Below are 56810 nucleotides of genomic sequence, written 5' to 3' on the forward strand. Positions count from 1 at the left end.
GGCGGTCCGGCGACGACGAGGTGGAGCAGCTTCCTGCGGAGCGCGGCGACATCCGTGACCGCGCGGCTCTGCACGGCGAGGTACCCCTCCCGGGAGAGCGTCTCCAGCTCGTCCACGTACGCGAAGAGGGCGTCGGCGAAGGCCAGGATCAGCGTGGGGGAGAGGTTGTAGGTGCGCCCGATGCTCTTGGCCCGGCGCAGGGCGATGCGGGCGCCGAGGCGGTAGGCGCCTTGTAACGTGTCGAGGTCCCGCCCCTCGTACGCCTCCACCCGCCCGAACTGGCGCAGCAGTTCGTCGCGGAGGGCGGGCTTCGCGCCGGGGCGGTCGACGCGGTCCACGAAGGCCGCCAGGGCCTGTTCCACGCCCTGGCGGATCGCGTCCGAGTGGGGCCCGTTGAAGAGCCGGGCGTACACGGGGTAGGCACGCTCGATCTCCACGCCGATCTCCTTGGTGAGGCCCGGGATCTCCGGTCTCATCAGGGCGGCGAACTCGCGGGGCAGTGGATCGAGCGGCTCACCGAGCTCCGGTGACTGTGCGGTGGAGGGCATGGTTACCGATCCCTTGCTCTGCTACGTGACCGGTGGGGGGAGCGGCGCCGCGGCGCCCGTCCGGGAGGGGCGGGCGCCGCGGGAGCCGTCAGGTACGTACCGATGTGGACTGCTGAAAGCTAGGACAACTGCTGTGTGCTGTACACAACTTGAGCAAGGTTCATGTCTCCCGCCGGGGCGTACGCGGCCGAGTCGGCCGGTATTCACCCCTGGGTGGCCGTTAGTTGACGGCCGAGTGCCAGTTCCGCGAGAAGACCTTGCCGGCGTCGGGGGCGAGGACGCCGGGGGCGAAGAGGCCGGTCAGGAAGGTCTGGGTGTTGTTGAGCGTGAGCTTGTTCTTGCCGGCGGCGGAGGGCAGGCCGGTCTTGAGGTTGACGGCCGCGTCGATGATGCCGAGGAGGCCGAGGCCGCAGCCGGTGGCGCCGGGGACGGCGAAGCTGTCGTCGTACTGGGTCGAGCCGAGGAGGTCGATGCGGCTCATGTCGCCTTCCTCGTTCGCGGTGCCGTCGCCGTCGAAGCGGGTGACGCCGAACGCGGGCGAGTCGAGGTTCTTCGGGCGGAGCAGGATCGGGTTGGCCTTGGTGCCGATGTAGCAGTTGTCGCCGAGGAACGGGTTCTGCAGCCGGATGCGGACCGGGAGGGTCACGATCGGCTGGTCGGTGAGGACGCCCGCGATCTGGTCGAAGTTCGAGGGGGTGCCGACCGACTCCATGGTGGCGGTGATCTTGTTGAGCTTGCCGTCCGACAGCTGCCGGCAGATGTTGGTGATGAAGGGGATGTCGCTCGGACACATCAGGCCCATCAGCCCGCCGGGGACGGTGGCGGAGTCGGCGATGAGCGCGCCGCCGGCGGGTCCGACGACCGAGTTGGTGCCGTCGGCGTTCTGCACGACGCCCATCTGGAGGTTGGTCTTCCCGGTGGTCACCGTCGTGTTGCCGAGCTTGATGGAGCCGCTGAGCGAGTAGGAGACGATGCACTGGGGGGAGGTGTCGAGCCCGTCGGTGGTGATCATCGGGGTGGCGTCGACGGGGCAGCGGGTGGACGGTCCCCAGCCGCCGTTCAGGACCGGGGCGGCCGCGGTCGCCGTGCCCATGGAGGCGAAGGCGCCGAGCGCGGTCAGTGCGGAGACGGTGGCCAGCTTGGCGCGGGCGGTGATACGGGGCATGGCGGGGTGCCTTTCGTCGGAGGGGGCGGAGCGGGGGTACGGGGGATCGGCCCTCGGGCCGCGCGGGAGCAGCCGTCGGGTGGGGGGATCAGCGCTCGGGTTCGGGCACGACGAGCGGCTGGCGGTCCTTGGTGCACTGGTCCGGGGGCGGGACCTCGACGCCCACGGAACAGGTCTGGCCCTGGACCTGCTTGATGTGGTTTCCGGGGCCGGAGATGGCGGCGGTGAGGAGCCGGTCGAAGTTCTCGCCGCCGGAGCCGCAGCCCGTGAAGGCGGGGATGGTCGCCTCCCCGGTGAGGGGGCCGCCGCCGGTCAGGACGTACCCCTCGGCGGGCAGCCCGAAGGGGATCTTCCCCAGCCCCAGCAGCACCAGGTGGTCCCCGGGGTACTTGACGGGGTCGGGCTCGGGCGAGGAGAGCGGCGCCGCCGTCCGGCACGAGGGGCCCACGTCCAGCGGGACGCCGTCCACCTTCACGTCCAGGACCCGCAGGACGAGCGGGGCCCTGACCGTGTTCTCCAGGAAGTTGTCGCCGGAGGCGAAGACGACGCGGACCAGGGTGTCGATCGTGACGGGTCCCGTCTGCTCCAGGACCATGGTCGCCGTGACGGGCTGGAAGTCGAAGGTCAGGAAGGTGGAGGTGAAGGGCGGCGTCTGCTTGCGTCCCTGGTGGGAGAGGTTCCCGAGGGAGAGGTTGGTGAAGTGGAACTCGCCCTCCGGCGGAGGGGTGGTCGGTATCTGCATGTCGCCCTGCTCGATCAGCATGCAGGTCGCCGGGAGGAGCGAGGCGCCGTTCAGCTTGCGCACGTTGGTGTAGCCGGTGATGTACGCCGACAGGGAGACGGGCGTCGGCTTCTCGGTCACGCACGGGGGCGCGTCCGGGCGGGGTGCCGGAGGTCCGGGCGTCTCCTCGGTGGCGTCGGCCGGTCCGGCGTCCGCCTGGGGGCCGGCGCTCGGCGTTCCGCTCGCCTCGCCGGTGAGTGTGGGCGGCGGAGGGGCGATCGGGTCGACCGGGAGCGACGGCAGGGGGAGTCCGGAGGAGGGGGACGGCGACGTCGGGGAGGAGCCGGAGGGGGACGGGAGGCCCGTCGTCGGGGGAGCGGTGCTCGGCTCCCCGGTGCCGGGGCCGGTGCCGACCGGGACCGTGGCGAGCCGCGTACGGTCCTGGGCGTCCGGGTGGGGGACGCAGGTGACGGCCAGGGAGGCGGGCACGGTCGCCGCGCCGTCGGCGGTGGAGGGGGCGAGATCGACCGCGATCCCCCCGGCGGCGAGGGTCAGGTCGCCGGCGGTGTCCGTCGTCAGGATCGGCACGTCACCGGTCGTCGTCAGGGTGAGCGGGCCTTCGGCGGGCACGTCCACGGGCTGGGCCGTGCCGCTCCATGTCGCTTCCGCGCGCTGCTCGTTCTGGGTCACGCCGACGGTGAGCCGGGTCTCCGCCCGTACGGTGGCGGCCTTCAGCGCCGTGAGGTCGGCCACGGCCGCCGCCGGGAGCTCCACGCTCGTGGTGACGTCGGTGGGCCGGATCTCCTCGCCCACGGCCGCCCGTTCGGGGAAGGCCGCCGTGATCCGTACCGTCGCCGGCTGCTGTCCCGAGGGCAGGGCGCAGACGTAGGGCAGGGCCGTGTCGACCTTCAGGGTCTCCAGGGCGACGGCAGCCGCCGGGAGCAGCGGGGCGAGTGCCACGAACGCGGCGATCGTCGCGCCGCGCACGCGCGCGCGGGAGGGGCGGGGGGTGGGCCGTGGGCGACTCATCGGGTGCTCCGCTCGGGGTCGTTCGCGAACGCGGGGTACGTGCGGGCGCGGGGGCTCACGGATGGCTGCCGACGATCGTGGGCGCGAGCGCGGTGCCCGTCGCCCTGACGAGGTGGTCCGCCCTGACGATCAGGCCGGCGCCGACCGGTGCCGCGGCACCGCAGCCGGTCTGCGACACCACGGTCAGGTCGCCTGTGGCGGAGGCGAGGGTCAGCCTGCCGGTCGCGTTGGTGTAGGAGAGGGGCAGTCGCCCCCGGACGCGGAAGACGCAGGCGCCGACGGTGCCCTGGAGGTCGACGCCGGCGAGGTGTCCCTTCGTCGTGCCGGTGGACGCGTGGTGGTCCTCGGCGACGACGGGCCAGGGCAGGGCGGCCGGGGCGAACGTCACGCGGCCGAGGACGCTGGTGCAGGACGCGCCCGGGGCGCCGAGGGAGAAGGTGTCGACGGCGCCGACGGCCGCCGGGTTGCCGGTGGCGTTCCGCAGACCGCCGGAGAGGGCCGTACGGGAGCAGGTGACCGCGATGCCGTTGCCCTGGACGAGCTCGATCATGAGGACGGCGTTCCCGCTGTTCACCGCGGTGATCCCGCCCGGGGACGGGCTGACGGTCCAGACCGTGGAGGGCGCCGCGGAGGCCGGGGCCGCCGTGAGGGCGAGCGCGGCCGCGGCGGCGACGGCGGCGAGCTGGGTGAGCGGCTTCTTCACGGCGCGGAGGCTCCTGGGGGCGGCTGGTGTGCGGGGGAGCGGACAGCCCCGCGTCCGCCCGGCCGGGGGCCGGCCGGACGGACGCGGGTTCCTGGTCCCTTACGGGTTCGAGCCGACGATCTTCGGGATCGTGGTGCCCACCTTGAAGAGGTAGGTGCCCTTGAAGGTCGGCTTGGCGCCCACCGGCACGGCCGCACCGCAACCGGTCGACGAGACGACGGTGAGCTCGCCCGCCAGGCTGTTGACGGCCAGCGCGCCCGTCGAGTTGGTGTACGTCGAGGACGCCTTGCCGGTGACGCGGAAGACGCAGGCGCCGACCGTCACCTTGGCGTCGACGTTGCCGACGTAGCCCTTGGTGACACCGGTCGCGGCGGTGTAGTCCTGCGCCACGATCGTCCAGGGAACGGTCGGGACCGTGGTCACCGGACCCAGCACGCTGGTGCAGGGAGCACCGGTGGCACCGAAGGCGATGGAGTTGATCTTGCCCACGGTGGCCGGGTTGCCGGTGGTGCTCGCTCCCGTGCCCGCGCCGTTCGACTTCGTACACGTCATGGCGATGCCGTTGACGCTGAGGACGATGTTGCCGCTGTTGACCGCGGTGATGTTCGCCGGGTTCGGGGTGACGGTCCAGACCGTCGAGGGCACCGCGGAGGCGGGGCTGACGGTGAGGGCGAAGGCGGCGGAGGCGCCTCCCGCGACGACGGCCAGGTTTCTGATCGACTTCTTCATGGCTCTGGGACTCTCCTTGGGGATTGACCGGCAGAGGGTGCTTCGGTGGGGGTGCCGTGGCGGATCCGTGAACGGCCGGCCCGGCCGGCCGTCGTTCCGCCGTGAAACCAGACGTTACTTGCGGGAAACTTAGCCGAACAATGGCGTGAACCATGATTCTTTGAAGACGGCTCAATGCCTGTCAAGAGGGTGAGCGGTGGCGAGAATGCGCTTGGTTCCCGCGTGCGTAATGTCGACAATTCTGATCGATCAGGCGAGGTCGGGGCGGGGTTCCGCCGGCCGCTTCACGCGAATTCTCCCCGGCGTGACAAGCGCTCTCACGGAATTGTCTCCCGGCTGATAAGCGGGCCTCCGATGGTGCCTGTTCCGCGAAAACTCCGGATCCGGTATTGCCCCCCGAGGTTACCGAGCCGTAGCGTTCCCGGGAGTCGACGCTCAGCCGCAGGTCGGCGCACCCATCTGTCGCGGCGGAGACAAATGTTCCTCCCGGTTTTGTCTCCGCTGTGACAAACGCGGAAGCGGATCAATGATTTTGCGCCAGAGCTATTGTCCGGGTGATCCAGAACGGCCTACCGTGCGCCCGCGGCGCACGTGTCACGCACGCCTGCTGGAGGTGGGATGGGAATCGAAGTAGTCGTTGAGGGGCTGACCATGTCCTTCGGCAAGCAGAACATCTGGCAGGACGTGTCGCTGACCTTGCCGGCCGGAGAGGTGAGCGTCATGCTCGGCCCTTCCGGTACCGGAAAGACCGTCTTCCTGAAATCGCTCATAGGGCTGCTCAAACCCCAGCGGGGCCGCGTCCTCATCAACGGCGTCGACATGGTCGGCAGCCCCGAGCGGGACATCTACGAGACCCGGAAGCTCTTCGGCCTCATGTTCCAGGACGGCGCCCTCTTCGGCTCGATGACGCTCTTCGACAACATCGCCTTCCCGCTCCGCGAGCACACCCGGAAGCGCGAGTCCGAGATCCGGCGCATCGTCATGGAGCGCATCGAACTCGTCGGCCTGCTCGGCGCCGAGGGGAAGCTGCCCGGCGAGATCAGCGGCGGCATGCGCAAGCGCGCCGGCCTCGCCCGCGCGCTCGTCCTCGACCCGCAGATCGTGCTGTGCGACGAGCCCGACTCCGGCCTCGACCCGGTCCGCACCGCGTACCTCTCACAGCTTCTGATCGACCTCAACGCGCGGATCGACGCGACGATGCTGATCGTCACCCACAACCTCGACATCGCCGCCACCGTCCCCGACAACATGGGGATGTTCTTCCGGCGGAACCTCGTCACCTTCGGCCCCCGCGAGGTGCTCCTCACCAGCGACGAACCGGTCGTCACCCAGTTCCTCGCCGGCCGCCGCGAAGGCCCCATCGGCATGTCGGAGGAGAAGGACGCCGCCACCCTCGCCGCCGAGGCCGACCGGGCCCCCGCCGGTGGGACCGGCACCCGGGTCATCGTCCCGCAGCTGGAGCCCTCGCCCGGGCTGCCTCCGCGCGCGGCCGTCACCCGCCGCCGCAAGCGCGTCCTCGGCATGCTGGACACGCTGCCGCCCGCCGCCCGCGCCGCCATCGAGGCCACCTACGCGGGGCAGGCCACCGCGCGGACCGTCCCGATACCCGCCGCCGGGAGCGGCTCGTGATCGGCGGCGCGCTGCGGCAGACCGGCCGCCTCTTCGCCCTCGCCGCCGAGGTGAGCCGGGCCGTCTTCCGCAGGCCCTTCCAACTCCGCGAGTTCGTCGAGCAGTTCTGGTTCGTCGCGAGCGTCACCATCCTCCCGGCGGCCCTCGTCTCCATCCCCTTCGGCGCCGTGATTGCCCTTCAGGTCGGCTCGCTCACCCAGCAGTTGGGAGCCCAGTCGTTCACCGGTGGCGCCAGCGTGCTCGCCGTCATCCAGCAGGCCAGCCCGCTCATCGTCGCCCTCCTCATCTCCGGCGCCGCCGGCTCCGCGATCTGCGCCGACCTCGGCTCCCGCAAGATCCGCGAGGAGCTCGACGCCATGGAGGTCATGGGCGTCTCGCCGATCCAGCGGCTCGTCGTCCCCCGCGTCCTCGCCACCATGGCCGTCGCCGTCCTCCTCAACGGCATGGTCTCCGTCGTCGGCACCCTCGGCGGCTACTTCTTCAACATCGTCCTCCAGGGCGGCACCCCCGGCGCCTACCTCTCCAGCTTCTCCGCCCTCGCCCAGCTCCCCGACCTGTACATCAGCGAACTCAAGTCGCTGATCTTCGGGTTCATCGCCGGCATCGTCGCCGCCTACCGGGGGCTCAACCCCCGCGGCGGCCCCAAGGGCGTCGGCGACGCCGTCAACCAGGCCGTCGTCATCACCTTCATGCTCCTCTTCTTCGTGAACATGGTGCTGACCGGCCTCTACCTCCAGATCGTCCCGCCGAAGGGAGGCTGAGACGATGGCCTCCCCGCTCGCCTGGCTCGACCGCTCCGGCGACCAGCTCCTCTTCTACGTGAGAGCCCTGCTCTGGGTCCCCAGGACCCTGCGCCGCTACCTCAAGGAGGTGCAGCGGCTCCTCGCCGAGGTCGCCTTCGGCTCCGGCGGCCTCGGCGTCGTCGGCGGCACCGTCGGAGTCATGATCGCGATGACGCTCTTCACCGGGACCGTCGTCGGCCTCCAGGGCCACGCCGCCCTCGATCAGATCGGCACCGCCGCCTTCACCGGCTTCGTCTCCGCCTACTTCAACACCCGCGAGATCGCCCCGCTCGTCGCCGGCCTCGCCCTCTCCGCGACCGTCGGCGCCGGCTTCACCGCCCAGCTCGGCGCCATGCGCATCAACGAGGAGGTCGACGCCCTCGAAGGCATGGGCATCCGCTCCATGCCGTACCTCGTCACCACCCGCATCATCGCGGGCGTCGTCGCCATCGTGCCCCTCTACGCGGTCGGCCTGCTCTCCTCCTACCTGGCCTCCCGCACCGTGACCGTCCTCTTCAACGGCCAGTCCCAGGGCACGTACGACCACTACTTCAACCTGTTCCTGTCACCGACGGACGTCCTGCTGTCGATGCTGAAGGTGCTGATCTTCAGCGTGATGGTGATCGTGGCCCACTGCTACTACGGCTTCCGCGCCTCCGGCGGCCCCGCCGGCGTCGGCATCGCCGTCGGCCGGTCCGTGCGCAACGCCATCGTGCTCATCAGCGTCACCGACTTCTTCCTGTCCCTGGCCCTCTGGGGCGCGACCACGACCGTGAAGGTGGCGGGGTGAGATGAACGCTCCACGAGGCCAGACCCTGCGCCGCCGCTCCGCCGGCGTCGTCTTCCTGCTGGTGCCCGCCCTGCTCGCCTGGCTGGCGGTCGCCGTCTACGACAAGAAGTTCACCGACTCCGACCCGGTCGTCGTCGAGACCGGCAGCGTCGGCAACGAGATGCACCTCGGCGCCGAGGTCAAGCTCCGCGGCGTCGTCGTCGGCGAGGTCCGCGCCATCGACGCCACCGGCACCGGCGCCCGCCTCACCCTCGCCCTGCGCCCCGGCGCCCTGGACCACGTCCCCTCCGACGTCCGCGCCCAGATGCTGCCCACCACGCTCTTCGGCGAGCGGTTCGTCGCCCTCGTCCCGCCCGCGAACCCCTCCGCGCGGCGACTCGGCCCCGGCGCCGTCATCCCCGAGGACCGCTCCGGCAACGCCATCGAACTCCAGCAGGTCCTCGACAACGTCCTGCCCCTGCTCACCGCCGTCCAGCCGCAGAAGCTGTCCGCCACCCTGTCGGCCGTCTCGCAGGCCCTCGAAGGACGCGGCGACAAACTCGGCGACACCCTCGCCCGGCTCGACAGCCACCTCAAGAAGTTCAACCCCCAACTGCCCGGTCTCACCAGGGACCTCAAGGAACTCGTGAAGGTCAGCCACCTCTACGCGGACGTCGCCCCGGACATCGTCACCGCGCTCACCGACTTCACCACCACCAGCGGCACCCTCGCCGCACAGGAGGCGGCCCTCTCCGGCACCCTCGGCGCCACCACCCGCACCGCCCAGGACCTCACCGCCTTCCTCCGCAGGAACAAGGACACGATCATCCGGCTCAGCGCCACGAGCCGCCCCACCCTGGAACTCCTCGCCGAGTACTCCTCCTCCTTCCCCTGCACCCTGCGCACCCTCGCCCAGTTCGTGCCCGCCATGGACAAGGCGCTCGGCAAGGGCACCGACCGGCCGGGACTGCACGTCAACGTCACCACCGTGCCCTCGCGCGGCGCGTACCGACCGGGACACGACACCCCCCGGTACGGCTCCGGCGGCGGCCCCCGCTGCCACCCCGTGCCCTACCTCGGCGTCCCCGCCGCACCCGCCGCCCGCGCCTCCGCCGCGGCCGACCAGGACCTCGGCCCCGCCAACACCCCGCAGGAGAACGACCTCGTCACCGAACTCCTCGCCCCGGGCGCAGCCCCGAGGGCCGAAGCCCTGCCGGACTGGAGCAGCCTGCTCGCCGGCCCCGCCTTCCGGGGAGCGGAGGTGACCCTCCGATGAGAGCGAAGCAGACCCACACCCGGCGCCGCGGACTGACCGGCACCGTCCTCAAGTCCCTCGCCTTCGTCCTGGTCACCGCGCTCGCCACCACCGTGCTCGGCTTCAGCATCGCCAACACCGGCGTCGGCTCCGACACCCGCACCTACAAGGCGCTCTTCACCGACGTCACCGGCCTCGTCGCCGGCGACTCGGTGCGCGTCGCCGGAGTCAAGGTCGGCGAGGTCACCGACGTCCGCGTCGTCGAACGGCGCACCGCCCAGGTCACCTTCACCGTCCGCGAGGACCGCACCCTGCCCCGCTCCGCCACCGCCGGGGTGAAGTACCTCGACATGGTCGGCCGGCGGTACGTCGCGCTGGGCCGGGGCAGCGGCGACGTGACCGGCACCCTCGGCGACGGCGAGACCATCCCGCTCGACCGCACCACCCCCGCCCTCGACCTGACCCTGCTCTTCAACGGCTTCAAACCGCTCTTCGAGGGCCTGTCGCCCGCCGACGTCAACGACCTCGCCGGCTCGCTCGTCCAGGTCCTCCAGGGCGAGAGCGGCACCGTCGACAGCCTGCTCCGCCACATCGGCTCGCTGACCAAGACCGTCGCGGCCAAGGACAAGGTCATCGGCGACGTCGTCACCCACCTCAACACCGTCCTCACCACCCTCAACGACCGCGAGGCCGGCTTCGAGGACCTCGTCGTCACCCTCCAGAAACTCGTCACCGGCTTCGACACCGACCGCAAGCCCCTCGGCGAGGCCGTCCAGGCCATGGGCGCCCTGACCACCACCACCGCCGGGCTCTTCCACGACGCCCGCGCCCCCCTCAAGAAGGACATCCGCGAACTCGGCCGGCTCTCGGGCACCCTCGGCGCCGACATCCCGGCCATCGAGCGGTTCCTCGACCGCACCCCCGACAAGCTGACCGCCCTCGCCCGCCTCTCGTCGTACGGCTCCTGGTTCAACCTCTACCTGTGCGAGGCGCGCGTGACCGGCGTGAAGACGTCCGACGGCTCGAAGCCGCCGACCGGCATCGCCGTGACCGAACCGAGGTGCCGCGGATGACCCCCCTCCTCAAGCCCGTCAAGGAACGCAACCCGATCTCCGTCGCCCTCGTCGGACTGCTCCTCCTCGGCCTCCTGGCCGCCCTCGCGTACAACGTCGAGCGGCTCCCCCTCGTCGGCGGCGACACCACCTACAGCGCCGACTTCTCCGAGGCCGCCGGACTCGAGGCCGGCGACGAGGTCCGCGTCGCCGGCGTCAAGGTCGGCGAGGTCACCCGCGTCGCCCTGGACGGCGCCAAGGTCGCGGTGACCTTCGAGGTCGGCGACGCCTGGGTCGGCGACCGCTCCACCGCCGCCATCGCCGTCAAGACCCTCCTCGGCGAGAAGTACCTGGCCCTCGACCCGCTGGGCACCGCCCGCCAGGACCCCGGGACCCGCATCCCGCTGGCACGCACCACCTCCCCGTACGACGTGACCCAGGCGTTCCAGGACCTCAGCGGCACCATCGACGACCTCGACACCGGCAAGCTCGCCGAGAGCTTCCGCACCATCTCGGACACCTTCGAGAACTCGCCGCCGCACGTCCGCAGCGCCGCCGACGGCCTCTCCGCGCTGTCGAGGTCCGTCTCCAAGCGCGACACCGAACTCGCCCGGCTCCTCAAGAACGGCGAGCGGTTCACCAAGACCCTCAAGGACAAGAAGTCCAGCTTCGAACTGCTCCTGGAGGACGGCGGCTCCCTCCTCGGCGAGCTCAGCAAGCGCCGCGACGCCATCCGCGCCCTCCTCAAGGGCAGCAGGGCCCTCTCCACCGAACTCAGCGGCCTCGTCGGCGACAACCACCGGCAGCTCGGCCCCACCCTGAAGGCCCTCGGCCGGGTCACCGGAGTCCTGGAGAAGAACAGCGGTCAGCTCGACAAGACCCTCGCGCTGATCGGCCCCTACTACCGGCTCGTCGGCAACACGCTCGGCAACGGGCGCTGGTTCGACAGCTACCTCTGCGGCGTCGTGCCGCGCCGCTACCTGCCCGAGGGCTCCCAGCCCAAGACCGGATGCATGCCGCCGAAGCCGAAGCCGGCGGCGAAGGGGAACGGTGCGTCATGACCAGGACCAGGAAACCCCTCGCCGCGGGGATCACGCTCGCCGTGCTCGCCGCCTGCGGGCTCGTCGCCGTCCGCGCCCTCGACGAGGAGGGCATCCGCGTCACCGCCTACTTCGACCGGGCCGTCGGCATCTACGCCGGATCGGACCTGCGCGTCCTCGGCGTCCGCGTCGGCGAGGTCGAGACCGTGGAGCCGCAGGGCACCCGGGTACGCGTCGACCTCCGCCTCGACGAAGGCGTCCTCGTCCCCGCCGACGCCCGCGCCGTCGTCGTCGCCCCGAGCATCGTCGCCGACCGGTACGTGCAGCTCGCCCCCGCCTACACCTCGGGCCGCGCCCTCGACGACGGCGCCGAACTCCCCGCCTCCCGCAACCGCACCCCCGTCGAGATCGACCAGCTCTACGCCTCCATCACGGAGCTCGGCACGGCGCTCGGCCCCGACGGCGCCAACTCCTCCGGCGCCCTCTCCGAGCTCCTCGACACCGGCGCGAAGAACCTCAAGGGCAACGGCGAGGCCATCGGCGGCTCCCTCGAACGCTTCGGCAAGGCCGCCAAGACCCTCGACGGCAACAGCGAGGCGCTCTTCGCCACCCTCGGGCACCTCCAGAGCTTCACCACCATGCTCAAGGAGAAGGACGGCGACGTCCGCACCGCCCAGGAACGCCTGGACGAGGTGGTCGGCTTCTTCGCCGAGAACAAGGACGACCTCGCCGGCGCCCTCAAGGAACTCGGCACGGCGCTCGCCCAGGTGAAGACCTTCATCAAGGACAACCGCGGCGAGCTGAAGAAGAACGTCGACCGGCTCGTTCCCCTCACCCGGACCCTCGTCGACCAGCGCGCCTCCCTCGCCGAAGCCCTCGACGTCGGCCCGCTCGCCGCCGGCAACCTCGTCAACGCCTACGACCCCGACACCCGCACCATCGACGGCCGCGCCAACCTCAACGAGATCAGCCTGGGCGGCCCGCCGCTCCCGCTGCCCGTCTCCGGGGACTCCGCGGCCGGCGGGCCCCCGGCGGGCCCCACCGCCCCCGCGAGCCCCGGAGAGGAGGACCGGTGAGACGCCCCCGCCTCCCCTCGGGACGCGCCGTCGGCGCCGGAGCCGCCGGCGCGGTCGCCCTCGGCCTCGGCCTGGCCGTCGCCCTCGGCGCCGTCCCCGCGATCCCCGTGCGGTTCGACGGCATCGAGGACCTGCCGCTGCCCGGCGGCGCCGACCTCGGCGACCACCCCTACACCGTCACCGCCGAGATCGCCGACGTCCTCAGCCTCGTGCCGCAGGCCGCGGTCAAGGTCAACGACGTCGCCGTCGGCCGCGTCACCGCCATCGAACTCGACCCCGCCACCTGGTCCGCCCGCGTCACCCTGAAGATCAACGGCGAGGTGCGGCTGCCGGCCGACACCGGCGCGCGCGTCGAGCAGTCCAGCCTCCTCGGCGAGAAGTACGTCCAGCTCGTCGCCCCGGCCTCCGGCGACACCGCAGCCCGCCCCGGCGTCCGGCAGGCCGCCGCCCGCCGGGAGACCGGCGACCGGCTCGCCGACGGCGCGGTCATCCCGCTCGCCCGCACCAGCCGCAACACCGAGGTCGAGGAGGTGTTCGGCGCCCTCTCCCTGCTCCTCAACGGCGGCGGCGTCAACCAGCTCAAGACCATCACCCGCGAACTCAACGCGGCGCTCGGCGGACGCGAACCCCAGGTCCGCTCCATGCTCAAGCGGGTCGACACCCTGGTGACGAACCTGGACGCGCACCGCGGCGACATCACCCGCGCCCTCGACGGCCTCAACCGGCTCTCCACCACCCTCGCCGGCCGCAAGAAGGACGTGGGCACCGTCCTCACCGACCTCTCGCCCGGCCTGAAGACCCTGGAGAACCAGCGGGGCTCGCTGATCACCATGCTCCGCGCCCTCGACACCCTCTCCGGCGTCGCCGTCACCACCGTCGAGGCGAGCAAGAAGGACATGGTCGCCGACCTCAAGGCCCTCGCCCCGACCCTCACCGCCCTCGCGGACGCCGGCGCCGATCTGCCCGGATCGCTCCAGGTCCTGCTGACGTACCCGTTCACCGACGAGGTGCTCAAGGGCGTGAAGGGCGACTACCTCAACACCTATCTGCACCTCGCGGCGCAACCCGGGACCGAGGTGATCCCGCCCCTCGTCCCCGAGGCCGCCCCCACCCCCACCGCGGGCCCCACGCCCTCCCCGACGGACCCGGTCGCACCCGCCGGACCGCTCCGCCGCACCGACCCCACCGCCCGGGGCGCCGAGTCGCCCCTTCCCCTGCCCCCGGTCCGGACGGCCCCCCCGACCGGACCGGGCACCACCCCGAAGGACGGAGGCGACCCCCGGTGATCACCCGTACCGTACGGCTGAAGAACCTCGCGTTCCTCGTCATCGCCGTCACCGTCCTCGGCTTCGTCGGCGTCCGCTACGCGGACCTCGGCCGCTACGCCGGGGTCGCCGACCACTACACCGTCCGGGTCCACCTCGCCCGCACGGGAGGGCTGTTCCCCCACTCCGACGTCACCTACCGGGGCGTCTCCGTGGGCCGCGTCGGCGCCATCGACCTCACCGCCGACGGCGTCGTCGCCGAACTGCGCATCAAGAAGTCGGCCCCCAGGATCCCCGCCGACGCGCGAGCCGTCGTCGCCGGACTCTCCGCCGTCGGCGAGCAGTACATCGACCTGCGCCCCGACAGCGACGGCGGCCCCTTCCTCGCCGACGGCGCCCGCATCGACCAGTCCGACACCCAGGTGCCCGCCCCGGTCACCGACGTGCTCACCAGCATGGACAGCCTCACCCGCTCCGTCCCCCTGGACTCCCTCCGCACCGTCGTCGACGAACTCGGCAAGGCCTTCGAGGGACACGGCGACGACCTCCAGGTCCTGCTCGACAGCGGCAGCGCCTTCGTCCAGGCCGCCGACGACGCCCTGCCGGTCACCACCCGCCTCATCCGGGACGGCGAGGTCGTGCTGCGCACCCAGGCCGACGAGAGCCGCGCCATCCGCGACTTCGCCTCCGGCGCCCGCGCACTCGCCACCACCCTCAAGAGCTCCGACGCCGACCTGCGCAAGCTGCTCGCCGTCACGCCCGACGCGGCGGGCCAGGTCAGCGGCCTCCTGAACGACGTCGACCCGAGCCTCGGTGTCGTCCTCGCCAACCTCCTCACCACCTCGGAACTCGCCCTCACCCGGCAGCGCGGCATCGAGGAACTGCTCGTGAAGTACCCCGCCGCCGTCTCGGCCGGAGCCACCGCCGTCGACGGCGGACGCCTCAACATCGGCATGGCCGTCACCTTCTTCAAGCCGCTTCCCTGCACCACCGGTTACGGCGGTACCCGCTACCGCAACGGCCTCGACCTCGGCACCGCGCCCGCCCTCAACACCGGCGCGGCCTGCACCAGCCCGGCCGCGTCCGGCGTCAACGTCCGCGGCTCCGCCCACGCGCCCAAGGGCGACGCCGCGCCCGCCCCCGCCCGCCCCCTCCTCCCGGACGCGACGAACCACGCGGGGAAGCCCTGGCTGCCGGGCGCCCTCGGCCTGCCCGGCGGGACCGACGGCCCCACCGACATGGCCGGACTCCTGGGCCTCGGCACCGGGAGCGGGCGATGAGGCGGGCCCGGGTCCTCTCCGCGGCCGCCCTCGCGGTCGCCCTCGGCTTCTGCTCCACCGGAGCCTGGAGCTACGCCCAGGCCCGCGCCGACCAGGAGCTCGCCTTCGCCCGCGAACGGGACACCGCCCTCGCCGAGGGCCGGCAGCGCCTCACCGTCCTGAACACCCTCGACGCCTCCACCCGCGAGCGTGCCGAGGCGGGCATCGCCGCCTGGCGCGATGCCTCCACCGGCGCGCTCCGCACCGAACTGGCCCGCACCGAGCCCGCGGTGGGCGCCTCCGCCCGGGCCACGGTCACCGAGGCGGCGCTCACCGCCCTCGACGCCCGCGCCGGTACGGCGAAGCTCATCGCGACCGTGAGCGTGGACGTCACCCCCGCGGGAGGCGCGGCCACCTCCGACCGCAAGCGCCTGGAAGCCGTGCTGACCCGCACCGGCGAGCACACCTGGAGGGTGGCGGCGCTCAGCGCGGTCCCCGTCGCCGGAGCCGAGGAGGACGAGTGACACTCCTGAACGACAGCGAGACCGAGCTCGAGACGGACGACGAGAACACGGACGACGAGACCGGCACCGAGGCCGCGACCGGCACCGAGGCCGAGGCCGCGACCGACACCGAGGCCGAGGCCGCGTCCGACCCGGAGAGCGAGCCCACCCGTCCTCTCCGCCGCCCCGCCGCCCGTCTCAGGAAGGCGGTCGTGCCCGTGGCCGTCACGGCCCTCCTCCTCGCCGGAGGAGCGTTCTTCCACGGCGCCCACCAACTCCGCTCCACCCCCTCGGCGCGGAACCAGGCACTCATCGACACCGCCGCCACCCACCGGGTCGGCGGGGACGTCAGCGAGGGCCTGGCCCGGATCTTCTCCTACACGCCCACCAGCTCCGACGCCGCCGAGCGCTCGGCCGAGACCTTCCTGGCGGGCCGCGCGGCCCGCCAGTACAGCGACCTGTTCGCCCAGGTCCGCAAGAGCCTGGTCCAGCAGCGCGTCACCCTCTCCACCCAGGCCGTCCGCACCGGCGTGATCGAGCTCCACGGCGACACCGCCCGCCTCCTCGTCTTCCTGGACCAGGTCTCACGGCGGGACAAGGGGCCCGCCACCTCGGCGGCGGCCCAGCTGACCGTCACCGCCCGGTTCCAGGACGACCGGTGGCAGATCACCGACATCAAGGCCCGCTGACGTTGAGCGGGAGACGGGAGCACCGCATGACTCGCGCGGTCCGCACGGCGGCCGGCACCCGGCCGGTCCTGCTCGTGGCCCTCGTGCTCACCCTGGTCGCGGGCGGCTTCGCGGCCTGGACCGGCCAGGGCTGGTACGCCGCGGCCCACGACGACTCCGCCGGGTACGCCGCGGAGCGCGACCGGGCGCTCGCGGCGGGGGAGCAGGCCGTGCAGAACCTCAACACGCTCGACCACCGGAAGGTGGACGAGGGGCTCGACCTGTGGGAGTCCTCCACGACCGGCGAACTGCACGAGCAACTCGTCGACGGACGCGACGAGTTCGCGGGTCAGGTGAAGGCGGCGAAGACGGTGACGACGGCCCGGGTGCTCTCCGGCGCCGTCACCGAGCTCGACGACCGCTCGGGTCGGGCCCGGCTGCTCGTCGCCCTCCGGGTCACCGTCACGACACCCGACAGCAAAAGCACCGAGAAGGACAGCCGCATGCTGGGCGAACTCACCCGCGCCGACGGCCGGTGGAAGCTCAGCGGACTGGGGCAGGCCCCCGTGGGCGGCACGGCGTCCGGCTGACCGGGCCGCACCGACAGCCCGCGCGAGTCACCCGCACCGAAAGGACACCGCACGATGCCGACGCCCCGCCACCACATCGACCACCAGCGCCGCCGCCGGGCCCGCGCCGACCAGACGGCCCCCGACGCCGGAACCCCGGTGGGCCTCCTGACCGGACCCGAGCCGCGGACGCGACGGCGAACGGCGGCGAAGCCCGTACCGGACAGGGCGGAGGCACCGGAGCGTGAACCGGCCGGGGAACCCGCGGCGAAGAGGCCCCGGCACCGCCTCTCGCTCCTCGTCCTGTGCGTCCTGACGCTGCTGCTCGGCGGCTTCGCGGGGTGGGCGCACAGCAGGGCGGGCGAGCTGCGGGCCGACCCGGCCCGCGCGAACACGGCCCTCACCGACCCGGCCCGCACCAGCGAGATCAAGGGCCGGACGGCCGAGGCCGTCGCCGCCCTCTTCTCCTACGACCACACCGACGCGGCCGCCTTCGACCGGGTCGGGAAGGTCCTCCTCACCGGCAAGGCCGTCGAACAGCACCGGGCCCTGTTCGCCGGGGTGCTCGCCCGGGCCGCCGAACAGAAGCCGGTGATCACCACGACGGTCACCGACAGCGCGGTCGAGCGGATCGACGGCGACCGCGCCCGGGTCCTCGTCTACGCCGACCAGAGCAGCGTCAGCACCGCGGGGACGAAGGACGCCAAGGGAGGCAAGGACGCCAAGGCCCAGGACCAGGGGGTCTACGCGGGAGCGATGTTCGCCGTGGACGTCGTCCACCGCGACGGGACCTGGCTGGTCGAGGGCATCGACACCTTCGGCCGCTGAGCCGCCCGGCCCGGAGGAACCGCCCGGGACCACACGACCGGGCTCGGGGCCGCCCTTCGGGCGACGACGGGAGTTCGACGACAGGCCCTAGACCGGCCGGGTCGCGACGAGCACGGTCGCGTACCGCTCCTCGCAGGAGACGAACCGGGGCGTCAGGCCGTGCGCGGCGACGGTCTCGGCCGCCGCGACGGTCTGCCGCTCGCTCGTCTCGACCAGCAGGTGCCCGCCCGGCGCCAGCCACCGCGGCGCCTCGGCCGCCACCCGGCGCAGCACGTCGAGCCCGTCGGGACCGCCGTCGAGCGCGACGAGGGGTTCGTGGTCGCGGGCCTCGGGCGGCAGCAGCCCGACCTCCTCGGTCGGGACGTACGGCACGTTGGCGACCAGCACCTCGACCCGGCCGCGCAGCTCCGCCGGCAGCGGGGCGAAGAGGTCGCCGCCGAGGACCAGGCCCCCGCGCGGCTCGATGTTGCGGCGCGCGCACGCCACCGCCGCGGGCTCGATGTCCGCCGCGTACACCCGGGCGTCCGGCACCGCCGAGAGGAGCACCGCGCCGGCCGCGCCCGAGCCGCAGCACAGGTCGACGCAGAGCGCGCCGGGCGCGGCCAGCGCCACCGCCCGCTCGACGAGGAACTCGGTGCGCCGCCGGGGCACGAACACGCCCGGCTCGACGATGATCCGCAGGCCGGCGAAGTCCGCCCAGCCGACGACGTGTTCCAGGGGGAGGCCGGTCGCGCGCCGCTCGACGAGGACGTCGAGCTCGGCGGCGTCACGGGCCGCGGAGAAGAGGAGTTCCGCCTCGTCCTCGGCGAACACGCAGCCCACGGCGCGGAGTCGGGAGACGGTGGAGGAACGGAGGGAGACAGAGGGGTCGAGCGTCATGAAAGACCTTCCGGGAAGCCATGAGGAGGCTCCCTCGGCCACTACGACCGAACCACCGCTACGAGCGGACCGCCGGAACGGCTGTCGAGGGGGAGCATCCTGCCTGCGTCGTGCGGATGGAACCCACCTCCTCCGGTCGCCGTGTGCGGAACCCGATGATCGTACCCCAGGGGTGGTGCCGGGCCGTGGCCGGGCACCACCCCCGCGAAGGCCGCGGAGGGCCTCAGACGAGGAGCGCCTCGATCGCCGCGACGACCTCGGCGGCCTCCGGCTCGGTGCGCGGACGGAAGCGGGTGACGGTGCCGTCGGCGGAGATCAGGAACTTCTCGAAGTTCCACTGCACGTCGCCGGCCTCGCCGTCCGCGTCCGCGACCCGGGTCAGCTCGGTGTAGAGCGGGTGCCGGCCGTCGCCGTTGACCTCGGTCTTCTCCAGCAGGGGGAAGGTGACGCCGTACGTCGTCGAGCAGAAGCTCTGGATCTCCTCCGCCGAACCGGGCTCCTGGCCGAGGAACTGGTTGCAGGGCACGCCGACCACGGTGAGCCCGCGCTCCCCGTACGCCTTCTGCAGCCGCTCCAGCCCCTCGTACTGCGGGGTGAGACCGCACTTGGACGCCACGTTCACGACCAGCACGGCCTTGTCCCGGTAGTCGGCCAGGGAGACCGGCTCACCGGCCAGGTTCTTCAGCGGGATGTCGTACAGACTCATGGGGGGAGCTCCTCGTCGAGACTAAGGCGTAGATGACAACATGAGTGAAGAACACCTGGCAATCGCGGTCGATTCCGCCCCCGGCGCGTCGCGGCGCCTCGTCCGCTGCCGCCTCTGCGGCCGTCCGCTGACCGGAGCGGACTCCCGCCGCACGGGACTGGGACCCACCTGCGACGCCAAGCTCCACCCCCCGGCCCCCGACATCCGCACCCGCCGCCACGAGGTGGACCAGGACACCCTCCCCGGCCTGGAGTCCTGAGACCTACCCGGCCGAGGCGACCAGCTCCGCGAAGGCGGCGTCCCGCTCCTCCTCGCCGAGTGCCAACAGCGCGACCTTGCGGGCGAGCAGCGGGTCGGGGTGTCCGGAGAGCCGGTCGACGGCGTGCTCGACGAGCCAGGCCCGGAGCTCGTCGAGGAGGGACTCGTCCGCCGGCCGGCCGATGACGTGGTCCCAGAGCAGGTCGTCGATCCAGCGCTCCACGAAGTCCGCCAGGTGCCGGTCCTCGACGCCGCCCCGGGGCGCGGCGGCCCACACGCCGAGCAGCGGGGCGACCGCCTGGTGGAAGTCCACGGACAGCTCCCACACCGCGTTCACGTCCTGCCGAGGCGCCGGATCGGCGAGCGTCTCCCGCCACCACGTGTCGAGGAAGCCCGCGATCGCGGCCGCCTGCTCGGCCGGCCACTCCCGCCAGTCGACCCGGCCGAGCCCGGTGGGCATGAATCCCATGCCGTCCACCCGCCCGGCCGCGAGACGGGCGAAGACCTCCGGCAGCAGTCGGCGGACCACCGCCGGATGGTCGGGGAAGTGGCTGGGCACCTCGTGGAAGAACGGGCCCAGCAGGTCGTCCCCCAGCGGCGCGCCCGGCACCGCCAGCAGCGCCAGGTGCTCCTCCCCGTAGCAGTAGGTGCACCCCTCGGCGGGGGCCGTCATGCCGCCGAAGACGGCGTCGACGCGACGGAGGGCGGAGGTCAGTGCGGGAGAGGCCACGGCGTGGTCCTGACGGGACTCCGTCCGGGTGGCGCCCGGCGAAGATCGCGACGTTACCAGACGGCAAAAGCCGTGGGCAGGGATTTCACGGTCCGTCAGGATGTTCCGCGATGAGAGCGAAACCCGAGCCAGCCGAACGACCGGAGTCCTGACACCATGTCCACCCTGCGCGTCACCGCCGAAGTCCTCACCGTCCATCCGCACCCGAACGCCGACGCCCTCGAACTGGCGCAGGTCGGGCTCTACCGGGCCGTCGTCGCCAAGGGCGCCTATCGCAGCGGGGACACCGCCGTGTACATCCCGGAGCAGGCCGTGCTGCCGGCGGCGCTCGTCGACGAGCTCGGGCTGACCGGGCGGCTGGCCGGGAAGCGCTCGGACCGGGTGAAGGCGGTGCGCCTGCGCGGGGAGCTGTCGCAGGGGATCGTCTGCCGCCCCGGCGCCCTGGCCGGCGTCGACCTGGACCGGGCCGCGGCCGACGGCACCGACTTCGCCGAGACGCTCGGGATCACCAAGTGGGTGCCGCCGATCCCGCCGACGATGAGCGGGGACGTCGAGGCCGCGCCGGACCTGCTGCCCTGGGTGGACATCGAGAACCTGCACCGCTACCCGGGCATCTTCGAGCCCGGCGAGCAGGTCGTCCTCACGGAGAAGATCCACGGCACGGCCTGCCTGTTCACCTACGTCGCCGACGGCGGCCGGACGCACGTCTCGTCCAAGGGCTTCGGCTCCAAGGGCCTCGCCCTCCAGGAGGACCCGCGCAACCTGTACTGGCGCGCCGTCCACGCCCACGGGCTGCCCGCCGTCGCCGAGCGGCTCGCCGCCCGCCTGGGCGCCACCCGCGTCGGCTTCTTCGGCGAGGTCTACGGCTCCGGCGTCCAGGACCTCGCCTACGGCGCCGACGCCCGCCGCGAGGCCGTCGGCTAAGCCCTCTTCGACGTCTCCGCCGAGATCGACGGACAGGTCCGCTGGCTCGACCCGGTCCAGGTCCTGGAGCCCGGCGAGGTCCCGCTCGTACCGCGCCTGTACGAGGGCCCCTACGACCTCGACACCGTCCTCGCCCACGCGAGCGGCGCCGAGACCGTCTCCGGCGGCTCCGCCCACCTGCGGGAGGGCGTCGTCGTCAGGCCGGCCGTCGAGCGGTACAGCCCCGTCACCGGAGGCCGGGCCGTCGCCAAGGCGGTCAGCCCGGCCTACCTGACCCGCAAGGGCGGCACCGAGTACGAGTGACTGGTCAGCCCAGGGAACGGAACAGGCCCTCCTGGACCACCGAGACGAGCATCCGGCCCTCCCGGTCGTAGATCCGGCCCCGGGCCAGTCCCCGGCCGCCGGTCGCGACCGGGGACTCCTGCTCGTACAGGAACCACTCGTCCGCGCGGAACGGGCGGTGGAACCACATCGCGTGGTCCAGCGAGGCCATGTCGAAGCCGCGCGGGCCCCACAGCGGCTCGACCGGGATCCGCACCGCGTCCAGCAGCGTCATGTCGGAGGCGTACGTCACCGCGCAGGTGTGCACCAGCGGGTCGTCGCCCAGCGGCCCCACCGCGCGCATCCACACCGCGCTGCGCGGGTCCGCGTCCTTCACCTCGTCCTTCGTCCAGCGCAGCCGGTCGACGTAGCGGATGTCGAAGGGCATCCGCCGCGCCATCCGCTCCATCGACTCCGGCAGCCCCCCGAGGTGGTCGCGGACCTCGTCCGCCAGCCTCGGCAGGCTCTCCGGGTCCACCAGGTGCCGGGGCGGCAGCTGGTGCTCGAAGCCCGCCTCCTCCGGCAGGTGGAAGGAGGCCGTCAGATTGAAGATCGTCCGCCCCTCCTGGACCGCCGTGACCCGGCGGGTCGTGAACGACCGCCCGTCCCGCACCCGCTCCACCTGGTAGACGATCGGCACGCCCGGTCGGCCCGGCCGCAGGAAGTAGGCGTGCAGCGAGTGCACCGGCCGGTCCGCGTCCACCGTCCGCCCGGCCGCCACCAGGGCCTGGCCGGCGACCTGTCCGCCGAAGACCCGCTGGAGCGACTCCTGCGGGCTGCGGCCGCGGAAGATGTTCACCTCGATCCGCTCCAGATCGAGCAGGTCGACCAGCCTCTCGGCGGGATTGGTCACGACTGAACTCCTCTACAGCTGTCCGACGGACGTCACGCGGACGACCGCCCGCCCCTCCTCGTCGGAGGCGGCGAGATCCACCTCCGCGCCGATGCCCCAGTCATGGTCGCCGTTCGGGTCGGCGAAGGTCTGCCGGACGCGCCACAGGCCGTGCGCCGCGTCCTCCTCGATCGCGAGCAGCTTCGGACCGCGCGCGTCCGGGCCCGTGCCCAGGTCGTCGTACTCGTCCCAGTACGCGTCCATCGCCTCGCCCCACGCGTCCGCGTCCCAGCCGGACTCGCCGTCCAGCTCGCCCAGCTCGCCGACCTTGTCGAGCGCCGCCAGCTCCACCCGCCGGAACATCGCGTTGCGCACCAGCACCCGGAAGGCGCGGGCGTTCGCCGTGACCGGCTTGACCTGGTCGGCCTTCTCCTGCGCCTCCTCGGCCGTCTGGACCTCCGGGTTCGCCAGCTGCTCCCACTCGTCGAGCAGCGAGGAGTCCACCTGCCGCACCATCTCGCCCAGCCAGGCGATCAGGTCCTCCAGGTCGTCCGTCTTCAGGTCGTCCGGGATGGTGTGGTCGAGCGCCTTGTACGCGCTCGCCAGGTACCGCAGCACGATGCCCTCGGTCCGCGCCAGCTCGTAGTGCGAGGTGAACTCCGTGAAGGTCATGGCCCGTTCGTACATGTCACGGATGACGGACTTCGGCGACACCGGGTGGTCGCCGACCCACGGGTGCGACTTCCGGTAGACGTTGTACGCGTGCCAGAGCAGCTCCTCCAGCGGCTTCGGGTACGAGACCTCCTGGAGCCGCTCCATCCGCTCCTCGTACTCGACGCCGTCCGCCTTCATCTGCCCGACGGCCTCCCCGCGCGCCTTGTTCTGCATGGCGGCGAGGATCTGGCGCGGGTCGTCCAGCGTCGACTCGACCACCGAGACCATGTCGAGCGCGTACGACGGGGACTCCGGGTCGAGCAGGTCGAAGGCGGCCAGCGCGAAGGTCGACAGCGGCTGGTTCAGCGCGAAGTCCTGCTGGAGGTCGACGGTCAGCCGGATCGTGCGGCCCTCCGCGTCCGGCGTCTCCAGCTGCTCCACCACACCGCCGTCGAGCAGCGAGCGGTAGATCGCGATGGCCCGGCGGATGTGCCGGAGCTGGTTGCGGCGCGGCTCGTGGTTGTCCTCCAGGAGCTTGCGCATCGCCTCGAAGGCGTTGCCCGGGCGGGCGATCACCGACAGCAGCATGATGTTGGTGACCTTGAAGCGGGAGGTCAGCGGCTCCGGCTCGGCGGTCTGGAGCTTCTCGAAGGTCGTGTCGCTCCAGGCGACGAAGCCCTCGGGCGCCTTCTTCCGGACCACCTTGCGGCGCTTCTTCGGGTCGTCGCCCGCCTTCGCCAGCGCCTTCTCGTTCTCGATGACGTGCTCGGGCGCCTGCGCCACCACGAAGCCGGCGGTGTCGAAGCCGGCCCGGCCGGCCCGGCCCGCGATCTGGTGGAACTCACGGGCGCGCAGCGTCCGCACCCGGTTGCCGTCGTACTTGGTGAGGGCGGTGAAGAGCACCGTGCGGATCGGCACGTTCACACCGACGCCGAGGGTGTCCGTCCCGCAGATCACCTTCAGCAGACCCGCCTGCGCCAGCTTCTCCACCAGCCGCCGGTACTTCGGCAGCATGCCGGCGTGGTGCACGCCGATGCCGTGCCGGACGTACCGGGAGAGGTTCTGGCCGAACTTGGTGGTGAAGCGGAAGTTGCCGATCAGCTCGGCGATCTTGTCCTTCTCCTCGCGCGTGCACATGTTGATGCTCATCAGCGACTGCGCCCGCTCGACCGCCTGCGCCTGCGTGAAGTGCACGATGTAGACGGGCGCCTGCCTGGTCTCCAGGAGCTCGGTCAGCGTGTCGGTGATGGGCGTGAGCCGGTACTCGTACGAGAGGGGCACCGGCCGGGTCGCCGAACGGACCACCGAGGTCGGCCGGCCCGTGCGCCGGGTCAGGTCCTTCTCGAACATGGACACGTCGCCGAGCGTCGCCGACATCAGCACGAACTGCGCCTGGGGGAGCTCCAGCAGCGGGATCTGCCAGGCCCACCCCCGGTCCGCCTCGGCGTAGAAGTGGAACTCGTCCATGACGACCTGGCCGATGTCGGCGTCCTTGCCGTCGCGCAGCGCGATCGAGGCCAGCACCTCCGCCGTACAGCAGATGACGGGCGCGTCCGCGTTCACGGACGCGTCGCCGGTCAGCATGCCGACGTTCTCGGTGCCGAAGATCTTGCACAGGTCGAAGAACTTCTCCGACACCAGCGCCTTGATCGGCGCCGTGTAGAAGGTGACCTGGTCGTTGGCGAGCGCCGTGAAGTGCGCCCCCGCGGCCACCAGCGACTTCCCGGAGCCCGTGGGCGTCGACAGGATGACGTTCGCCCCCGAGACCACCTCGATCAGCGCCTCCTCCTGTGCCGGGTAGAGCGCGATGCCGCGCTCCTCGGCCCAGGCGGAGAAGGCCTCGAAAAGGGCGTCGGGGTCGGCGGTCGGCGGCAGCTGATCGATAAGGGTCACGTCCCCATCTTGCCTGCATTCCGCCCGGATGAGGGAACCGGCCGTCGAACGTGAAGATCACGCCCGATAGGCTGCTCCGTCGACCGGTCGTCAACTCGGCGCCGGCAGGGGAGAAACGGGGCGACACCGACCATGATGGGACCGGCGCACTCGCTGTCCGGAGCGGCGGCCTGGCTGGGCGTGGGAGCCGCCGCGGCCGCCTTCGACCACCCGATGCCCTGGCCGGTGCTCCTGGTCGGCGCCCTGATCTGCGCCGGCGCGGCCCTCGCCCCCGACCTCGACCACAAGTCGGCCACCATCTCGCGCGCCTTCGGCCCCGTCTCCCGGATCCTGTGCGAGGTCGTCGACAAGCTGTCGTACGCCGTCTACAAGGCGACCCGCAGCCCCCAGGACCCGCGCCGCACCGGCGGCCACCGCACCCTCACCCACACCTGGCTCTGGGCGGTCCTGATCGGCGGCGGCTGTTCGGTCGCGGCCGTCACCGGCGGGCGCTGGGCGGTCCTCGCGATCCTCTTCGTCCACCTCGTCCTCGCCGTCGAGGGGCTGCTGTGGCGGGCCGCCCGGATGTCCAGCGACATCCTGGTCTGGCTGCTCGGCGCGACCAGCGCCTGGATCCTCGCCGGCGTCCTCGACCAGCCGGGCAACGGTTCGGACTGGCTCTTCACCGGCCCCGGCCAGGAGTACCTGTGGCTGGGCCTGCCGGTCGTCCTCGGCGCCCTCGTCCACGACATCGGCGACGCGCTCACCGTCTCCGGCTGCCCGATCCTCTGGCCGATCCCCATCGCCCGCAAGCGCTGGTACCCCATCGGCCCGCCGAAGGGCATGCGCTTCCGGGCGGGCAGCTGGGTGGAGCTGAAGGTCCTCATGCCGGTCTTCATGCTCCTCGGCGGGGTCGGCGGAGCCTCCGCGCTCGGCTTCTTCTGACGCGGGCCGACGCACGGGGATAACACCGTGTTATGGCCGAACGGGATTACCCGCGGGCCCCACGCGTGACGACCCTGGTTCCACCCACTCCCCCCACAGGCGGCACTTCCGTGTGCCGTCGGAGACGAGGAACCTTGCGTACGCACCGCATATGGGCGTCGGCCGCCACCGCCGCGCTCTCCGTGCTCGCCCTCTTCGCGCCCGCCGCCTCGGCGTCGGAGCAGACGCCCGCCCGCGCCGACGCGGTCGCCGTCCAGCCGATCATCGGCGGCGGCCAGGCCCAGAGCGGCCCCTGGGCGGCCCGGCTCTTCTCCAACGGCCGCGAGACCTGTTCGGCCACGATCATCGCCCCCACCTGGATCCTCACGGCCAAGCACTGCGTCACCGGGGGCGGACTGTCCTTCCGGATCGGCAGCCTCGACCAGCACAGCGGCGGGACCGTCGCCAACGGCGCCCAGACGTACACCCACAGCTCCGACCTCGCGCTGGTACGCCTGGACCGCTCTGTGACGGCCACCTACGCCCGGCTCGGCCAGCCCGGCTCCGTGAGCGTCGGACAGAGCGTCCAGGTCTACGGCTGGGGCGCCACCTCCCAGTGCGGCTCCGAGGCCAACTGCCAGTCCCGCTACCTCAAGGTCGCCAACGTGACGGTGACCGGGGGCTGCCGTGACGCGTACAGCGGCTCGGCGATCTGCGCCCGGCGCGGCAACGGCATCACCGCCGGCGGGGACTCCGGCGGCCCGATGATGGCGAACGGCATCCAGGTCGGGGTCGCCTCCACCAGCGACCGCCAGACGACCACCGCGTACACCAACGTGACGGCCTACCGCTCCTGGATCCAGTCGATCGCGGGCGTCTGACCGCCGACCGGGGGGGGGGGGGGGGGCCCCCCCCCCCCCGGCGCCCGCCCCCCCCCCCCCCCCCCCCCCCCCCCCCCGCCCCCCCCGCCCCCCCCCCCCCCCCCCCCACCCCCCCGGCGCGCGCCCCCCCCCCGCGGCCCCGGCGGGGGGGGGGGGCCCCCCCCCCGGGGGGGGGGGGGGCCCCCCCCCCCGGGGGGGGCCCCCCCCCCCCCCCCGGCTCCCGGCCCGGCTCAGCCGTGCCAGGAGCGCCACAGCGCCGCGTACGCGCCGTCCGCCGCGACCAGATCGTGGTGACTGCCCAGCTCGCTGATCCGGCCGTGCTCGACCACCGCGATCAGATCGGCGTCGTGCGCGGTGTGCAGCCGGTGCGCGATCGCCACCACCGTCCGCCCGTCCAGGACCCGCCCGAGCGAGCGCTCCAGATGGCGGGCCGCGCGGGGGTCGAGGAGCGAGGTCGCCTCGTCCAGGACCAGCGTGTGCGGATCGGCCAGGACCAGGCGGGCCAGCGCGACCTGCTGCGCCTGCGCCGGGGTCAGCACCCGGCCGCCCGAACCGACCTCGGTGTCCAGGCCCGCGTCGAGACCCCGCGCCCACTCCTCCGCGTCCACCGCCGCCAGCGCCGTCCACAGCTCCGGGTCACCGGCCTCCGGACGGGCGAGCAGCAGGTTGTCGCGGAGCGTGCCGACGAAGACGTGGTGCTCCTGATTGACCAGCGCCACGTGCTCGCGAATCCGCTCGGCCGGCATCCGGGCCAGCTCGGCGCCGCCCAGCGTGACCGCGCCGGAGCGCGGGCCGTAGATGCCCGCCAAGAGCCGGCCCAGCGTCGACTTGCCCGCCCCGGAGGGGCCGACCAGCGCGAGCCGGGTGCCCGGCGCCACGGCGAGGGACACCCCGTGCAGCACGTCGACGCCCTCCCGGTACCCGAAGCGGACGTCGGCCGCCTCGACCGCCCGCCCCTCGGGCCGCACCGCCGCGTCGCCGGGCTCCGGCTCGATGTCCCGCACGCCCACCAGCCGCGCCAGCGACACCTGCGCCACCTGGAGCTCGTCGTACCAGCGCAGCACGATCCCGACCGGGTCCACCAGCATCTGCGCGAGCAGCGCGCCGGTCGTCAGCTGCCCCACGTCCATCCAGCCCCGGAAGACGCAGAACCTGCCGATGGCGAGGACGCCGCACAGCACCGTGATGTGTGTCAGGTTGACGACCGGGAAGAGCACCGACCGCAGGAAGAGGGTGTACCGCTCCCAGCGCGTCCACTCCTGGATCCGCCGGTCCGAGAGCGCCACCCGGCGCGCGCCGAGCCGGTGCGACTCGACCGTGCGGCCGGCGTCGACGGTCTCGGCGAGCGCGGAGGCGACCGCCGCGTACCCGGCCGCCTCCGAGCGGTAGGCGGCCGGAGCCCGCTTGAAGTACCAGCGGCATCCGGCGATCAGCAGCGGGGCCGCGATCACCACGGCCAGGGCGAGCGGCGGCGCCGTGAAGGCGAGCCCGCCGATCAGCAGACCTGCCCACACCACACCGATCACCAGCTGCGGCACGGCCTCCCGCATCGCGTTGGCCAGCCGGTCCACGTCGGTGGTGATCCGGGAGAGCAGGTCACCGGTACCGGCCCGCTCCAGGACGCCCGGCGGCAGGCCGACCGAGCGGACCAGGAAGTCCTCCCGCAGGTCGGCGAGCATCTCCTCGCCGAGCATCGCCCCGCGCAGCCGGACCAGCCGCGTGAACACCGTCTGCACCACGAGCGCGACGGCGAAGACCGCGACCGTGCTCCCCAGATGGAGCTCCCGGGCGCCCGCGGCGAGCCGGTCGACCACCTGGCCGAGGACGTACGGGCCGGCCATCGACGCGATCACGGCGACCGCGTTCACCCCGACGAGGAGCGCGAACGCCTTCCGGTGCCGGCGCAGCAGGCCGCCGACATAGGCGCGGACCGTCGCGGTGGCGGCGACCGGGAGGGTCGTGGCGGTGGTGGGGGCCGCCGGGTCGTACGCGGGCGGCGCCAGGCCGATCATGCGGTTTCCCCTTCCAGTGCTGCGACACGCCGGGCCGTACGGGAGCCGTCGGGAGACCCCTCCGGTGCCGCGGCGCGTTCGTCCTCGGTCTCCCGGGTGACGACCGCCCGGTAGCGGGGCTCGTCCGCGAGGAGCGCGCGGTGGGTTCCGTGGGCGACGGCCCGGCCCTCGTGGACCAGGACCACCCGGTCCGCCAGGTCCAGCAACAGCGGTGACGAGGCCAGCACCACGGTGGTGGCGCCGGAGCGCAGCTTGCGGACACCGTCCGCGACCCGGGCCTCGGTGTGCGAGTCGACCGCCGAGGTCGGCTCGTCGAGGACGAGCACCTCGGGGTCGGTCACCAGGGACCGGGCCAGGGCGAGGCGCTGGCGCTGCCCGCCGGAGAGGGAGCGGCCCCGCTCGGTGATCCGGGTCCGCATCGGGTCGCCTTCGCTGTCCACCGACGCCTGTGCGAGCGCGTCGAGCACGTCGTCGCACCGGGCGGCGGCGAGCGCGTCCTCGGGCCGGACATCGCCGGACGAGGGCACGTCGAGCAGCTCGCGGAGGGTGCCCGACAGCAGCACCGGCTCCTTGTCCTGGACGAGGACGGCCGTGCGGGCCGCGTCGAGCGACAGCTCGTCCAGCGGCACCCCGCCCAGCCGGACGGAGACGTGGTCGTCGCCCGGCTCGGCCGGATGCCCGCCGAGCCGGTCCGCGAGCCGGCCGGCCGCGTCCGGGTCCCCGCACACCACGGCGGTGAGCAGCCCGGCGGGGGCGATGAGGCCGGTGACCGGGTCGTACAGGTCGCCGGACGCCTTCCGTGCGCGGTCGCCGGCGCCGCCTGAGGGGTCGGTGGTGCGGCCGGAGGGGTCGGTGGTGCGGCTGAGCGCCAGGACCCGCGCCGCGCGCTTCGCGGAGGGCCGGGAGAAGGCGTACGCCATGGCGATCTCCTCCACGTTCCGCAGCGGATGGTGGGTGAGTGCCACCGCGCCGTAGACCGTGACCAGCGCGCCGACCGTGATCCGGCCGTCGAGCGCCAGGCCCGCCCCGTACGCCACCACGGCGATGAGCAGCAGGCCCGGCAGCAGCACCTGGACGGCGGCGATCAGGGCCCACATGCGGGCGCTGCGCACGGCCGCCCGGCGGACCTCCTGGGAGGCGGTCCGGTAGCGGCCGAGGAAGAGCTCCTCGCCGCCGATGCCGCGCAGCACGCGCAGCCCGGCGACGGTGTCGGAGGCCAGTTCGGTGGCCTTGCCGGCCTTCTCGCGCTGTTCGTCGGCCCGGCGGGTCGCGCGCGGCAGCAGCGGCAGCGCGGCCAGGGCGAGTGCCGGGACGCCCACCGCCATGACGACGCCGAGCGCGGGCTCGTACAGAACGAGCCCGACGCAGACGGCCATCAGGGTGAGGACGGCGGCGGCGAACCGCGAGAACGCCTCCACGAACCAGCCGATCTTCTCGACGTCGCCGGTGGAGACGGCGACGACCTCGCCGGCCGCGACCCGTCGCGTCAGCAGCGAGCCCAGCTCGGCGGTCCTGCGGGCGAGGAGCTGCTGGACCCGCGCGGCGGCGGTGATCCAGTTGGTGACGGCGGTGCGGTGCAGCATGGTGTCGCCGACGGCGATGCCGGCGCCGAGCAGCACGATCACACCGCAGCCGAGCGCGAGCCCGCCGCCGTCGTGGTCGATGACGGCCTGCACGGCGAGGCCGACGCCGACCGGCAGACCGGCGATGGACAGCTGGAGCAGCAGACCCCACAGCAGCGATCGCACCTGCCCGCCGAGCTGCATGCGCCCGAGCCAGATCAGGAAGCGGGTGCCCGAGCGGACGTCGGGCACCCCCGGGTCGGCGTAGGGGAGTTGACGGATCTGCATGGACGTCCCCAGGGGTTGCTCGGGGGCGGACAGGGGGCGGGCCGGCGCACGCGGGCGCGGCTCGGGAGGGGTCCCGTCGAGGGACCCCGTGGGTACGGACCCCGGGGTGCGGGGTCCGTGCCAGGTTCGCCCCCGGGCCGGGACCGCGGCAACGGATTTTCCGGCTCCGGCGGTACGGAGCACGCCGATCCGTCCCGTTGGGAACCACCCGACCCCTCTGTCCCGCCTCCGCGGCGCCCCTGCGATCCGGTCCTGGGCCGGGTGCGGGGGGTCTCCCCAGCGTGGCGGTGTCCGCTCAGGGGCGGGTGGCGTGCTCCAGGGCCAGGAGGGCGGAGGCGTACCGGCGGCCGGTGGCGCGGTCCATGCCGATCTCGCACATCCGGTTGGCCGAGAGGTGCGCGTCGAAGGGGCGGGCGGTGACCTCGGCGGCCTCGCGGGCGGTGGCGGAGGCGGTCAGTTCGGGGTGGAGCATGCCCCGGTCCCCGGCGAAGGCGCAGCACCCGGCGTCGACCGGGACGACGACCTCCTCGGCGCAGAACCCGGCGATCTCGGTGAGCTTGTCCGCGTCGCCGAGGTGCCGCATCGAGCAGGTGGGGTGCACCACCGCGGACTCCACGCGGCGGCGGGCGTCGAGCCGGGGGAGGAGTTCGTCGGCGGCCCAGACCAGGGAGTCCACCACGGTCAGTTCGGCGTGCAGCGCGCGGTTGTCGTCGGTGAGGTACGGGACGACCTCGTGGGCGATGCCGAGGGTGCACGAGGAGGCGTCCACCACCAGGGGGAGCCGGCCGCCGGCGGTCCACCCCCAGGCGGCCTCGACGATCCGGTTGGCCATCACCTCGTTGCCCGCCTCGTACCCCTTGGAGTGCCAGATGGTGGCGCAGCAGGTGCCGGCCACGTCGTCGGGGATCCAGACGGGGCGCCCGGCCCGGGCGGAGACGGCGACGACCGCCTCGGGAAGGGAGGGGCCTGCGACTCCGTCGGGGTTGCCGAAGATGCGGTTGACGCAGGCCGGGTAGTAGACCGCGGTGGCCGCCGGGCGGTGGGTGCGGGGCAGCCGGTGTCGGGCCGCGCCGGGGATCTCGGGCAGCCACTCCGGTACGAGGTCGGGCCGGACGGCCTTGCGGGCGAGGCCGGTCACCCGCTCCAGGAAGCCGTCGCCCATCCGGTCGGCGGCGCCGACGGCGAGCCGTGCGGCGCTCTCCACGGCGCGGAAGTGCCGGGCGGCGAGGGCGGCGATCCGCTCCTCGCGCGGGGAGTGCCGCTCGTGCCGGAACTCCTTCATCAGCGCGCCGGTGTCGATGCCGACGGGGCAGGCCAGCTTGCAGGTGGAGTCGCCCGCGCAGGTGTCCACGGCGTCGTAGCCGTACGCCTCCAGGAGCCGCTGCTCGACGGGGGAGCCGTCGGCCTGCCGCAGCATCTCCCGGCGCAGCACGATCCGCTGGCGCGGGGTGGTCGTCAGGTCGTGGCTGGGGCAGGTCGGTTCGCAGAAGCCGCACTCGATGCAGGGGTCGGCGATGCGTTCCACGGACGGGATGGTCTTCAGGCCGCGGAGGTGGGCCTGGGGGTCCCGGTCGAGGACGATGCGGGGGGCGAGGACCCCGTCGGGGTCGATGAGCTCCTTGGTCCGCCACATCAGCTCGGTCGCCTTCGGACCCCACTCCAGCTCCAGGAAGGGGGCGATGTTGCGGCCGGTGGCGTGCTCGGCCTTCAGGGAGCCGTCGAAGCGCTCGACGGTGAGCTTGCAGAAGTCGTCCATGAAGGAGGCGTACCGCTCGACGTCGGCCGGGTCGGCGGCGTCGAAGGCGAGGAGGAAGTGCAGGTTGCCGTGGGCGGCGTGGCCGGCGACGGCCGCGTCGAAGCCGTGCCGGGCCTGGAGGTCGAGCAGTTCGGCGCATGCCTCGGCGAGCCGGGAGGGGGGTACCGCGAAGTCCTCGGTGATCAGGGTCGTACCGGAGGGGCGGGAGCCGCCGACGGCGGTCACGAACGCCTTGCGGGCCTTCCAGTAGCCGCCGATGACGGCCGGGTCGCGCGTGAAGGCGTTGTCCACGGAGGGCACCGGGGCGACCAGGTCGAGTCCGGCCAGGACCTCGCCCGCGGCCCGCTCGTACGCGGCCAGGGACGGCTCGTCCGGCGCCCGGAACTCGACGAGCAGCGCCGTGGTGTCCTTGGGCAGCTCCGCCCAGTCGGCCGGGACGCCCGGCACGCGCACCGAGGCCCGCAGGGTGTTGCCGTCCATCAGCTCGACGGCGAGCGCCCCCGCCTCGTTGAAGCGGGGCACGGCCGCGGCGGCGGCCGGCAGGGTGGGGAAGAAGAGCAGGGCCGTGGAGACCAGCCGGTCGAGCGGGAGGGTGTCGAAGACGACCTCGGAGAGGAAACCGAGGGTGCCCTCGGAGCCGACCATCAGACCGCGCAGGATCTCCACTGGGGTGGCGCCGTCGAGGAAGGCGTCGAGCCGGTAGCCGTTGGTGTTCTTGATCTCGTACTTGGCCCGGATCCGGGCCGTGAGCTCGGCGTCGGCCTCGATCTCGGCCTTGAGCGCGAGCAGCCCCGCGCAGAGCCGGGGCTCGGCGCGGGCCAGTTCCTCGTCGGCGGCGGGGTCGGCGGTGTCGACGACCGTGCCGCCCGGGAGGACGAAGGTGAGCGAGGAGACCGTCCGGTACGAGTTCCGGGTGGTGCCCGCGGTCATCCCGGAGGCGTTGTTGGCGACGACCCCGCCGATGGTGCAGGCCACCGCGCTGGCCGGGTCGGGGCCGAGCACCCGCCCGTGCGGCGCGAGCGCGGCGTTGGCACGGACCACGGTCGTGCCGGGGCGGATCCGGGCCCGGGCGCCGCCGTCCAGGACCTCCACGCCCACCCAGTGGCGGCGGACGTCGACGAGGATGTCCTCGCCCTGGGCCTGCCCGTTGAGGCTGGTCCCGGCGGCCCGGAAGACCACCTCGCGGCCCTTGCCGTGGGCGTAGGACAGCACGGCCGAGATGTCGTCCACGTCCTCGGCGACGACGACCACCTGCGGCAGGAACCGGTACGGGCTGGCGTCCGAGGCGTACCGCACCAGGTCGGAGACGCCCGAGAGCACCTTCTCCGGCCCGATCAGCGCGGCCAGGTCCTCGCGCAGCCGCCGCGGGGTGCCCTTGGCCTGGAGGTCCGGGACCCGGTCGGGAGCCGGGGTCCGCTTCCGGCCCGGGCTGAGGGCCCGCGGGTTCGGTTCCAGCAGCGGCATGGCACGGCTCCCCTCGGCGCGGGCGCCGGAGGCGTCAGCGGCCGCCCTCCGGGACGGGCCCGGCCAGGGCGGTCAGCAGACCTCCGAGCACCTCGCGCTGGTCGACGGTCAATGGAGCCAGGATGTCCTCTGCGGCGGCCCGGCGCGCGCTGCGGAGCTCCCGCAGCGTGGCGCGCCCCTCGTCGGTGAGCTCGATCCTGATCACCCGGCGGTTGGCCGGATCGGGCACCCGGCGCACCCGTCCGGCCCCCTCCAGGCCATCGACGAGGCTGGTCACGGCGCGGGGCACCACTTCGAGACGGGCCGCCAGGTCCGCCATCCGGGGCGGCGCGTCGCCGTAGTGGGCGACCACACGCAGCAGCCGCGACTGGGCCGGGGTGATGCCGACCGGCTCCAGATGGCGCTTCTGGATGCGGTGGAGTCGGCGGGTGAGCCGGAGCAGCTGCTCGGCGAGGAGCCCGTCGGGGTCGGGAGCGCTCGCGGCGGGGGAGTTCATGGGGGAACATTATCAGGACCAAGCTCATTGTGAACATAGGTAAGAGTGAGCTACAGTCCGATGTTGCACGGTCATGTCTCATCCCCGCGAAGGAGCCCATGCGCCCCCACGACGAGTCCACCTGGACACCACCGCCGCGCGACCCCGCGCAGCCGCAGGAGCCCGCCCAGCTGCGCCGCATCCTCGGCCTCTTCCGTCCCTACCGCGCCCGCCTCGCGCTCGTCGGCCTCCTGGTCGGCGCCGCCTCGCTGGTCTCGGTCGCCTCCCCGTTCCTCCTCAAGGAGATCCTCGACACCGCGATCCCCGAGGGGCGCACCGGGCTGCTCAGCCTGCTCGCCCTCGGCATGATCGCCACCGCCGTCCTCACCGGCGTCTTCGGGGTGCTCCAGACCCTGATCTCCACCACGGTCGGCCAGCGCGTCATGCACGACCTGCGCACCGCGGTCTACGGCCGGCTCCAGCGGATGCCGCTCGCCTTCTTCACCCGGACCAGGACCGGCGAGGTCCAGTCCCGGATCGCCAACGACATCGGCGGCATGCAGGCCACCGTGACCTCCACGGCCACCTCCCTGGTCTCCAACCTCACGGCCGTCGTCGCGACCGTCGTCGCCATGCTCGCCCTCGACTGGCGGCTCACCCTCTTCTCCCTGCTCCTGCTCCCCGTCTTCGTCTGGATCAGCCGACGGGTCGGCGACGAGCGGAAGCGCATCACCACCCGGCGGCAGAAGCAGATGGCCGCCATGGCGGCGACCGTGACCGAGTCGCTCTCCGTCAGCGGCATCCTGCTCGGCCGCACGATGGGCCGCGCCGACTCGCTGACCGAGTCCTTCGCCCGGGAGTCCGAGCGCCTCGTCGACCTCGAAGTGCGCTCCTCCATGGCCGGACGCTGGCGGATGTCCGTCATCGGCATCGTCATGGCCGCGATGCCCGCCCTGCTCTACTGGGCGGCGGGCTTCGCCGTGCAGGCCGGCGGCGCCGCGATCTCCCTCGGCACCCTGGTCGCCTTCGTCTCGCTCCAGCAGGGCCTCTTCCGTCCCACCGTGAGCCTGCTCTCCACCGGCGTCCAGATCCAGGCCTCCCTCGCGCTCTTCCAGCGCATCTTCGAGTACCTCGACCTCCCGGTGGACATCACCGAGCCCGAGCGGCCCGTCCGTATCGGCGCCGTCCGCGGTGAGATCGGCTTCGAGAAGGTCCGCTTCCACTACGACCCCGAGGGCGCGGACCGGCCCACCCTCGACTCCATCGACCTGACCGTGCCCGCCGGCGGCAGCCTCGCCGTCGTCGGCCCCACCGGATCCGGCAAGTCCACGCTCAGCTACCTCGTGCCCCGGCTCTACGACGTGACCGAGGGCCGGGTCACCCTGGACGGCGTGGACGTGCGCGACCTCGGCTTCGACACCCTCGCCGCCGCGATCGGCGTCGTCTCCCAGGAGACCTACCTCTTCCACGCCTCCGTCGCCGACAACCTCCGCTTCGCCAAGCCCGACGCCACCGACGCGGAGCTGGAGGCCGCCGCCCGGGCGGCCCAGATCCACGACCACATCGCCTCGCTGCCCGACGGGTACGACACCCTGGTCGGCGAGCGCGGCTACCGCTTCTCCGGCGGCGAGAAGCAGCGCCTGGCCATCGCCCGCACGATCCTGCGCGACCCGCCGGTGCTCATCCTCGACGAGGCGACCAGTGCCCTCGACACCCGCACCGAGCACGCGGTCCAGCAGGCCGTCGACGCCCTCTCGGCCGGCCGCACCACGATCACCATCGCGCACCGCCTCTCCACCGTCCGCGAGGCCGACCGGATCGTCGTGCTGGAGGCGGGCCGGATCGAGGAGAGCGGCACCCACGCGGAGCTCATGGCCGCCGACGGCAAGTACGCCGCCCTGGTCCGCCGCGACGAACAGGCGAACGTGGGAGCGGTTGTTCCCACGAACGTGTGATCGTTCCGGGATTCGTTGCCCAACTCCCGTACGGCGTCGGATGATTACGGTGCGCGAGCGACGGGCTGCAGACCGCGACCGCGCAGTCCCACGAAACACCTGTACGAGGAGAAGTACCACCATGAACGTCATCACCGATCTGCTCGCCGGCGTCCTCCACTTCCTGGGCTGGCTCGTCTGACGCTCGCAGTTCACGGCGCCGCCGGTTCCCCGTCCCAGGGAGCCGGCGGCGCCGCCGTGCGCGCGGGTTCCCCGGAATCCCCGCCCCGCCGGGTTACGGTGCGGCCATGCCGTACCGGCCGTCCTCCCCGTACGCACCCCGCCGCCGCCGGTTCACCCGACGCGGTCGGCTGGCCGTCCTGGCGGGCGCGCTCCTCGCCCTCGCCGTCGCGATCGCCGTCCCCCTGCTGCTGCTCCTCCCGCGCGACCGGCCCGCCGTCCCGCCCGCGCCGCCCACCCTGCTCGTCCCCGAGGGCTGGCGCTCCGTCCAGGTGTACGAGGCCGTCGACCGCGCCCTCGCCCTGCCGGACGGCACCGCCCGCAAGGCGGCAGCGGCCCCCGCCGCGCTGGGCCTCCCGGCCGCGGCCGGCGGGAACCCGGAGGGCTATCTCTTCCCCGCCACGTATCCGCTCCCCGGCGGCACCACCGCGGAGGGCCTGCTCCGCTACATGGTCCGCACCGCCGCCGGCCACTTCGGCACCCCGGCGACCGCCGAGGCCGCCCGGGCCCAAGGTCTCACCGCCCATCAGGCCCTGATCGTCGCGAGCATCGCCCAGGCCGAGGCGGACACGACCGGCGACATGGGGAAGGTCGCGAGGGTCGTCCACAACCGCCTCGCCCGGGACATGCCGCTCCAGATGGACTCGACCCTCCACTACGCCCTGGGCCGCAGCACCGTCGACACCTCCCTCGACGACACGCGGATCGACAGCCCGTACAACACCTACGCGCGCAAGGGGCTCCCGCCCACCCCCATCGGCAACCCCGGGGAGGAGGCGATGGCGGCCGTCCTCCACCCGCCGTCCGGCGACTGGCTCTACTTCGTCACCGTGGCCCCCGGCGACACCCGTTTCACCGCCGACTACGCGGCCCACCAGGCGAACGTGGCCGAGTTCAACGAGCGGAGACGCCAGGAGGGAGGGGCGTAGGGCGGTAGGAGGGAAGGGGGTGGCGGACGGGTGAAGGGGTGTCGATATCGCCCGGTTTGCTCTGTATCGCGGAGGCGGCCGGATCGTTGGGCAGCGCATGAAGCAGCTCAGACGACGTCGCTGGATCTGGTCTCCCATCACCTCCTGGCAGGCCAGACGGCTGGCCCGGGTGACCGGGGCGCGCTTCGACGACGCCTGGGTCGAGATCCGGCTGACCACCCATCCGGACGAGCGGCACTTCGCCCTCGCCCACGACGTGCTCACCCAGGTCCTGCTCGCCCGGAGCGCCGTCTGCCTGGAGGAAGGGGCGAGGTACACGCCCGACACGGGATCGCGATGGGCGCCGCAGAGCGGCTGGCGGCCGCGCGACGGTTCACTCAGACCGTGACGGGCGCGGGGCCGTGGAGCGCTCTTGCCCCATCCACTCAGGCCGCGACCGGCGTGCTCGGACCGTGACCCGTTCGCTCAGACCGTGACGGGCTCGCCCGTGCGGGCCTGCTCGCGGGCGAGGAGGTGGCGGAGCTCGTTCACGGCGGCCCGGCCGGCCCGGTTGGCGCCGATCGTCGAGGCCGACGGGCCGTAACCCACGAGGTGGACGCGCTCGTCCAGGAGGGCGCGGGTTCCCTCCATCCGGATTCCGCCGCCCGGGCCCCGCAGCCGCAGCGGGGCCAGGTGGTCGATCGCCGGCCGGAAGCCGGTCGCCCACAGGATCACGTCCGCCTCGACCGTCCGGCCGTCCGCCCAGACGGCCCCGTCCGGGGTGATCCGTTCGAACATCGGCTGCCGGTCCAGGACACCGTCGGCCAGCCCCTTGCGAAGTGCGTCGTTCAGCGGGAGCCCCGTCACCGAGACCACGCTGCGCGGCGGCAGCCCCCGGCGTACCCGCTCCTCGACCAGGGCGACGGCCGCGCGGCCCTCGGCCTCGCCGAAGGGGCCCTCCCGGAAGACCGGCTCGCGCCGGGTCACCCAGGTCGTCGCGGCGGCGTGCTCGGCGATCTCCAGCAGGTGCTGGGTGGCCGACGCGCCGCCGCCCACCACGATCACCCGCCGCCCGGCGAACGCCTCGGGCCCGGGGTAGCGCGCGGTGTGCAGCTGGGTGCCCCGGAAGGTCTCCTGGCCGGGGTAGCGCGGCCAGAACGGCCGGTCCCAGGTGCCGGTGGCGTTGATCAGCGCCCGGGTCGCGTACACCCCCTCCGAGGTCTCCACCCGCAGCCGCCCGCCCTCGCCCTCCCGGGCGGCGGTCACGTCCACCGGCCGGTGCACGCGCAGGCCGAAGCTCCGCTCGTACGTGTCGAAATAGGCGCCGATCACCTCGGAGGAGGGCCGGGCGGGATCCGCCCCGGTCAGCTCCATGCCCGGCAGCGCGTGCATGCCGTGCACCTTGCCGTAGGTCAGCGAGGGCCAGCGGAACTGCCAGGCGCCGCCCGGACGGGGCGCGCGGTCGAGGACGACGAAGTCCCGGTCCGGCTCCAGACCGGCGCGCCGCAGGTGGAAGGCGGCGGAGAGCCCCGCCTGCCCGGCGCCGATCACGACGACGTCCACCGCGCGGACCACGGCTCCGGCGACCGCGTCGACCAGGGAGACCCCGGCTCCGCCGGCTGTTTCGACCACAGAATCGTTCACGTTTCTACCAACCGGGGTGGGGTCCGGGATCTTCCCGGCCCCCACCCTCCTCCCGCAGGGCGGTGACTAGCGCCCGCCCCCGACCCCCGCCGGCAGCGGCGCCGCCGGGATCGTCGTCACCAGGCCGCGCTCGGCGAGCAGCGGGGTGACGCCCTCGCCGAACCAGTACGCCTCCTCCAGGTGCGGGTAGCCGGAGAGCACGAAGTGCTCCACGCCCAGGTCGTGGTACTCCTCGATGCGGTCGGCGACGTCCGCGTGGCTGCCGACCAGCGCCGTGCCGGCCCCGCCCCGGACCAGCCCCACGCCCGCCCACAGGTTCGGCGAGATCTCCAGCCGGTCCCGGTCCAGCGCGCCGCCCCGGTGGAGGGCGAGCATCCGCTGCTGGCCCACGGACTCGCTGCGGCCGAGCACGGCCTGCGCCGCCGCGACCGTCTCGGCGTCCAGATCGGAGAGCAGCCGCTCGGCCGTCGCCCACGCCTCGCGGGAGCTGTCGCGCGAGATGGTGTGCAGCCGGATGCCGAAGCGCACGGTCCGGCCGCGCTCCTCCGCGAGCCGGCGGATCCAGTCGATCTTCTCCTTCACCTGCCACGGCGGCTCGCCCCAGGTGAGGTAGACGTCCGCGTGCTCCGCGGCGACCGGCCCGGCGGCCGGGGACGAGCCGCCGAAGAAGACCTGCGGCAGCGGGTCCGGCGGCAGCGCGGTGAGCCCGCCCTCCACCTGGTAGTGCTCGCCCTGGAAGTCGTACGGGAGTCCGCTCCACGCGCCCCGGACGATCGACAGGAACTCGGAGGTCCGCGCGTACCGCTGGTCGTGGTCCAGATGGTCACCGAACCGCCGCTGCTCGACCGAGTCGCCGCCGGTCACCACGTTGAGCAGCAGCCGCCCGCGGGTGATCCGCTGGTAGGTCGCGGCCATCTGGGCGGCGAGCACCGGGGAGATCACCCCCGGCCGGAAGGCGACCAGGAACTTCAGCCGCTCGGTGTGCTGGGCGAGCGCGACCGTCGTCAGCCAGGCGTCCTCGCACCACGTGCCGGTCGGCGTCAGCACGGCCTCGAAGCCGAGCCGTTCGGCCGCCTTGGCGATCTGCGCCAGGTACTCGATGTCGGGTGCGCGGACCCCTGTGGCGGTGCCCGCGCGGTTCCGGGTGATGCCTCCGTCGGTGTAGGCGTGCCGGTCGACCAGGGTGCGCCCGTCGCCGCCGGTGGGCAGGAACCAGTGCAGGTGGACGGTCATGGGTCAGGAGTCCTTTCCGTAGGAGCGCGCCGGGGTGGTCGACGGCGGCAGGTCCTTGTCGAAGCGGTTGTCCACGAAGTCGGCGAAGCGGAAGCGGTTCGGGATGAGCCCGAGGTCGGCGAAGGTGTCGGCGATCTTCTGCTCGGAGGCGATCGCCGCCTCGTCGAGGGCGACCGGGATGCGGGTGCCGTTGCTGCGCTTCACGGCGGCGAGCGCCACCTCGTACGGCAGCCCGGTCTCCTTCGCCCAGACCTTCGCCCACTCCTCCGGGTGCCCGAACACCCAGTCCTGGGCGCGCCGCAGCCGCTCCACGAAGTCGCCGACGGCCTTCGACTTCTCCGCGTCCGCGAGCGCGGCGGGGGCGACGACCTGGAAACCGAGCCCGTTGACGACCCCGCGCCCGTCGGTGAGGACCCGCCCGGTGCCGCTGTGCAGCACCTGGGAGGTGTACGGGTCCCAGACCGCCCACGCGTCGACCTGGCCGCTGGTGAAGGCGGCGAGCGCGTCGGCCGGCTGAAGGAGGGTGACCTGGACGTCCTTCAGCGTCAGACCGGCCTTCTCCAGCGACCCGATCAGCTGGAAGTGCGCCGAACTGCCCTGCGCCACCGCGACCTTCTTCCCCTTCAGGTCGCGGGCGGAGCGGAGCGGCGAGTTCTTCGGGACGAGGATGGCCTCGCCCGCCGAGTCGCCGTGGGTCGCGGCGACGACGGTGATCTTCGAGCCGGCGCCGGCGGCGAAGACCGGCGGGGTGTTGCCGACGCCGCCGAGGTCGACGGCTCCGGCGTTGATGGCTTCGAGGAGTGGTGGCCCGGAGGTGAACGTGGACCATTTCACTCGGTAGGGCAGGTCGTCGAGTTCCCCGGCGGCGCGCAGGACGGCCTCCGCGCCGCCCTTCTGGTCACCGACGTTCAGGACGAGGTCGCCCTTGCCGTCGACATTTCCGCCGGCGTCGGCGCCGGAGGCGGGGGAGCAGGCGGTGGCGGCGAGCAGCGCGAGCGGCAGAAGCAGCGCGGCGGAGAGGGTGTGCCGGAGGGACTTCACAGGGGCTCCTAACGGTGGCCGACCGCGGTGGGAACGCGGGCGGGGGAAGAGGCGGGGGCGGGGGAAGAGGTGGAGGCGGGGGCGGAGGCAGGGGCCGGGGTGGGGTCGTCGGCGGATTCGCCCTCCTCCACGCCGAGTTCGGCGAGGAGCCGGCCCCGGAGGGCGGCGAAGCCCGGGTCGGCGGGGGAGCGGGGCCGGTCGAGCGTGACCGGGGTGTCGTACGCGATGACGCCGTCGCGCATCACGAGCGCCCGGTCCGCGAGGAGCAGCGCCTCGTCCACGTCGTGGGTGACGAGGAGGACGGTGCAGCCGCGCCGGCGCCACAGTTCGGCGACGAGCCGCTGGGCCTTGATGCGGGTCAGCGCGTCGAGCGCGCCGAACGGCTCGTCAAGCAGCAGCAGGTCGGGATCGCGTACCAACGCCCGTGCCAGGGAGGCGCGTTGTGCCTCGCCGCCGGAGAGGGTCTTGGGCCAGGCGCCGGCCCGGTGGCCGAGCCCGACCTCCGCGAGGGCGCGGTCGGCGACGGCCCGGTCCGGGCGGCCCGGCAGCCCGAGGAGCACATTGCGCCAGACCCGCTTCCACGGCATCAGCCGGGGCGCCTGGAAGGCGACCGCGCGGCGGCGGGGCACGAGGACGGTGCCGGAGATCTCACGGTCGAGGCCGGCGAGCACGCGCAGCAGGGTCGACTTCCCGCAGCCGCTGTGCCCGAGGAGGGCGGTGAACTGGCCGGCCTCCAAGGTGAGATCGAGTCCGTCGACGACCGGCCGGCCGTCGAAGGATCGGGTGAGGCCCTGGACGGTCACTGTCCGGTGAAGGTCGGTCGCCATTGCAGCAGCAGCCTTTCGAGAGTGCGGACGACGGCGTCGGCGAGCAGGCCGAGGAAGGCGTAGACGACGAGGCAGACGACGATCACGTCGGTGCGGAAGAACTCGCGCGCCTGGTTCATCAGGAAGCCGATCCCGGCGTCGGCGTTGATGGACTCGCCGAAGACGAGGGCGAGCCAGGCGGTGGCGAGCGCGTACCGCAGCCCGGTCATCGCGCCCGGGAGCGCGCCCGGCAGCACCACGTGCCGGACGAGACCCCACCGACCGAGCCCCAACGACTGTCCGGCCTCGACGAGTTGGGCGTCGACGCCGCGGATCCCGGCGTACACGTTCAGGTAGAGGTGGAAGGCGGTGCCCAGCGCGATCAGGGCGACCTTCGGGGCCTCGCCGATGCCCAGCCAGATGATCAGCAGCGGGATCAGCCCGACCCAGGGGACGGTGCGCAGCATCTGCACGGTCGCGTCGACGAGGTCCTCGCCGAGCCGCGAGAGCCCGGAGAGCAGGGCGAGAGTGACGCCGACGGCCCCGCCGATCAGCAGCCCGGCCGCCACCCGCCGGAGCGAGACCCCCATCGCGTTCGGCAGAGTCCCGTCCGCGACCAGACCGCCGGCGGACCGCGCGATCGTCCCCGGCGAGGCGAGCACCTCCGGCGCGAGCACCCCGGTGGCGCTCGACACCTGCCAGACCAGCAGGAGCAGCACGGGCCCGACGGCCCGCCGCAGCCACCGCGGCACGACGACCCGGCGGCCGGTCCGACGGGTGGAAGTCAGCGATTCGATCTCCGGAATAAGCGACATATCCGGCTTCAGAGGCGCAGGAAGTGGGGGCGAGTGACCGACGGCCATGACGGAACTCCGGGGGAGTGAGTAAGGAAGAGGGGTACGCCTCGACGTCACCGCACGCGGAAGGCACACGCGTACGGCGAGAAGGTCAGGGCGTCAGGAAGAAGGCTCCGCCCGAGGGGCGGGCCGGAAGGAAAAAGGCGTCAGCAGCCGCGGTGACAGGTGGCGGAGGCCACCCGCAGCAGGTCGATGTGACCACGCGTGGTGAGCAGGGCTGAACGCGACATGGCGTGAACGTAGCGACCCGCCGCCGACACGGTCAACGGCGTCTCGGAGCGTGGACGGGTGATCCTGCGCCTCGGACGGCAGGATGACCCCATGTCACACTCCTTCACCACGCGCCTCCTCGGCCTCACCACCGGCACCCGCGAGACCGTCACGGACCTCACGAAGATCTGCGAGGACTTCCTGACGGAGGCGGCCGCGGGCCGCGACGGCCTCCTCAACCTCTTCGTCCCCCACGCCACCGCCGGCCTCGCCGTCCTGGAGACCGGCGCCGGCAGCGACAGCGACCTCCTCTCCACCCTCCACCACCTGCTCCCCGCCGACGACCGCTGGCAGCACCGCCACGGCACCCCCGGCCACGGCCGCGACCACGTCCTCCCCGCCTTCCTCCCACCCCACGCCACCCTCCCCGTCATCGCGGGCCGCCTCTCCCTGGGCACCTGGCAGTCGGTCTGCCTGGTCGACACCAACGTCGACAACCCGGAACGCCAGGTACGACTGAGCTTCCTGGGCTGAGCGGTCGGCACCGACCCGAAGACCCGTTCGACGAGAACCGCTGCACCACGCGGGCGTGGGGTGCGCGGACGGAGCTGCGCGCGATCCACCGCCGCGACCGTGATGCGACCGAGAAGATGCGCGCTTCGGGGCGCCCCAAGGGCAAGCCGTCGTAAGGTTTCCAGCATGTCCGCACAGTGCCGTACGGCCGCGTCGACCACGCCGAGCTCCACCCGCATGCGGCCGAGGTCCCGCGGACCGTCGCCCGCCGCATCCTCGCCGGCACCGATAAACGGGGGGCGGATCTAGCCATGCGGCACGACCAGGGCCTGGCGGACTCGCTTGATGAGCGGATGCTCGAACTGCTCCTGCCGGCAAGCGCGGTGGAGTCGCTGGGGCGGTGGCTGGCCGACCCGGAACGCGGTCAGGGATACGCGAACGGGACCGGCACTCACAGCGTCCGGTACAGGCCCTCCGCGTGGAAGGCCGTAGCACCGTGGCCCGGCACCTTCGCCGATCGGGCGGCGGCCGAGTCGGCCTCGGTGAGCCGGGCCGAGGTCATGGCCGCGGTGCGAGCCGCGGAGCGATCCGAGAACTGGGCAGAGGCGTTCGTGGCCACGCAGGTGTGGGGCTACGGCGACAGAGGCTACGGCCCGCACCGCACGTGTCAGGTGCTCGCCCGGCCCGGAGTCGAGGCCGTCCTCACCGAGGCGGTGTCCCTGCTCGTCGACAGGGGCGCGGTCGCGGCGTACGAGCGGCTGGACACTCTCCATGGCCTCGGTCCGGCGTACTTCACCAAATTCCTCTACTTCGCGGGCCAGGCGCTGTCGGACATGAAGGGCCCGCGTCCCCTGATCCTCGACAGCGTGCTCGCCGGGGTTCTGCGCCGGCACGCCACGAAGGTCGGACTCGCGGCCGGCTACGAGTGGTCCGAGCGAATCGCCCGGTGGATCTGGCGCCGGAGCGGCTGGAGTTCCCACCGTTACGACGTCTACCTCCGGTGGATGTACGCCGCCAACGAGCAACTCGAGGCCGCGTCGATCGACTGGCCCGCGGCACCGGACGTGCTCGAACTGGCCCTCTTCAGCTCCGCCTGGGACCCGGAACGGCCGTGATCGCCGCGCCGCCGCCGACCTGGAGAGGAAGCACGGCATCACCACCGCGTTCCTCCCCGCGCCGAGGGGCAGGGTGCCGGCGACCCCATGGCGCTCGCCGGCGTCCGCGCGGCTAGCCCTCCGCGGCGGTCCGGAGCAGGCGCTCGCGCTCCGCTGCCACGATCTCCCGTGCCAGCTCGGCGTCCGTGATGTCGAAGGCCTCCGGAGCGCTGTCCGCCGTCTCGGAGACCCGGGCGAAGTCGGCGAAGAGCTGCTTCTTGCGTGCCAGGATCTCGATGATGCGCTGATCGACGCCCTCTTCGGAGAGCAGACGGTGCACCTGCACCGTTTCGAGCTGTCCCATCCTGTGGGCGCGGCCGATGGCCTGCCATTCGATCGTCGGTTTGAGCTGGGGCTCACAGATCACGACGACCGATGCCGACTGGATGTTGAGACCGACGCCACCCGCCACGATCTGCGCGACGAGGACGGCCCCGGCAGGGGCCCGGGAGAAATCGTCGACCATGGTCTGCCGTGCCGCGGCCGGCACGGAGCCGGTCAGAGGTCCGAACACCTTCCCCGGAAGGTGTGACGCCACCGCGTCGAGGACGCCACGGAAGTACGAGAAGACCAGTACCTTGCGCTGGTTCTCCTCCGCCTCCCGGACTATGTCGACGAGGCGCTGCATCTTCTCGGACTTGTCCCCGGCCCGCAGGGCGGCCTGGCGCATGGCCATGAAGTTGCCGTCGATCACCGCTGCCCGGTAATGCTGCTCGTCGACGCCGGACATCGGCAGCCACTCGTCGATGTCGAGCCGCTCCGGGAGCTCGGTCAGGACGTCTTCCTGGTTGCGCCGCAGGTAGGCCGGCGCCACCTGCTTCCGGAACTGACGAGGGGAGAGCTCCGAGGCGTCGACCGGCAGATCCGGCCGGAGGTACCCGACGAGATTGCGGAACTCCTCGATCCGATTCTCCAGAGGGGTGCCGGTGAGGAGGACCACCCGCTCGGAGCGCTGTATCAGGGCCGTGGAGCGCTGGGTCCGCTTGGCGTACGGATTCTTGATGTAGTGCGCCTCGTCGAACACCAGGCACGCCGGCTCGGCACGTTCGGGGATCCGGCCTTCCAGCCATCCGAGGATGTCGTAGGTGGTGACGGCGACTCCGCCGCTGCGGATCCAGGACTTCAGCGCGTCGTCGCGGGTGGGGCCGTGGAGACGGTAGGACCGCAGCGCCGACTTGTGCTGGACTTCGCGGACCCAGTTGGTGACGACGGCCGCCGGGCACACCACCAGGAAGTGGGAGGCGCCCTTGGCGCGCAGGTGGGCGAGCACGGCGAGGGATTCGACCGTCTTCCCCAGCCCCATCTCGTCGCCGATGACGACCTTCTGCTGCACGAGCGCGAAGCGGGCGCCGAAGGACTGGTACCCGCGCAGCGAGGCCTTGAGATGGGTGGTGTCGAGGGTGAGTCGCCTGACCGCCTCGACGATGTCGGACGGCAGGTCGCCCTGACTCTTCTCGGCGTCGTCGGCCAGGAACCCGAGCTCCGCGAGCATCGCGTAGTAGTCGGCCGGCCGGGAGAGGAAGTCTGCCCAGGGGTCGCCGCCCGCAGCGCCGTTCTCGCCGCCGAGGACGCCCCCGCGCCGTACGACGGCCGCCAGCGCGGTACGCAGCTCGGCGACGGTCCGGGCGTGGGGCAGGAGCACCAGGTGAGAGGTCTGGGGTGCGAGGCTCTGAAGGAGCGGTCGCACCGCGTCGGCGGCGGCGAGGTCCGACGTCGCGCTGCGGATCGATCGCGCCGCGTCCCAGGCGCGCATCGCCGTGAGGAACTTCGTGGTGGCCTGTGAGCGGTTCTTGATGTCGATGCGGATCGGCATCTCGTCCATCGTGGTCTGCCAGATGGTCTGTGCGGCACCGATCATCCGGTTTCCCGTGGTCTCCCCGACGCCGGGGAGTGACCGGATCCGCGACCGTTGGTCGAGGACGTGCTGCACGGTCCGGATTCCGGCGTCCAGCAGCGCCGTGATGCGCAGCTGGCCGCTGGTCGCGTCCTTGAGCCGTTCGACGGGCATCTCGGCGACCAGCCTGCGCACCTCGGCCTTCCGGACGGCGTCGCCGGCGGCCTTGGCAGCCGCTCTGAACTCGCTTTCGCGGTGAAGGGCGCGGTCGATGGCGGTGAGCGCGGCCCTGGCGGGATCCAGCTCCTGCCGTCCGACCAGTTCGGCTCCGGCGCCGAGGCGCGGGGCCAGGCCGACCTGTTCGTCGAGCAAGGCCGAGGGCCCGACCGTCGGGACGGCCTTCCCGTTCCACGCCGCGAGACCTTCCAGCTCGGGTACGAGCCGGGTGCCCGTGACCTCCTCGTGGAGGGACAGGAGCCAGGCGGCGGCCTGCTCCGCTTCCTCCTTGCGGCCCTTGCCCGAGAAGATCCGGCGGGCGCCGAACAACGCGCGGACGGCCGTCAACGCCCTGCCGGCGTCGTCGGTCAGCCGATGGATGCCCTGCCGGCCGTCGGCTGTGACCGCCGGAAGGGCCTGGCGGCGAGCCAGGGCGGTCACCAGTCCGGCGTCGGAGGGCGAGACCTGCAGGACGCGCCATGAGATGACGGTCTTGGTCCCGAGGGGGACCAACCGGTCGAGGAGCTGCCCGGCGGCGTCCTCGGCCGCCGACTCGACGGGGCGGCGCTGCTCCACGATTCCCACCGCGAGCCGGTGCCAGCCGCTGACGTCGTCCACCACACCGCGCAGGTGATGGCGTGCTTCTCGTTCCATTGCCCCCGCCGACTCGCATGACCTCTGGGAAGATTAGCGACCCCGATCGATCACGTCGACGGGATCACGACATCGCCGGAACGTCCGAGTAGCGTTCGCAGGCTGCCAAGCGGAGGTTGTGCACGTGCTGCTCGAGGAGCTCAAGCCGGGCTTGCGGATAGAGGGACTGGTTCCGGCGGAGGTCGTCACGCTCATCGCCGCCCAGCCGCACGGCGCGAACGCGGTCGAGCTGACCTTCAAGACGGCCGGGGGCGCCCTCGACCAGCAGGTCGTCTTCCGGAAGGACGAGGACAGGCTGAGCATCGCATGCGGCGGCAGCCGAGCCTTCGACGCGAACGCCCGTGACTTCAAGCTGGCCGCCGAGGCTCAGCGGATCTCGCTGGCCGGCCTGTTCGACCCGATGCTGGCCGTGGCGACCAGCGACGTCCAGCCGCTTCCGCATCAGATTCGCGCCGTGTACGGCGAGCTCATGCCCCGTACGCCGCTGCGCTTCCTGCTCGCCGACGACCCGGGCGCGGGAAAGACGATCATGGCCGGGCTCTACATCAAGGAGCTCCTGCTGCGCGATGACGTCAGACGGTGCCTCGTCGTGGCGCCGGGAGGCCTGGTCGATCAGTGGCAGGACGAGCTCTTCTTCAAGTTCGGCCTCCGTTTCGACCTGCTCACGAACCAGCTCGCGGACTCGCAGCTCCACCTCAACGTCTTCGAGACCCATCCGCTCCTCATCGCCCGCATGGACCAGCTCTCCCGCAACGAACACCTGAAGGCGCAGCTCAGGGAGACCGAATGGGACCTGATCGTGGTGGACGAGGCGCACCGCATGGGCGGCCACTACTTCGGTGGCAAGGTGGAGAAGACCAAGCGTTTCCAGCTCGGCGAGCTGCTCGGGGAGATCACACGCCACCTGCTCCTGATGACCGCGACCCCGCACTCGGGAAAGGAGGAGGACTTCCAGCTCTTCCTCACCCTCCTGGACCGCGACCGCTTCGAGGGCAGGCAGGGCAAGCGCACTGATGTCGGCGGAATCATGCGGAGGATGATCAAGGAGGACCTGCTCACCTTCGAGGGCAGGAGACTCTTCCCCGAGCGTCTGGCCGAGACCGTCCCCTACGAACTCACGGCGCTCGAGTACGACCTCTACGAGGACGTCACCCACTACGTCCGGGAAGGGATGAACCGTGCCGACCGCATCGGCGGCACACGGAAGAACACCGTGGGTTTCGCCCTCACCGTGCTGCAGCGGAGGCTGGCCTCCAGCCCGGAGGCGATCTACAAGAGCCTCGTGCGGCGTACCGAGCGCCTGGAGCGCAGGAAGCAGGAGATCCTCGACGGCACCCGTCGCGAGAGCCTGCCCCATGTCGATTTCTCCTCCTTCGACCGCGACGACTTCGGCGCGCAGGAGATCGAGGAGATCGAGGAGGAACTGCTCGACGCCGCGACGGCGGCACGGACGGTCGAGGAACTCGACGCCGAACTCGTCGAGCTGAGGACGCTGGTGCGGACGGCGCAGCGGGTCCGCGAGGCGGGCACGGACCGCAAGTGGACGGAGCTGTCCGCCCTCCTCAGGGACCACGCGCTGGTGACGGACGCCGAGGGGAACCCGCGGAAGCTGATCGTCTTCACCGAGCACCGTGACACCCTTCGCTATCTGCAGGGCAAGATCGGCTCGCTGCTGGGGAGCGCCGATGCCGTCAGGGCCATCCACGGCGGCGTACGCCGGGCCGAACGCCGTCAGATCACCGAGGAGTTCACCAAGAACCGCGACGTCCGGATTCTGCTCGCCACCGACGCCGCGGGCGAGGGGCTCAACCTCCAGGCCGCACACCTGATGATCAACTACGACCTGCCCTGGAACCCCAACCGCATCGAGCAGCGCTTCGGACGTATCCATCGCATCGGCCAGGGAGAGGTCTGCCGGCTCTGGAACCTCGTCGCCTCCAATACCCGTGAGGGCGAGGTCTTCACCCGTCTGCTGGCGAAGCTCGACCAGATGCGCGAAACGTACGGCGGGAAGGTCTTCGACGTCCTGGGAGAGGCGTTCGCGGAGACCCCGCTGCGAGACCTGCTTCTCGACGCGATCCAGTACGGTGAGCAGCCGGCTGTCAGGGGAAGAATGCACGACGTCATCGACAGCACCGTCGGAGACGGCCTCAAGAGTCTCCTGGACGAGCGCGCGCTCGCTTCGGAGCACCTCTCGGACGCCGATCTGCGGGTTCTGCGAGCCACCATGGACGACGCCCGCGCCCGGCGTCTGGAGCCGCAGGACATCGAATCGACCTTCAAGGACGCCTTCGCCCGGCTCGGCGGCCGGATCGCCAAGCGGGCACAGGGCCGTCACGAGATCACTCACGTGCCGCAGCACGTCCGATCAGCGGGTGACGGTCCCATCGCCACCGCGTACGACCACGTCACCTTCGACCTCGGCCGCGTCCGGCCCGACGACCGCGCCCACACCGACCTGCTCGCCCCCGGCCACCCGCTGCACGACGCCGTCATGGCCGAAACCATCCGGAACCTCGGGAACGCCCTCAACCGGGGCACCGTCCTCCTCTCGGCCGCCCTCGACGCACCCCACCTCCTCGTCGGGGTCGTCGAAGAGGTCGTGGACGGTACCGGCGACTCGGTGGCCCGACGGTTCTCCTACGCCTACGTCGACAGCCGCGGAACCGTGCACCCGGCCGGCCCGGCGCCCTACCTCGACTGCGCCGCGGCACCCGACGGTGCGGCGACCGGCATCGTGCGCGGACTTCCCTGGCTGGCGGACGCCGAGTCCCGGGCGACCAGCTGGATCATCGCCAACCGGCTTCCCGACTACCTGGCGGAAGTCCAGCCCCGCCGTCTGGCGGAGTTGACCAGGACCCGTGAGCTGGTGACCAGGCGCCTGACCTCGGAGCGAGAGCGGCTGCTCCTCGACGCCGCGACGGCCTCCGAGAAGGAGCGGAGGGGTGAGAAGCCCAGAGAGTCCTCCGAGAGTCTCCACCGCAAGGCCGCCGAGCTCGACGTGCGGCTCCGGAAGCGGATCGAACTGCTCGACCGGCAGCAGCGGATGTCGACGAAGCCACCGAGGATCCTCACCGCGGCGCTCGTGCTGAGCCTCTCCGATCTCCCCGCCCGCGAGTGAGCGTTCCGCTTGCGGCGAGCGCTGCCGCGAGGCCTCCGGTGGCCGGTCGCTTCCTGGGGGGTCGCTTCCTGAGGCTGAGCGGGCCGACCGGGGTCGTTCCGTCCGTCATGTGACGCGGACGGAACGACCGGGAGCGGGGGCGGTGCTCAGGCCGTCGCGACCGCGTCCAGCCTGCCCGCCTTCGCCTCCTCGACGAGCGAGGCGAACTGGTCGGCGCTCATCTCCACCTTCTGGCCGAAGTCGTCGGTGATCACCACCCGGCGCTCCGGGGGTGCGCTCTCGTCCACGAAGAGCTGCGGGCAGCCGCAGTCGCACTTGCCGCAGAAGGTCGCCAGGGGCTCCAGGGGACCGATGTCAGTCATCGCCACACGCCTTTCTCGATCACGCCCGCACAGGAGCGGCCCCGTGCCGTCTTCCTTCTCGCGGACGGAGGAGTCATGCCCGGTGGCGGGGAACCCACGCCCGCCCGGCGGTCCGTACGGGAGCACGTCGTCAGCTCGCCCCGTGCTCCCGTAGTTCGATTTGCCGCCATTCTTCCGAAAGCGGACAGGGCTCGGTCCGGCTCCCGGGGCGGGGCTGCCCCGCCGGCCCGCGGTCGACCCTCGCGTCGGAGGAGCGGAATTCCTGCTGTTTCGCCCGAATCGCCGCCGCTGTGAGGGACTTCACCGGCCGGCCCGATCTTCGGTTCGGCTGCCGATGTCGGAGGGCAACCCCCTTGCGGTGAAACGGTATTGACCGGTCGTGGGTGGTCGCGTCGTGGAGTGGGCGCGTCGGTGATGTTCCCTCGCCCGCCCGGGCGGGGCTACCTTGTGGCCGTGCGCGGACCCGGGAACTGGCTGAGGCGGACCCGGACGGGTCTTCTCGGTGCTTCGGCATGCCTGCTCCTGGGTGCCGCCGGACACATGGCCGCGGGTGGCCGGCTTCCCGGTGTGACGGGTCTCGCGGGACTGTTCACCGTGCTCGCGGTCGTGTGTGGCGCCCTCTCGACGCTCCGCCGTCACCGTTTCGCCGTGACCGTACTCGTCCTCGGCCTGACCCAGAGCGCCCTCCATCTCGTCTTCCATGCCCTGGCGGGAGGACACGGCGGAGCCGCAGCGGTGCCCGAGGAACACATGGCGCACATGGGCCACGCCGGGCATGGAGGCATGCCGGCCGGCCCGGGCCCGTCGGGCCATTCCGCGGACCCGGCGATGACGCTGGCCCACACGCTCGCGGCGCTGGGCGCCTCGGTGTGTCTGATCCATGGCGAGCGCCTCCTGGCGCGTCTGTCCGGGCTGCTCCTGCGGCCCCTGCTGCGCGTCTTCATGCCCGCGACGGTGCCGGTCCCGCCCGGGCGGCCGGTCCGTGAACCCGCCCGGGCTCTTCCCCTGCCACGCGGTGTGCTGCTCGCGCGCTCCCGCACCCGGCGCGGGCCTCCCTCGGTGACGTACGCCTGATCACCACCCCGCCGCCCTCCACGCGGCGGTCCTCACCCCGCGGCAGCGGCGCCCTCGCGCGCCCGCCGCGGTGTCCGTACGTCCCCATGGAGCACACCCATGTCCTCTGTCACCGACACACCCAGACCGGGAGACCCCTCCGACGCGCCGCCCGACGCGCCGCCCGACGCGCCGCCCGAGGCGCCTCCCGCGGGCCGGTCCCGGCAGGGCGTGCGCGCCCTGCTCGTCCGGCTCCACTTCTACGCCGGCGTGTTCGTCGCCCCGTTCCTGTTCGTCGCCGCTCTGACCGGCCTCCTCTACACCTTCACCCCGCAGCTCGACCAGCTCCTCTACGGCGACCGGCTCCGGGTGGAGCAGACCGGCGAGCGGGTCCTGCCGCTGTCCGAACAGATAGCCGCCGCCCGGGCCGCCCACCCCGAGGGCACCCTGACCTCGGTGCTCACCCCGGCGGGCCCCGAGGACACGACCCGCGTCGAGCTGTCGCTGCCCGAGCTCGGGGAGAAGCAGCGGACGGTCTTCGTCGACCCGTACACGGCCGAGGTGAAGGGCGAGCTGACCACCTGGTTCGGCTCGACCCCGGCGACCACCTGGCTCGACGACCTGCACCGCAACCTGCACCTCGGCGAGTTCGGCCGGATGTACTCCGAGGTCGCGGCGAGCTGGCTGTGGGTGATCGCCGCCGGTGGCCTGGTGCTGTGGATCGGCCGCAGCCGCGGACAGCGGGCGAAGTCGGCGCGCGGTGTCCTGCTGCCCGACCGTTCGGCGCGTGGGGTGCGCCGTACGCGCGGGTTCCACGCGGCGACCGGCGTGTGGCTGGCGCTGGGTCTGTTCTTCCTGAGCGCCACCGGTCTGACCTGGTCGCACTACGCCGGTGAGCGGTTCGGGCGGGTACTGGACACGGCGCGGGCGCACGCGCCGGAGCTGGACACCCGTCTTCCCGACGCTCCGGCGCCCGACGCGGCGGCGGGCGGTGACGAGCACGCCGGCCACTCCGGACACGACATGGGAGAGGCCGAGGCGCCGCCGGCCGACCCCGCCGACTTCGACACCGCCCTGGCGGCGGCACGGAAGGCGGGCCTCGGAGGCACCGTCACCCTGAGCCCGCCGGCCGACACGGCCAGCGGCTGGGTCGTGGCGCAGTCCGACAACGTGTGGCCGGTCCACTACGACCGGGTGGTGGTGGACACCGCGAAGGCCGAGGTCACCGCGCATGTGCGCTGGGCCGACCACCCGGTCCTCGCCAAGCTGACCAAGCTCGGCATCCAGGGCCACATGGGCGTGCTGTTCGGGATCGCCAACCAGATCGTGCTCGCGCTCGTCGCGATCGGCCTGATGCTGGTGATCTTCTGGGGCTACCGGATGTGGTGGCAGCGCCGCCCCACCCGCGAGGACCGCTCCGGGCGCCTGGGCAAGGCGCCCGCGCGCGGTACCTGGAGGCAGCTCCCGCTGTCCGTCCTGATCATCGGAGTCCCCGCCGTCGCGGCGCTCGGATGGGCGCTGCCCCTGCTGGGCGTCACCCTCGCGGCGTTCCTGGTCGTCGACGTGGCCGTGGGGTCGGTACGCCGCTTCCGGACCTCGTGACCCCGTGGCCCGGGGCCGTCCCCGGGCCGTGAGCCTCCGCCGGGGGGGGGAGTTCGGGCCTCGTCCGTCCGACGCCCCCGGCGGGGGGTAGCAGGGGGACGACCGGGTCGGGCGGTGCCGTGGCTGCGACCACCGCCCGACCCGGAGTTCTCAGGTCCGGGCCACGAGCTCGGGGTGCGCGTGGTCGGGACGGCCGTGCTCGTGTTCACAGGCGTCGTCGATGCCGTACGTCTCCCAGGCGGGGAACGGGTCCGCCGACGGTGTCGCCTCCCCGTCGCCCATCAGGCACGTGGTGAGTGCGGCGTGCAGGGAGCCGGGGCGCAGTCCGGTGCCGATGAAGACGAGTTCCTGGCCCTGGGGTGCGGTCGGGTCCTGGGCGCCGGAGGGTTCGAAGCGGGCGACGGAGCCGGCCTGCGACCACAGGCCGGTCACCAGCGGCCGGCTCGCGAGGCGGAAGAAGCCCTTGGAGCGGAGCACCTGACCGTGGGTCCCGCTGTCGAGCTCCCCGGTGACGAACTCCCAGAGGCGGCCGGGGTGGAAGGGGGTGGCCGAGCGGAAGACGGTGCTGGAGATCCCGTACTCCTCGGTCTCCGGCACGTGGTCGCCGTTGAGTTCCATGACCCAGCCGGGTGCCTGCTGGGCGCGTTCGAGGTCGAAGAGGCCGGTGCCGAGGATCTGTGTGGGGTCCACGCGGCCGTGGCGGGCCGGGACGACGCGGGCGGCCGGGTTGAGCCGGGTCAGGGCGGCGCGCAGTCGTGTGCCCTGCTCCTCGTCGACGAGGTCGAGCTTGTTGAGGACGATGACGTCCGCGAACTCGATCTGGTCCATGAGGAGGTCGCTGACCGTGCGCTCGTCGTCCTCGTACGGGGCGAGCCCGCGCTCGGCGAGGCCGTCGCCACCGTCCAGCTCGGGCAGGAAGTTGGCCGCGTCGACGACCGTGACCATCGTGTCGAGACGGGCGAGGTCGCCCAGGGTGGCGCCGTCGTCGCGGGGGAACGCGAAGGTGGCGGCCACCGGCATGGGCTCGGAGATGCCGCTGGACTCGATCAGGAGGTAGTCGAAGCGGCCCTCGCGGGCGAGGCGGTCGACCTCTTCCAGGAGGTCGTCGCGCAGGGTGCAGCAGATGCAGCCGTTGGTCATCTCGACGAGGCGTTCCTCGGTCCGCGACAGGGCCGCGGCACCGCCGCGCACGAGCGCGGCGTCGATGTTGATCTCGCTCATGTCGTTGACGATGACGGCGACGCGCAGGCCGTCGCGGTTGGTCAGCACATGGTTGAGCAGGGTGGTCTTGCCCGCCCCGAGGAAGCCCGACAGGACGGTGACCGGCAGCCGTTCGGTCATGGCGGTCAGCTCTCGGGGCGCAGCAGCCCGCGCTCGTACGCCTTGACGAGTCGCTGCGGCACCAGGTGGCCGACGCCGTCGACGGTGATCGGGACGAGCTGCGGGGTGGTGGCCTTCCACTGGGCGCGGCGGTGGCGGGTGTTACTGCGGGACATCTTCCGCTTGGGTACGGCCATGGTGTTCTCCTGTGTGCTGTCCGTGGGTGCGGGAGCCCGCGCCGGCCGGGGCCGCGACCGGGAAGTGACGGATCGGACCGGTCGGTCGTCGACGGTAGTGACGCGCGGGCTCCGTGGGGGCGGCCGGTGCGTGGGGTGCTCCGGCCGGACGCGACTCTATATGAAAATGGATGCCGTTATCAAAACGGGCGTCCGGGGCTCGCCCCGCTGTCGGTGCGGGAGGTCCTGACGGCCCGGAAGCTTCGCCGGCGCGCGCCGAGCGGGCTCGGCGGGGGAGTGGCTCGGCCATCTTGTTGAAAATGAGTGTCATCATCGTATAGAAGTACGGGTGTGCTCATCTCGCGACAGCGGACGGAGCGCACGACGGCCGGAACCCGGCCCTTCGCGCTGCCCGCACTACGCCATCCCACCGTCTCCAGGCTTCTGGAGGATCACCGTGCCCTGCTCGCCGACCTGCTGGACGGCCTGGGTTCCCCCCTGCACGTCGTGCTGCCCGAGGTCTTCGAGGAGAACGTCGGCAGGCTCGGCCGGGCCTTCGCCGGGGCGGGCGCCGACGTCGACATCCTGTTCGCCAAGAAGGCCAACAAGGCCGACTGCTACGTCAGATCGGCCGCCGCCCTCGGGGTGGGGGTCGACGTGGCCAGCACGCCCGAGCTGGTCAAGGCGCTGGCCGGCGGTGTCCCCGGCCATCGGATCGGCGTCTCGGGACCGGAGAAGGACGACACCCTGCACACGCTCGCCGTCCAGCACGGCAGCCTGGTCGCGATCGACTCGCTCGGCGAACTGCGCCGCCTGGCCGGGACCGCGCGCGGTGCGGGGCGCCGGGCGCGGGTGCTGCTGAGATCCCGGACGGCCGACCGGTCGGGGAGCCGTTTCGGCATGTCCCGCGGCGAGCGCGAGGCCGCCGTCGCGCTCTGCGCCGAACTCGACCGGCACATCGAACTCCAGGGCTTCTCCTTCCACCTCGACGGCTACTCCGCGGCCGAACGGGCCCTGGCCGCGGACGAGATGATCGACCACTGCGTGGACGCCCGCCGTCGCGGCGCGTCCACGGCCCGACTCGTCGACATCGGAGGCGGGTTGCCGGTCCGGTACGTCGAACCCCGACGCTGGGACGAGTTCCTCGCCCAGAACCGGCCCGAGCACTATCACGCGGGCAAGGACTTCAAGGACTTCTACCCGTACGGCGGCCAGACGGCCGAGCAGGCGGCCCACGCGATCATGACGTACCCGGTCGGCGGCGGGGAGAGCCTGGCCGCGAAGGCGCGGCGGCACGGGATCCGGTTCGTCGTCGAACCCGGCCGGGCCCTGCTGGACCAGGCGGGATTCACCCTCTACCGGGTCCAGCAGGTCGACGACCGGAGGGAGACCGACGGGTACGCCATCGTCACCGCCGAGGGCAGCAGCTTCAGCCTCTCCGAGCAGTGGTTCAACAGCGACTACCTCCCCGATCCGCTGCTGATCTCCGCCCGGCCGGGCGCCGACGAACTGTTCCCGGCCTGTGTCGCCGGCTCCACCTGCCTGGAGAGCGACATGGTGACCTGGCGCAAGGTCGGGTTCCCCCGGCCCGTGCGCCGCGGTGACCTCCTGGTCTACCTCAACACCGCCGGATACCAGATGGACTCCAACGAATCCCCCTTCCACGACGCCGCGCTCCCCCTGAAGGCCGTCCTTCGGCTCGGTGACGACGCGGCCGCGCCCCGCTGGCGCCTGGACGGGATCTGACGCACGCCCCCTGAACGACACCCCCGAACGACATCCCCGCGCGCCGCCCCGGTACGTC

At 72.6% G+C, this 56810-nt stretch carries 48 protein-coding genes and 1 pseudogene (1 of these 49 running past the window's edge); 26 read left to right on the top strand and 23 right to left on the bottom strand.

The features are described from left to right. The 5 genes from ACFYT9_RS20015 to ACFYT9_RS20035 form a co-directional block, all read right to left on the bottom strand. On the bottom strand, positions 1–548 hold the 5' end (the start) of the coding sequence (locus ACFYT9_RS20015) for a helix-turn-helix domain-containing protein (RefSeq protein WP_387270220.1). It extends 664 nt beyond the left edge of the window; 548 of the gene's 1212 nt are visible here — the first part of the coding sequence; the start codon lies at positions 546–548; its stop codon lies off the left edge, out of view. A gap of 220 nt (positions 549–768) precedes the next feature. Next, positions 769–1713, bottom strand: coding sequence for a hypothetical protein (locus ACFYT9_RS20020; protein WP_376598215.1), 945 nt, complete (start codon positions 1711–1713; stop codon positions 769–771). Between the two features lie 88 nt (positions 1714–1801). Next, complete coding sequence (locus tag ACFYT9_RS20025) at positions 1802–3463, bottom strand: DUF6801 domain-containing protein (protein WP_389165586.1); 1662 nt, start codon at positions 3461–3463, stop codon at positions 1802–1804. Between the two features lie 55 nt (positions 3464–3518). After that, positions 3519–4166 (bottom strand): hypothetical protein, encoded by a 648-nt coding sequence (locus ACFYT9_RS20030; protein WP_387270223.1) that lies wholly within the window; start codon positions 4164–4166, stop codon positions 3519–3521. A gap of 99 nt (positions 4167–4265) precedes the next feature. Beyond that, the gene (locus ACFYT9_RS20035; protein ID WP_376601891.1) at positions 4266–4895 is read right to left on the bottom strand and encodes a hypothetical protein; all 630 of its coding nucleotides are present in this window, start codon (positions 4893–4895) and stop codon (positions 4266–4268) included. Positions 4896–5513: 618 nt separating this feature from the next. Here ACFYT9_RS20035 and ACFYT9_RS20040 point away from each other — a divergent pair. From ACFYT9_RS20040 to ACFYT9_RS20100, 13 genes are read left to right on the top strand one after another with little or no spacing between them, the layout of a single operon-like run. Next, entirely contained in the window at positions 5514–6524 is a 1011-nt protein-coding gene (locus ACFYT9_RS20040) for an ABC transporter ATP-binding protein (RefSeq protein WP_389165588.1), read from the top strand. Further along, positions 6521–7285 carry an MlaE family ABC transporter permease gene (locus tag ACFYT9_RS20045; protein ID WP_389165590.1) on the top strand — a complete coding sequence of 255 codons (765 nt, stop codon included), beginning with the start codon at positions 6521–6523 and terminating at the stop codon, positions 7283–7285. The genes ACFYT9_RS20040 and ACFYT9_RS20045 overlap by 4 nt, the downstream gene beginning before the upstream one ends. A 4-nt stretch (positions 7286–7289) precedes the next feature. Beyond that, positions 7290–8096: an MlaE family ABC transporter permease gene (locus tag ACFYT9_RS20050; RefSeq protein WP_376601888.1), complete on the top strand. Its 807-nt coding sequence runs from the start codon at positions 7290–7292 to the stop codon at positions 8094–8096. 1 nt (position 8097) lies between these two features. Next, positions 8098–9351 carry an MCE family protein gene (locus tag ACFYT9_RS20055; protein ID WP_389165592.1) on the top strand — a complete coding sequence of 418 codons (1254 nt, stop codon included), beginning with the start codon at positions 8098–8100 and terminating at the stop codon, positions 9349–9351. Next, positions 9348–10403 (top strand): MCE family protein, encoded by a 1056-nt coding sequence (locus tag ACFYT9_RS20060; RefSeq protein ID WP_389165595.1) that lies wholly within the window; start codon positions 9348–9350, stop codon positions 10401–10403. The genes ACFYT9_RS20055 and ACFYT9_RS20060 overlap by 4 nt, the downstream gene beginning before the upstream one ends. Next, positions 10400–11443, top strand: a complete 1044-nt coding sequence (locus tag ACFYT9_RS20065) for an MCE family protein (RefSeq protein WP_376601884.1) — start codon at positions 10400–10402, stop codon at positions 11441–11443. Before ACFYT9_RS20060 ends, ACFYT9_RS20065 begins: the two co-directional genes overlap by 4 nt. Next, the gene (locus tag ACFYT9_RS20070; protein ID WP_389165596.1) at positions 11440–12498 is read left to right on the top strand and encodes an MCE family protein; all 1059 of its coding nucleotides are present in this window, start codon (positions 11440–11442) and stop codon (positions 12496–12498) included. The genes ACFYT9_RS20065 and ACFYT9_RS20070 overlap by 4 nt, the downstream gene beginning before the upstream one ends. Next, positions 12495–13784, top strand: coding sequence for an MCE family protein (locus ACFYT9_RS20075; protein WP_389165599.1), 1290 nt, complete (start codon positions 12495–12497; stop codon positions 13782–13784). The genes ACFYT9_RS20070 and ACFYT9_RS20075 overlap by 4 nt, the downstream gene beginning before the upstream one ends. Continuing rightward, on the top strand, positions 13781–15043 hold the full coding sequence (locus tag ACFYT9_RS20080) for an MCE family protein (protein ID WP_389165602.1): 1263 nt from the start codon (positions 13781–13783) through the stop codon (positions 15041–15043). The genes ACFYT9_RS20075 and ACFYT9_RS20080 overlap by 4 nt, the downstream gene beginning before the upstream one ends. Continuing rightward, entirely contained in the window at positions 15040–15546 is a 507-nt protein-coding gene (locus tag ACFYT9_RS20085) for a hypothetical protein (protein WP_387270231.1), read from the top strand. Before ACFYT9_RS20080 ends, ACFYT9_RS20085 begins: the two co-directional genes overlap by 4 nt. Then, entirely contained in the window at positions 15543–16214 is a 672-nt protein-coding gene (locus tag ACFYT9_RS20090) for a hypothetical protein (RefSeq protein ID WP_389165605.1), read from the top strand. Before ACFYT9_RS20085 ends, ACFYT9_RS20090 begins: the two co-directional genes overlap by 4 nt. A gap of 26 nt (positions 16215–16240) precedes the next feature. Next, a complete protein-coding gene (locus tag ACFYT9_RS20095) occupies positions 16241–16783 on the top strand; it encodes a nuclear transport factor 2 family protein (RefSeq protein WP_389165608.1) in 543 nt (180 codons plus the stop codon). A 54-nt stretch (positions 16784–16837) separates the two neighbouring features. Beyond that, the gene (locus tag ACFYT9_RS20100; protein ID WP_389165610.1) at positions 16838–17590 is read left to right on the top strand and encodes a hypothetical protein; all 753 of its coding nucleotides are present in this window, start codon (positions 16838–16840) and stop codon (positions 17588–17590) included. 87 nt (positions 17591–17677) lie between these two features. On the opposite strand, the gene ACFYT9_RS20105 is transcribed toward ACFYT9_RS20100, so the two are convergent. Continuing rightward, the gene (locus ACFYT9_RS20105; RefSeq protein ID WP_387270234.1) at positions 17678–18469 is read right to left on the bottom strand and encodes a putative protein N(5)-glutamine methyltransferase; all 792 of its coding nucleotides are present in this window, start codon (positions 18467–18469) and stop codon (positions 17678–17680) included. 223 nt (positions 18470–18692) lie between these two features. Next, positions 18693–19175 carry a glutathione peroxidase gene (locus ACFYT9_RS20110; protein ID WP_376602866.1) on the bottom strand — a complete coding sequence of 161 codons (483 nt, stop codon included), beginning with the start codon at positions 19173–19175 and terminating at the stop codon, positions 18693–18695. A gap of 40 nt (positions 19176–19215) precedes the next feature. Between ACFYT9_RS20110 and ACFYT9_RS20115 the strand changes: the two genes are divergently transcribed. Then, a complete protein-coding gene (locus ACFYT9_RS20115) occupies positions 19216–19434 on the top strand; it encodes a DUF6011 domain-containing protein (RefSeq protein WP_376602867.1) in 219 nt (72 codons plus the stop codon). A gap of 3 nt (positions 19435–19437) precedes the next feature. On the opposite strand, the gene ACFYT9_RS20120 is transcribed toward ACFYT9_RS20115, so the two are convergent. Further along, complete coding sequence (locus tag ACFYT9_RS20120; protein WP_389165614.1) at positions 19438–20163, bottom strand: hypothetical protein; 726 nt, start codon at positions 20161–20163, stop codon at positions 19438–19440. Between the two features lie 156 nt (positions 20164–20319). On the opposite strand from ACFYT9_RS20120, the pseudogene ACFYT9_RS20125 reads away from it, so the two are divergent. Next, positions 20320–21390: pseudogene (locus ACFYT9_RS20125) on the top strand (RNA ligase (ATP)). A gap of 4 nt (positions 21391–21394) precedes the next feature. Here the strand turns inward: ACFYT9_RS20125 and ACFYT9_RS20130 are convergent. Next, positions 21395–22261 carry an acyl-CoA thioesterase gene (locus ACFYT9_RS20130; RefSeq protein WP_376602870.1) on the bottom strand — a complete coding sequence of 289 codons (867 nt, stop codon included), beginning with the start codon at positions 22259–22261 and terminating at the stop codon, positions 21395–21397. Positions 22262–22273: 12 nt separating this feature from the next. After that, positions 22274–24787, bottom strand: a complete 2514-nt coding sequence (locus ACFYT9_RS20135) for a DEAD/DEAH box helicase (protein WP_376602871.1) — start codon at positions 24785–24787, stop codon at positions 22274–22276. A 132-nt stretch (positions 24788–24919) separates the two neighbouring features. Here ACFYT9_RS20135 and ACFYT9_RS20140 point away from each other — a divergent pair, with 132 nt between their 5' ends. Both ACFYT9_RS20140 and ACFYT9_RS20145 read left to right on the top strand, forming a co-directional pair. Further along, complete coding sequence (locus ACFYT9_RS20140; protein WP_376602872.1) at positions 24920–25711, top strand: metal-dependent hydrolase; 792 nt, start codon at positions 24920–24922, stop codon at positions 25709–25711. Positions 25712–25845: 134 nt separating this feature from the next. Continuing rightward, complete coding sequence (locus ACFYT9_RS20145) at positions 25846–26571, top strand: S1 family peptidase (protein WP_387270238.1); 726 nt, start codon at positions 25846–25848, stop codon at positions 26569–26571. A 230-nt stretch (positions 26572–26801) separates the two neighbouring features. On the opposite strand, the gene ACFYT9_RS20150 is transcribed toward ACFYT9_RS20145, so the two are convergent. From ACFYT9_RS20150 to ACFYT9_RS20165, 4 genes are all read right to left on the bottom strand, one after another. After that, positions 26802–28583, bottom strand: coding sequence for an ABC transporter ATP-binding protein (locus tag ACFYT9_RS20150; protein ID WP_389165619.1), 1782 nt, complete (start codon positions 28581–28583; stop codon positions 26802–26804). Next, positions 28580–30433, bottom strand: coding sequence for an ABC transporter transmembrane domain-containing protein (locus ACFYT9_RS20155; RefSeq protein ID WP_389165622.1), 1854 nt, complete (start codon positions 30431–30433; stop codon positions 28580–28582). Before ACFYT9_RS20155 ends, ACFYT9_RS20150 begins: the two co-directional genes overlap by 4 nt. A gap of 295 nt (positions 30434–30728) precedes the next feature. After that, positions 30729–33653, bottom strand: coding sequence for an FAD-binding and (Fe-S)-binding domain-containing protein (locus tag ACFYT9_RS20160; protein WP_389165625.1), 2925 nt, complete (start codon positions 33651–33653; stop codon positions 30729–30731). Between the two features lie 34 nt (positions 33654–33687). Further along, positions 33688–34149 (bottom strand): MarR family winged helix-turn-helix transcriptional regulator, encoded by a 462-nt coding sequence (locus ACFYT9_RS20165; RefSeq protein WP_376602392.1) that lies wholly within the window; start codon positions 34147–34149, stop codon positions 33688–33690. A 98-nt stretch (positions 34150–34247) separates the two neighbouring features. Here ACFYT9_RS20165 and ACFYT9_RS20170 point away from each other — a divergent pair, with 98 nt between their 5' ends. From ACFYT9_RS20170 to ACFYT9_RS20180, 3 genes are all read left to right on the top strand, one after another. Next, the gene (locus ACFYT9_RS20170) at positions 34248–36083 is read left to right on the top strand and encodes an ABC transporter ATP-binding protein (protein WP_389165628.1); all 1836 of its coding nucleotides are present in this window, start codon (positions 34248–34250) and stop codon (positions 36081–36083) included. A 287-nt stretch (positions 36084–36370) separates the two neighbouring features. Further along, positions 36371–37231 (top strand): endolytic transglycosylase MltG, encoded by an 861-nt coding sequence (mltG, locus tag ACFYT9_RS20175; RefSeq protein ID WP_389165631.1) that lies wholly within the window; start codon positions 36371–36373, stop codon positions 37229–37231. A gap of 97 nt (positions 37232–37328) precedes the next feature. Continuing rightward, entirely contained in the window at positions 37329–37619 is a 291-nt protein-coding gene (locus ACFYT9_RS20180) for a hypothetical protein (protein ID WP_389165634.1), read from the top strand. A gap of 77 nt (positions 37620–37696) precedes the next feature. Here the strand turns inward: ACFYT9_RS20180 and ACFYT9_RS20185 are convergent, their stop codons facing one another. The 5 genes from ACFYT9_RS20185 to ACFYT9_RS20205 form a co-directional block, all read right to left on the bottom strand. Next, entirely contained in the window at positions 37697–38785 is a 1089-nt protein-coding gene (locus tag ACFYT9_RS20185; protein WP_389165832.1) for an FAD-dependent oxidoreductase, read from the bottom strand. Between the two features lie 135 nt (positions 38786–38920). Next, positions 38921–40087: an LLM class flavin-dependent oxidoreductase gene (locus ACFYT9_RS20190; protein WP_389165637.1), complete on the bottom strand. Its 1167-nt coding sequence runs from the start codon at positions 40085–40087 to the stop codon at positions 38921–38923. Between the two features lie 3 nt (positions 40088–40090). After that, the gene (locus tag ACFYT9_RS20195; protein ID WP_387270246.1) at positions 40091–41128 is read right to left on the bottom strand and encodes an ABC transporter substrate-binding protein; all 1038 of its coding nucleotides are present in this window, start codon (positions 41126–41128) and stop codon (positions 40091–40093) included. Between the two features lie 8 nt (positions 41129–41136). Beyond that, positions 41137–41955: an ABC transporter ATP-binding protein gene (locus tag ACFYT9_RS20200; RefSeq protein ID WP_389165640.1), complete on the bottom strand. Its 819-nt coding sequence runs from the start codon at positions 41953–41955 to the stop codon at positions 41137–41139. After that, positions 41928–42749, bottom strand: coding sequence for an ABC transporter permease (locus ACFYT9_RS20205; protein WP_389165642.1), 822 nt, complete (start codon positions 42747–42749; stop codon positions 41928–41930). The genes ACFYT9_RS20200 and ACFYT9_RS20205 overlap by 28 nt, the downstream gene beginning before the upstream one ends. A gap of 363 nt (positions 42750–43112) precedes the next feature. Between ACFYT9_RS20205 and ACFYT9_RS20210 the strand changes: the two genes are divergently transcribed. Both ACFYT9_RS20210 and ACFYT9_RS20215 read left to right on the top strand, forming a co-directional pair. Then, positions 43113–43535: a YjbQ family protein gene (locus ACFYT9_RS20210; protein ID WP_387270249.1), complete on the top strand. Its 423-nt coding sequence runs from the start codon at positions 43113–43115 to the stop codon at positions 43533–43535. A gap of 176 nt (positions 43536–43711) precedes the next feature. Next, the gene (locus ACFYT9_RS20215; protein WP_389165647.1) at positions 43712–44629 is read left to right on the top strand and encodes a hypothetical protein; all 918 of its coding nucleotides are present in this window, start codon (positions 43712–43714) and stop codon (positions 44627–44629) included. A gap of 112 nt (positions 44630–44741) precedes the next feature. Here the strand turns inward: ACFYT9_RS20215 and ACFYT9_RS20220 are convergent, their stop codons facing one another. Then, positions 44742–47372 carry a DEAD/DEAH box helicase gene (locus ACFYT9_RS20220; RefSeq protein WP_389165650.1) on the bottom strand — a complete coding sequence of 877 codons (2631 nt, stop codon included), beginning with the start codon at positions 47370–47372 and terminating at the stop codon, positions 44742–44744. A 124-nt stretch (positions 47373–47496) separates the two neighbouring features. On the opposite strand from ACFYT9_RS20220, the gene ACFYT9_RS20225 reads away from it, so the two are divergent. Beyond that, entirely contained in the window at positions 47497–50493 is a 2997-nt protein-coding gene (locus tag ACFYT9_RS20225) for a helicase-related protein (protein WP_389165652.1), read from the top strand. Between the two features lie 146 nt (positions 50494–50639). Here the strand turns inward: ACFYT9_RS20225 and ACFYT9_RS20230 are convergent, their stop codons facing one another. Next, positions 50640–50855, bottom strand: a complete 216-nt coding sequence (locus ACFYT9_RS20230; protein WP_387270257.1) for a hypothetical protein — start codon at positions 50853–50855, stop codon at positions 50640–50642. 648 nt (positions 50856–51503) lie between these two features. Between ACFYT9_RS20230 and ACFYT9_RS20235 the strand changes: the two genes are divergently transcribed. Both ACFYT9_RS20235 and ACFYT9_RS20240 read left to right on the top strand, forming a co-directional pair. Then, a complete protein-coding gene (locus ACFYT9_RS20235; protein ID WP_389165655.1) occupies positions 51504–51929 on the top strand; it encodes a hypothetical protein in 426 nt (141 codons plus the stop codon). A 99-nt stretch (positions 51930–52028) separates the two neighbouring features. Further along, complete coding sequence (locus tag ACFYT9_RS20240; protein ID WP_389165658.1) at positions 52029–53510, top strand: PepSY-associated TM helix domain-containing protein; 1482 nt, start codon at positions 52029–52031, stop codon at positions 53508–53510. A gap of 150 nt (positions 53511–53660) precedes the next feature. On the opposite strand, the gene ACFYT9_RS20245 is transcribed toward ACFYT9_RS20240, so the two are convergent. Both ACFYT9_RS20245 and rpmF read right to left on the bottom strand, forming a co-directional pair. Then, positions 53661–54851: a GTP-binding protein gene (locus tag ACFYT9_RS20245; protein WP_389165660.1), complete on the bottom strand. Its 1191-nt coding sequence runs from the start codon at positions 54849–54851 to the stop codon at positions 53661–53663. Between the two features lie 5 nt (positions 54852–54856). Next, complete coding sequence (gene rpmF / locus ACFYT9_RS20250) at positions 54857–55027, bottom strand: 50S ribosomal protein L32 (protein WP_389165663.1); 171 nt, start codon at positions 55025–55027, stop codon at positions 54857–54859. 330 nt (positions 55028–55357) lie between these two features. Between rpmF and ACFYT9_RS20255 the strand changes: the two genes are divergently transcribed. Continuing rightward, positions 55358–56752, top strand: coding sequence for an amino acid decarboxylase (locus ACFYT9_RS20255; protein WP_389165666.1), 1395 nt, complete (start codon positions 55358–55360; stop codon positions 56750–56752). Positions 56753–56810: the final 58 nt, after the last annotated feature.

It is taken from the genome of Streptomyces sp. NPDC004435, assembly GCF_042873895.1.
Classification (GTDB): Bacteria; Actinomycetota; Actinomycetes; order Streptomycetales; family Streptomycetaceae; genus Streptomyces.

Coding starts and splice junctions, on each gene's coding strand:
- ACFYT9_RS20060 (WP_389165595.1), top strand. CDS start 9,348: ATGAGAGCGAAGCAGACCCACACCCGGCGCCGCGGACTGACCGGCACC.
- ACFYT9_RS20020 (WP_376598215.1), bottom strand. CDS start 1,713: ATGCCCCGTATCACCGCCCGCGCCAAGCTGGCCACCGTCTCCGCACTG.
- ACFYT9_RS20230 (WP_387270257.1), bottom strand. CDS start 50,855: ATGACTGACATCGGTCCCCTGGAGCCCCTGGCGACCTTCTGCGGCAAG.
- ACFYT9_RS20100 (WP_389165610.1), top strand. CDS start 16,838: ATGCCGACGCCCCGCCACCACATCGACCACCAGCGCCGCCGCCGGGCC.
- ACFYT9_RS20155 (WP_389165622.1), bottom strand. CDS start 30,433: ATGCAGATCCGTCAACTCCCCTACGCCGACCCGGGGGTGCCCGACGTC.
- ACFYT9_RS20240 (WP_389165658.1), top strand. CDS start 52,029: ATGTCCTCTGTCACCGACACACCCAGACCGGGAGACCCCTCCGACGCG.
- ACFYT9_RS20065 (WP_376601884.1), top strand. CDS start 10,400: ATGACCCCCCTCCTCAAGCCCGTCAAGGAACGCAACCCGATCTCCGTC.
- ACFYT9_RS20160 (WP_389165625.1), bottom strand. CDS start 33,653: ATGCCGCTGCTGGAACCGAACCCGCGGGCCCTCAGCCCGGGCCGGAAG.
- ACFYT9_RS20150 (WP_389165619.1), bottom strand. CDS start 28,583: ATGATCGGCCTGGCGCCGCCCGCGTACGACCCGGCGGCCCCCACCACC.
- ACFYT9_RS20040 (WP_389165588.1), top strand. CDS start 5,514: ATGGGAATCGAAGTAGTCGTTGAGGGGCTGACCATGTCCTTCGGCAAG.
- ACFYT9_RS20190 (WP_389165637.1), bottom strand. CDS start 40,087: ATGACCGTCCACCTGCACTGGTTCCTGCCCACCGGCGGCGACGGGCGC.
- ACFYT9_RS20085 (WP_387270231.1), top strand. CDS start 15,040: ATGAGGCGGGCCCGGGTCCTCTCCGCGGCCGCCCTCGCGGTCGCCCTC.
- ACFYT9_RS20170 (WP_389165628.1), top strand. CDS start 34,248: ATGCGCCCCCACGACGAGTCCACCTGGACACCACCGCCGCGCGACCCC.
- ACFYT9_RS20105 (WP_387270234.1), bottom strand. CDS start 18,469: ATGACGCTCGACCCCTCTGTCTCCCTCCGTTCCTCCACCGTCTCCCGA.
- rpmF (WP_389165663.1), bottom strand. CDS start 55,027: ATGGCCGTACCCAAGCGGAAGATGTCCCGCAGTAACACCCGCCACCGC.
- ACFYT9_RS20055 (WP_389165592.1), top strand. CDS start 8,098: ATGAACGCTCCACGAGGCCAGACCCTGCGCCGCCGCTCCGCCGGCGTC.
- ACFYT9_RS20095 (WP_389165608.1), top strand. CDS start 16,241: ATGACTCGCGCGGTCCGCACGGCGGCCGGCACCCGGCCGGTCCTGCTC.
- ACFYT9_RS20025 (WP_389165586.1), bottom strand. CDS start 3,463: ATGAGTCGCCCACGGCCCACCCCCCGCCCCTCCCGCGCGCGCGTGCGC.
- ACFYT9_RS20115 (WP_376602867.1), top strand. CDS start 19,216: ATGAGTGAAGAACACCTGGCAATCGCGGTCGATTCCGCCCCCGGCGCG.
- ACFYT9_RS20245 (WP_389165660.1), bottom strand. CDS start 54,851: ATGACCGAACGGCTGCCGGTCACCGTCCTGTCGGGCTTCCTCGGGGCG.
- ACFYT9_RS20205 (WP_389165642.1), bottom strand. CDS start 42,749: ATGTCGCTTATTCCGGAGATCGAATCGCTGACTTCCACCCGTCGGACC.
- ACFYT9_RS20200 (WP_389165640.1), bottom strand. CDS start 41,955: ATGGCGACCGACCTTCACCGGACAGTGACCGTCCAGGGCCTCACCCGA.
- ACFYT9_RS20050 (WP_376601888.1), top strand. CDS start 7,290: ATGGCCTCCCCGCTCGCCTGGCTCGACCGCTCCGGCGACCAGCTCCTC.
- ACFYT9_RS20210 (WP_387270249.1), top strand. CDS start 43,113: ATGTCACACTCCTTCACCACGCGCCTCCTCGGCCTCACCACCGGCACC.
- ACFYT9_RS20180 (WP_389165634.1), top strand. CDS start 37,329: ATGAAGCAGCTCAGACGACGTCGCTGGATCTGGTCTCCCATCACCTCC.
- ACFYT9_RS20070 (WP_389165596.1), top strand. CDS start 11,440: ATGACCAGGACCAGGAAACCCCTCGCCGCGGGGATCACGCTCGCCGTG.
- mltG (WP_389165631.1), top strand. CDS start 36,371: ATGCCGTACCGGCCGTCCTCCCCGTACGCACCCCGCCGCCGCCGGTTC.
- ACFYT9_RS20220 (WP_389165650.1), bottom strand. CDS start 47,372: ATGGAACGAGAAGCACGCCATCACCTGCGCGGTGTGGTGGACGACGTC.
- ACFYT9_RS20165 (WP_376602392.1), bottom strand. CDS start 34,149: ATGAACTCCCCCGCCGCGAGCGCTCCCGACCCCGACGGGCTCCTCGCC.
- ACFYT9_RS20140 (WP_376602872.1), top strand. CDS start 24,920: ATGATGGGACCGGCGCACTCGCTGTCCGGAGCGGCGGCCTGGCTGGGC.
- ACFYT9_RS20035 (WP_376601891.1), bottom strand. CDS start 4,895: ATGAAGAAGTCGATCAGAAACCTGGCCGTCGTCGCGGGAGGCGCCTCC.
- ACFYT9_RS20110 (WP_376602866.1), bottom strand. CDS start 19,175: ATGAGTCTGTACGACATCCCGCTGAAGAACCTGGCCGGTGAGCCGGTC.